The sequence below is a fragment of the Limnohabitans sp. 2KL-17 genome, from assembly GCF_003063415.1.
Taxonomy (GTDB): Bacteria; Pseudomonadota; Gammaproteobacteria; order Burkholderiales; family Burkholderiaceae_C; genus Limnohabitans_A.
The window spans coordinates 1-55,835 of sequence record NZ_NESK01000021.1; the positions used below are offsets into that span (position 1 = coordinate 1).

The 55,835-nt window shown below is 58.8% G+C and carries 57 protein-coding genes (1 of these 57 running past the window's edge); 31 read left to right on the forward strand and 26 right to left on the reverse strand.

Features of this window, described 5'->3' with window-relative positions:
• Positions 1-247: transposase (locus B9Z45_RS11485; RefSeq protein WP_146180858.1), on the reverse strand; the 247-nt coding region annotated here is incomplete at its 3' end.
• 29 nt (positions 248-276) lie between these two features.
• On the opposite strand from B9Z45_RS11485, the gene B9Z45_RS11490 reads away from it, so the two are divergent.
• The 5 genes from B9Z45_RS11490 to B9Z45_RS11510 are packed head-to-tail and all read left to right on the forward strand — an operon-like array spanning position 277 to position 5,332.
• Positions 277-1,266, forward strand: a complete 990-nt coding sequence (locus B9Z45_RS11490) for a glutamine synthetase family protein (protein WP_233252181.1) — start codon at positions 277-279, stop codon at positions 1,264-1,266.
• 31 nt (positions 1,267-1,297) lie between these two features.
• A complete protein-coding gene (locus B9Z45_RS11495; protein ID WP_108407363.1) occupies positions 1,298-2,431 on the forward strand; it encodes an iron-containing alcohol dehydrogenase in 1,134 nt (377 codons plus the stop codon).
• A gap of 18 nt (positions 2,432-2,449) precedes the next feature.
• Positions 2,450-3,226 carry a gamma-glutamyl-gamma-aminobutyrate hydrolase family protein gene (locus B9Z45_RS11500; protein WP_108407364.1) on the forward strand — a complete coding sequence of 259 codons (777 nt, stop codon included), beginning with the start codon at positions 2,450-2,452 and terminating at the stop codon, positions 3,224-3,226.
• 59 nt (positions 3,227-3,285) lie between these two features.
• Positions 3,286-4,671, forward strand: a complete 1,386-nt coding sequence (locus B9Z45_RS11505; RefSeq protein ID WP_108407365.1) for an aldehyde dehydrogenase family protein — start codon at positions 3,286-3,288, stop codon at positions 4,669-4,671.
• 1 nt (position 4,672) lies between these two features.
• Positions 4,673-5,332, forward strand: coding sequence for an HAD family phosphatase (locus B9Z45_RS11510; RefSeq protein ID WP_108407366.1), 660 nt, complete (start codon positions 4,673-4,675; stop codon positions 5,330-5,332).
• 39 nt (positions 5,333-5,371) lie between these two features.
• Here B9Z45_RS11510 and B9Z45_RS11515 read toward each other — a convergent pair whose 3' ends face one another.
• A complete protein-coding gene (locus B9Z45_RS11515) occupies positions 5,372-6,259 on the reverse strand; it encodes an NUDIX domain-containing protein (RefSeq protein ID WP_158270419.1) in 888 nt (295 codons plus the stop codon).
• Positions 6,260-6,296: 37 nt separating this feature from the next.
• Between B9Z45_RS11515 and B9Z45_RS17615 the strand changes: the two genes are divergently transcribed.
• Complete coding sequence (locus B9Z45_RS17615; RefSeq protein ID WP_370445840.1) at positions 6,297-6,407, forward strand: BrnA antitoxin family protein; 111 nt, start codon at positions 6,297-6,299, stop codon at positions 6,405-6,407.
• A 33-nt stretch (positions 6,408-6,440) separates the two neighbouring features.
• Here the strand turns inward: B9Z45_RS17615 and pyrF are convergent, their stop codons facing one another.
• Both pyrF and B9Z45_RS11525 read right to left on the reverse strand, forming a co-directional pair.
• Positions 6,441-7,283 (reverse strand): orotidine-5'-phosphate decarboxylase, encoded by an 843-nt coding sequence (gene pyrF / locus B9Z45_RS11520; RefSeq protein WP_199221895.1) that lies wholly within the window; start codon positions 7,281-7,283, stop codon positions 6,441-6,443.
• Positions 7,284-7,318: 35 nt separating this feature from the next.
• On the reverse strand, positions 7,319-7,984 hold the full coding sequence (locus tag B9Z45_RS11525) for a GntR family transcriptional regulator (protein ID WP_108407368.1): 666 nt from the start codon (positions 7,982-7,984) through the stop codon (positions 7,319-7,321).
• A 116-nt stretch (positions 7,985-8,100) separates the two neighbouring features.
• Here B9Z45_RS11525 and B9Z45_RS11530 point away from each other — a divergent pair, with 116 nt between their 5' ends.
• The 10 genes from B9Z45_RS11530 to B9Z45_RS11575 all read left to right on the forward strand — a co-directional run bounded on the left by B9Z45_RS11530 (position 8,101) and on the right by B9Z45_RS11575 (position 17,782).
• The gene (locus tag B9Z45_RS11530; RefSeq protein ID WP_108407369.1) at positions 8,101-9,297 is read left to right on the forward strand and encodes a CaiB/BaiF CoA-transferase family protein; all 1,197 of its coding nucleotides are present in this window, start codon (positions 8,101-8,103) and stop codon (positions 9,295-9,297) included.
• A complete protein-coding gene (locus tag B9Z45_RS11535) occupies positions 9,294-10,070 on the forward strand; it encodes an enoyl-CoA hydratase (RefSeq protein ID WP_108407370.1) in 777 nt (258 codons plus the stop codon). The genes B9Z45_RS11530 and B9Z45_RS11535 overlap by 4 nt, the downstream gene beginning before the upstream one ends.
• A 14-nt stretch (positions 10,071-10,084) precedes the next feature.
• Positions 10,085-11,062: an ABC transporter substrate-binding protein gene (locus B9Z45_RS11540; protein WP_108407371.1), complete on the forward strand. Its 978-nt coding sequence runs from the start codon at positions 10,085-10,087 to the stop codon at positions 11,060-11,062.
• Positions 11,063-11,077: 15 nt separating this feature from the next.
• Complete coding sequence (locus B9Z45_RS11545; protein ID WP_108407372.1) at positions 11,078-11,884, forward strand: ABC transporter permease; 807 nt, start codon at positions 11,078-11,080, stop codon at positions 11,882-11,884.
• A 7-nt stretch (positions 11,885-11,891) separates the two neighbouring features.
• On the forward strand, positions 11,892-12,641 hold the full coding sequence (locus B9Z45_RS11550) for an ABC transporter ATP-binding protein (protein WP_108407373.1): 750 nt from the start codon (positions 11,892-11,894) through the stop codon (positions 12,639-12,641).
• Position 12,642: 1 nt separating this feature from the next.
• Positions 12,643-13,530 carry a polysaccharide deacetylase family protein gene (locus B9Z45_RS11555; protein WP_108407374.1) on the forward strand — a complete coding sequence of 296 codons (888 nt, stop codon included), beginning with the start codon at positions 12,643-12,645 and terminating at the stop codon, positions 13,528-13,530.
• Positions 13,531-13,601: 71 nt separating this feature from the next.
• Positions 13,602-14,378 carry a short-chain dehydrogenase/reductase gene (locus B9Z45_RS11560; protein ID WP_108407375.1) on the forward strand — a complete coding sequence of 259 codons (777 nt, stop codon included), beginning with the start codon at positions 13,602-13,604 and terminating at the stop codon, positions 14,376-14,378.
• A 7-nt stretch (positions 14,379-14,385) separates the two neighbouring features.
• Entirely contained in the window at positions 14,386-15,543 is a 1,158-nt protein-coding gene (locus B9Z45_RS11565; RefSeq protein ID WP_108407376.1) for an acyl-CoA dehydrogenase family protein, read from the forward strand.
• 14 nt (positions 15,544-15,557) lie between these two features.
• Complete coding sequence (locus B9Z45_RS11570; protein ID WP_108407377.1) at positions 15,558-16,358, forward strand: enoyl-CoA hydratase/isomerase family protein; 801 nt, start codon at positions 15,558-15,560, stop codon at positions 16,356-16,358.
• On the forward strand, positions 16,358-17,782 hold the full coding sequence (locus B9Z45_RS11575; RefSeq protein WP_108407378.1) for an MmgE/PrpD family protein: 1,425 nt from the start codon (positions 16,358-16,360) through the stop codon (positions 17,780-17,782). Before B9Z45_RS11570 ends, B9Z45_RS11575 begins: the two co-directional genes overlap by 1 nt.
• Here B9Z45_RS11575 and B9Z45_RS11580 read toward each other — a convergent pair.
• The 6 genes from B9Z45_RS11580 to B9Z45_RS11605 form a co-directional block, all read right to left on the reverse strand.
• The gene (locus B9Z45_RS11580) at positions 17,728-19,113 is read right to left on the reverse strand and encodes an amidase (RefSeq protein WP_108407379.1); all 1,386 of its coding nucleotides are present in this window, start codon (positions 19,111-19,113) and stop codon (positions 17,728-17,730) included. The two genes, B9Z45_RS11575 and B9Z45_RS11580, sit on opposite strands and share 55 nt — an antisense overlap.
• Positions 19,053-19,970 carry a DMT family transporter gene (locus B9Z45_RS11585; RefSeq protein WP_108407433.1) on the reverse strand — a complete coding sequence of 306 codons (918 nt, stop codon included), beginning with the start codon at positions 19,968-19,970 and terminating at the stop codon, positions 19,053-19,055. Before B9Z45_RS11585 ends, B9Z45_RS11580 begins: the two co-directional genes overlap by 61 nt.
• 78 nt (positions 19,971-20,048) lie before the next feature.
• Positions 20,049-20,933 (reverse strand): uracil-DNA glycosylase, encoded by an 885-nt coding sequence (locus B9Z45_RS11590; RefSeq protein WP_108407434.1) that lies wholly within the window; start codon positions 20,931-20,933, stop codon positions 20,049-20,051.
• An 8-nt stretch (positions 20,934-20,941) separates the two neighbouring features.
• A complete protein-coding gene (rimI, locus tag B9Z45_RS11595) occupies positions 20,942-21,454 on the reverse strand; it encodes a ribosomal protein S18-alanine N-acetyltransferase (protein WP_370445839.1) in 513 nt (170 codons plus the stop codon).
• Positions 21,451-22,227, reverse strand: coding sequence for a tRNA (adenosine(37)-N6)-threonylcarbamoyltransferase complex dimerization subunit type 1 TsaB (gene tsaB, locus B9Z45_RS11600; protein ID WP_108407381.1), 777 nt, complete (start codon positions 22,225-22,227; stop codon positions 21,451-21,453). Before tsaB ends, rimI begins: the two co-directional genes overlap by 4 nt.
• Positions 22,224-23,234 carry a DMT family transporter gene (locus B9Z45_RS11605; RefSeq protein ID WP_108407435.1) on the reverse strand — a complete coding sequence of 337 codons (1,011 nt, stop codon included), beginning with the start codon at positions 23,232-23,234 and terminating at the stop codon, positions 22,224-22,226. Before B9Z45_RS11605 ends, tsaB begins: the two co-directional genes overlap by 4 nt.
• A 53-nt stretch (positions 23,235-23,287) precedes the next feature.
• Between B9Z45_RS11605 and dacB the strand changes: the two genes are divergently transcribed.
• The 4 genes from dacB to B9Z45_RS11625 all read left to right on the forward strand — a co-directional run bounded on the left by dacB (position 23,288) and on the right by B9Z45_RS11625 (position 27,017).
• Entirely contained in the window at positions 23,288-24,862 is a 1,575-nt protein-coding gene (gene dacB / locus B9Z45_RS11610) for a D-alanyl-D-alanine carboxypeptidase/D-alanyl-D-alanine-endopeptidase (RefSeq protein WP_108407382.1), read from the forward strand.
• Positions 24,859-25,113, forward strand: a complete 255-nt coding sequence (locus tag B9Z45_RS11615) for a SemiSWEET transporter (protein WP_108407383.1) — start codon at positions 24,859-24,861, stop codon at positions 25,111-25,113. The genes dacB and B9Z45_RS11615 overlap by 4 nt, the downstream gene beginning before the upstream one ends.
• A 116-nt stretch (positions 25,114-25,229) precedes the next feature.
• Positions 25,230-26,303 (forward strand): SGNH/GDSL hydrolase family protein, encoded by a 1,074-nt coding sequence (locus tag B9Z45_RS11620; RefSeq protein ID WP_233252182.1) that lies wholly within the window; start codon positions 25,230-25,232, stop codon positions 26,301-26,303.
• Positions 26,304-26,330: 27 nt separating this feature from the next.
• Entirely contained in the window at positions 26,331-27,017 is a 687-nt protein-coding gene (locus tag B9Z45_RS11625) for an OmpW family protein (protein WP_108407385.1), read from the forward strand.
• 62 nt (positions 27,018-27,079) lie between these two features.
• Here B9Z45_RS11625 and B9Z45_RS11630 read toward each other — a convergent pair whose 3' ends face one another.
• The 3 genes from B9Z45_RS11630 to purE are packed head-to-tail and all read right to left on the reverse strand — an operon-like array spanning position 27,080 to position 29,831.
• Positions 27,080-28,072, reverse strand: a complete 993-nt coding sequence (locus B9Z45_RS11630) for an L-threonylcarbamoyladenylate synthase (RefSeq protein ID WP_108407386.1) — start codon at positions 28,070-28,072, stop codon at positions 27,080-27,082.
• A gap of 8 nt (positions 28,073-28,080) precedes the next feature.
• The gene (locus tag B9Z45_RS11635) at positions 28,081-29,322 is read right to left on the reverse strand and encodes a 5-(carboxyamino)imidazole ribonucleotide synthase (protein WP_108407387.1); all 1,242 of its coding nucleotides are present in this window, start codon (positions 29,320-29,322) and stop codon (positions 28,081-28,083) included.
• Positions 29,319-29,831: a 5-(carboxyamino)imidazole ribonucleotide mutase gene (gene purE, locus B9Z45_RS11640; RefSeq protein ID WP_108407388.1), complete on the reverse strand. Its 513-nt coding sequence runs from the start codon at positions 29,829-29,831 to the stop codon at positions 29,319-29,321. The genes B9Z45_RS11635 and purE overlap by 4 nt, the downstream gene beginning before the upstream one ends.
• Before the next feature lie 81 nt (positions 29,832-29,912).
• Here purE and trxA point away from each other — a divergent pair, with 81 nt between their 5' ends.
• The 8 genes from trxA (at position 29,913) to B9Z45_RS11680 (ending at position 35,240) form a co-directional block, all read left to right on the forward strand.
• The gene (gene trxA / locus B9Z45_RS11645; RefSeq protein ID WP_108407389.1) at positions 29,913-30,866 is read left to right on the forward strand and encodes a thioredoxin; all 954 of its coding nucleotides are present in this window, start codon (positions 29,913-29,915) and stop codon (positions 30,864-30,866) included.
• Between the two features lie 56 nt (positions 30,867-30,922).
• Positions 30,923-31,558: a sigma-70 family RNA polymerase sigma factor gene (locus B9Z45_RS11650; RefSeq protein WP_108407390.1), complete on the forward strand. Its 636-nt coding sequence runs from the start codon at positions 30,923-30,925 to the stop codon at positions 31,556-31,558.
• Positions 31,555-31,773 (forward strand): zf-HC2 domain-containing protein, encoded by a 219-nt coding sequence (locus B9Z45_RS11655; protein ID WP_108407391.1) that lies wholly within the window; start codon positions 31,555-31,557, stop codon positions 31,771-31,773. The genes B9Z45_RS11650 and B9Z45_RS11655 overlap by 4 nt, the downstream gene beginning before the upstream one ends.
• 104 nt (positions 31,774-31,877) lie before the next feature.
• Complete coding sequence (gene msrB / locus B9Z45_RS11660) at positions 31,878-32,375, forward strand: peptide-methionine (R)-S-oxide reductase MsrB (RefSeq protein WP_108407392.1); 498 nt, start codon at positions 31,878-31,880, stop codon at positions 32,373-32,375.
• Between the two features lie 16 nt (positions 32,376-32,391).
• Complete coding sequence (msrA, locus tag B9Z45_RS11665) at positions 32,392-33,009, forward strand: peptide-methionine (S)-S-oxide reductase MsrA (protein ID WP_108407393.1); 618 nt, start codon at positions 32,392-32,394, stop codon at positions 33,007-33,009.
• A 157-nt stretch (positions 33,010-33,166) separates the two neighbouring features.
• On the forward strand, positions 33,167-34,183 hold the full coding sequence (locus B9Z45_RS11670; RefSeq protein WP_108407394.1) for a catalase family peroxidase: 1,017 nt from the start codon (positions 33,167-33,169) through the stop codon (positions 34,181-34,183).
• Between the two features lie 115 nt (positions 34,184-34,298).
• Entirely contained in the window at positions 34,299-34,766 is a 468-nt protein-coding gene (locus B9Z45_RS11675) for a DM13 domain-containing protein (protein ID WP_108407436.1), read from the forward strand.
• Between the two features lie 114 nt (positions 34,767-34,880).
• The gene (locus B9Z45_RS11680) at positions 34,881-35,240 is read left to right on the forward strand and encodes a hypothetical protein (RefSeq protein ID WP_108407395.1); all 360 of its coding nucleotides are present in this window, start codon (positions 34,881-34,883) and stop codon (positions 35,238-35,240) included.
• Here B9Z45_RS11680 and B9Z45_RS11685 read toward each other — a convergent pair whose 3' ends face one another.
• The 7 genes from B9Z45_RS11685 to pyk form a co-directional block, all read right to left on the reverse strand.
• Positions 35,241-36,170: a phosphoribosylaminoimidazolesuccinocarboxamide synthase gene (locus tag B9Z45_RS11685; protein WP_108407396.1), complete on the reverse strand. Its 930-nt coding sequence runs from the start codon at positions 36,168-36,170 to the stop codon at positions 35,241-35,243.
• The gene (locus B9Z45_RS11690) at positions 36,167-38,002 is read right to left on the reverse strand and encodes an SWIM zinc finger domain-containing protein (RefSeq protein ID WP_108407397.1); all 1,836 of its coding nucleotides are present in this window, start codon (positions 38,000-38,002) and stop codon (positions 36,167-36,169) included. Before B9Z45_RS11690 ends, B9Z45_RS11685 begins: the two co-directional genes overlap by 4 nt.
• Positions 37,999-40,656, reverse strand: coding sequence for a site-specific DNA-methyltransferase (locus B9Z45_RS11695; protein WP_158270420.1), 2,658 nt, complete (start codon positions 40,654-40,656; stop codon positions 37,999-38,001). The genes B9Z45_RS11690 and B9Z45_RS11695 overlap by 4 nt, the downstream gene beginning before the upstream one ends.
• 10 nt (positions 40,657-40,666) lie before the next feature.
• Entirely contained in the window at positions 40,667-41,011 is a 345-nt protein-coding gene (locus B9Z45_RS11700; protein ID WP_108407399.1) for a type II toxin-antitoxin system PemK/MazF family toxin, read from the reverse strand.
• Complete coding sequence (locus tag B9Z45_RS11705) at positions 41,001-44,252, reverse strand: BPTD_3080 family restriction endonuclease (protein ID WP_199221896.1); 3,252 nt, start codon at positions 44,250-44,252, stop codon at positions 41,001-41,003. The genes B9Z45_RS11700 and B9Z45_RS11705 overlap by 11 nt, the downstream gene beginning before the upstream one ends.
• A 96-nt stretch (positions 44,253-44,348) precedes the next feature.
• The gene (fba, locus tag B9Z45_RS11710; RefSeq protein ID WP_108407400.1) at positions 44,349-45,413 is read right to left on the reverse strand and encodes a class II fructose-bisphosphate aldolase; all 1,065 of its coding nucleotides are present in this window, start codon (positions 45,411-45,413) and stop codon (positions 44,349-44,351) included.
• A gap of 186 nt (positions 45,414-45,599) precedes the next feature.
• A complete protein-coding gene (pyk, locus tag B9Z45_RS11715; RefSeq protein ID WP_108407401.1) occupies positions 45,600-47,033 on the reverse strand; it encodes a pyruvate kinase in 1,434 nt (477 codons plus the stop codon).
• Between the two features lie 222 nt (positions 47,034-47,255).
• Here pyk and B9Z45_RS11720 point away from each other — a divergent pair, with 222 nt between their 5' ends.
• On the forward strand, positions 47,256-48,371 hold the full coding sequence (locus B9Z45_RS11720) for a fatty acid desaturase (protein WP_108407402.1): 1,116 nt from the start codon (positions 47,256-47,258) through the stop codon (positions 48,369-48,371).
• An 83-nt stretch (positions 48,372-48,454) separates the two neighbouring features.
• Here the strand turns inward: B9Z45_RS11720 and B9Z45_RS11725 are convergent, their stop codons facing one another.
• From B9Z45_RS11725 to B9Z45_RS11750, 6 genes are all read right to left on the reverse strand, one after another.
• Positions 48,455-49,669 carry a phosphoglycerate kinase gene (locus tag B9Z45_RS11725; RefSeq protein WP_108407403.1) on the reverse strand — a complete coding sequence of 405 codons (1,215 nt, stop codon included), beginning with the start codon at positions 49,667-49,669 and terminating at the stop codon, positions 48,455-48,457.
• 101 nt (positions 49,670-49,770) lie between these two features.
• Positions 49,771-50,106 carry an AzlD domain-containing protein gene (locus B9Z45_RS11730; protein WP_108407404.1) on the reverse strand — a complete coding sequence of 112 codons (336 nt, stop codon included), beginning with the start codon at positions 50,104-50,106 and terminating at the stop codon, positions 49,771-49,773.
• Positions 50,103-50,834 carry an AzlC family ABC transporter permease gene (locus tag B9Z45_RS11735; RefSeq protein ID WP_108407405.1) on the reverse strand — a complete coding sequence of 244 codons (732 nt, stop codon included), beginning with the start codon at positions 50,832-50,834 and terminating at the stop codon, positions 50,103-50,105. Before B9Z45_RS11735 ends, B9Z45_RS11730 begins: the two co-directional genes overlap by 4 nt.
• Entirely contained in the window at positions 50,834-51,799 is a 966-nt protein-coding gene (fmt, locus tag B9Z45_RS11740; RefSeq protein ID WP_108407406.1) for a methionyl-tRNA formyltransferase, read from the reverse strand. Before fmt ends, B9Z45_RS11735 begins: the two co-directional genes overlap by 1 nt.
• Positions 51,800-51,806: 7 nt before the next feature.
• Positions 51,807-52,313, reverse strand: coding sequence for a peptide deformylase (gene def, locus B9Z45_RS11745; RefSeq protein ID WP_108407407.1), 507 nt, complete (start codon positions 52,311-52,313; stop codon positions 51,807-51,809).
• 90 nt (positions 52,314-52,403) lie between these two features.
• Entirely contained in the window at positions 52,404-54,056 is a 1,653-nt protein-coding gene (locus B9Z45_RS11750; protein WP_233252183.1) for a phosphoethanolamine transferase, read from the reverse strand.
• A 226-nt stretch (positions 54,057-54,282) separates the two neighbouring features.
• On the opposite strand from B9Z45_RS11750, the gene B9Z45_RS11755 reads away from it, so the two are divergent.
• Positions 54,283-55,020: a phosphatase PAP2 family protein gene (locus B9Z45_RS11755; RefSeq protein ID WP_108407408.1), complete on the forward strand. Its 738-nt coding sequence runs from the start codon at positions 54,283-54,285 to the stop codon at positions 55,018-55,020.
• An 83-nt stretch (positions 55,021-55,103) separates the two neighbouring features.
• Positions 55,104-55,835, forward strand: partial view of a DNA-processing protein DprA gene (gene dprA, locus B9Z45_RS11760; protein ID WP_108407409.1) — the 5' portion only. It continues 474 nt past the right edge of the window; 732 of the gene's 1,206 nt are visible here — the first part of the coding sequence; the start codon lies at positions 55,104-55,106; its stop codon lies off the right edge, out of view.

Sequence of the window (55,835 nt, forward strand, 5' to 3'; positions counted from 1 at the left end):
CCTCGCAAGCCTCGTCGGCCAAGTTGAACCAGTGCTGCACAAAGTACATGCGCAACATACGCTCAAGTCCCACCGGCGGGCGACCATTGCCCGGCTTGGGGTAATGCGGCTCGATCACTTCGCATAGCGCATGCCACGGAACGATCTCATTCATTGTGGAGAGGAACACGTCGCGCCTGGTTGCGCGACGGTATTGTTCGAATCCGGCTCCTGCATCGGCCGCTAGGGCAAGGGTCTGTTGTTTCATCGACCTATAACGAAACAGCACCCAATGCGGTGGACTTATTCAGCGTAGCCTTAGGCGTCAACCCCATGTGTGGCATGGAGTTCGAATGGTTTAACTTCTTAGAAAACTCGCATTCATGGCAGAACAAGAAGGGTGTCGAACCCACGCCCTTGACGCCCGGCATGTTTGGCTATTCCTTGCTGCGCATGAACCAAACCCGTGAGTTCTTCAACGCCATTCAGGATGAAATGCTGCAATTTGGTGTACCCATCGAAGGCCTGCATACCGAAACAGGTCCTGGCGTGTACGAAGCAGCCATTGCCTTCTGCGATGCCCTGACACAAGCCGATCGCGCCATCTTGTTCAAAACAGGCACCAAGGAAATTGGCGCGCGCTTTGGCATCATGCCCAGCTTCATGGCCAAATGGAATGCCGCTCTGCCTGGCTGCAGCGGCCACATTCACCAAAGTCTGAGCGATGGCAAAAAGAATTTATTTGCCGATGCCAAAGGCCGGCATGGCATGAGCAAGGTGTTTGAAAGTTACTTGGCTGGCCAAGTGGCTCACTTGATGGAATTTGCGCCGATGTTATGGCCCACCATCAACAGCTACAAGCGCTTGGTGGATGGCTTCTGGGCACCGGTCAAACCCACATGGGGTTTGGACAACCGCACGGCCAGCTTCCGGGTCATTTCAGGCTCGCCCAAATCAACCCGCTTGGAAACGCGCTGCCCCGGTGCTGACGTCAACCCCTACTTGGCCATGGCTGCGGTCATTGCCGCAGGCTTGGACGGTGTTGAAAAAGGCATGAAGCTAACAGCTCCTCCCATATACGGCACCAACGGCGGTGCTGAAAACATCCCCCGTGCGCCCCGCACCTTGATTGAAACCACCCGCAATTTCCAACAGTCCAAAGTGGCACGCGATTGGTTGGGCGATACATTTGTGGATCACTTTGCTGCCACCCGTGAGTGGGAATGGCGCCAATGGCTCGATGGCGTGACCGATTGGGAACTCAAACGCTATTTCGAAATCATTTAATTGCAATTTGCAGATCAGACTGGACGCATCAATGAGCATTCACAAGTTTTCATTTCCTACCCCCATTCACTTTGGCGTGGGTGCCCGCAAATTGGTGGGTCAACATTTGAAGGATTTGGGATTCAAACGACCCCTCATCGTCACCGACAAAGCCATGGCCGACTTGCCCCTCATGGCCGAGTTCATTGGCCACTTAGGCGGTTTGGATGTGGCCGTTTATGCTGGCGTACATGGCAACCCCACCGCCTCACAAGTGACTGCAGGCGGGGCTGCCTTCAAAGCACACCAGGCCGATTGCGTGATTGGTTTGGGTGGTGGCGCATCATTAGATGTGGCCAAAGTGGTGGGCTTGTCCCCCACCCATGATGGCCCTATTTTGGAATACGCATGGGACCATCCCAAGGCTCGCAGCATCACCGGTCCACTGCCCTACTTTGTCGCCCTGCCCACCACGTCGGGTACGGGTTCTGAAGTGGGCCGCTCTAGCGTGGTGAGCGAAGACGACACGCATCAAAAACGCGTCATCTTCCATCCCAAGTTGTTGGCGCAAACGATGTTTGCCGATCCAGAACTCACCGTGGGTTTGCCAGGCAAGATCACGGCAGCCACCGGCATGGATGCCCTGACGCACAACATTGAGAGCTATTTGTCTCCCGCGTACCACCCTTTGTGCGATGGCATTGCTTTGGAAGGCACCCGCATAGGGGCAGCAGCGCTGCACACAGCCGTGCATCAGCCTAGCAACCTCAAAGCCCGCAGCGACATGATGATGTCGTCCATGATGGGCGCCATTGCTTTCCAGAAAGATTTGGGCGCTGTGCACTCTTGCGCTCACGCATTAGGCGCCGTGGTCGACATGCACCACGGCTTGGCCAACGCCCTCATGATCGATGTGGTAATGGCTTGGAACCATGAAGCCGTGCCCGAAAAATTCAACGAATTGGCACATGTTTGCCATGTCAAAGGTGGCGGCAGTGCCTTTGTGGCCTGGCTCAAAGAATTGAAAACCTCGATTGGCATCACAGGCACCTTGTCTTCCCATGGCGTGAAGCCTAAACACATGGCGCGCTTGGTTGAAATTGCCACCGCCGACATTTGCCATCAAACCAATCCACGCCCTTGCACTGCTTCCGATTTTGAAAAACTGTTCAAGGCAGCCATGTAACTGGAGGTTTGGCTTTTCATGTCTTCCAATTCCAAACGACTCAAAATTGGCATCTCGGCGTGCTTCTTTCACCCAGACAACGAACGCCCTATTTTCAAAGGCAAGACCCTTCAATACATTGAACAGTCTGTGGCGCATTGGGTCATGTCGCAAGGCGACCTGGCCGTCATGATCCCCTCGCCCGAAGGCGACACACAAGTGGGTGATGCACAGATTGCCGATTACGCTGAATGGCTCGATGGTGTGGTGCTCATGGGCGGCAGCGATGTCTGGCCAGGCAGCTACGGCGAAATAGTGATGGACCCGCGCTGGACAGGAGACCGAGTGCGCGATGCTTATGAGAAAAAACTCATTGAAGCCTTTGTGCTTGCTGGCAAACCTGTGCTGGGTGTTTGCCGCGGTATGCAAATGATCAATGTCACTTTTGGTGGGACCTTGTACCAGGACATTGCCACGCAAAGACCTGAGGCTTTGGTGCACAGAGATGGCGCTCAATACGACCTCAATATGCACGAAATTCAGTTTGAGCCTGGCAGCAAACTTTCCAAGTTGCTAGGCGGCGCCAGTTTGGCCAAGGTCAACAGCATTCACCATCAAGGCGTGAAAGATCTGGCCCCAAATTTCGTGGTGGAAGCTTACTGCCCTCACGACCGCATCCCTGAAGCCATACGCCATCAAGGCAAGGCTTATGTGGCGGCCGTGCAATGGCATCCTGAATTCCATAAACCGGCGCTAGGCACCTTGGACGACAGCCCCATCCTGGCAGACTTCTTGAACGCAGCTCGCCAAAAATAATCCGCTGAACTGCGACTCATTGAACCTGCCCCTTGAATCACCGAATCCATTGGACTTTTATGAAACTGCTCGACGTCATCAATCCCGCAACCGAAGAACTGATCTCGCAACTACCCATCGACGATGGTGCTGCAGTGGCCGTCAAGGCACAAAAAGCGCGCAACGCGCAAGCAGCTTGGGCCGCCACCCCCTTGTCTGAGCGCATGGCTTGTATTCAACGCTTCCGCGGTTTTGTTCAAGCCCAACTCGACGACTTGGCCAAAATCATGTCGCAAGAAACAGGCAAACCCCTGGGCCATTCACGCAATGAGTTGAATGGGTTTCTAGGTCGCGTGGATTTCTTTTTGGCAGAAGCCGAAGGCATCCTCAAAACCGAAACATTTTACCACCAAGACGGCATGTGCGAGCAAATCCAACACATTCCTCTGGGTTTGATTGGCAACATTTCCGCATGGAACTACCCGTGGTTTGTGGGTGGCAATGTGTTTGTGCCTGGCTTGCTGATGGGCAATGCCGTCTTGTACAAACCCTCCGAATTTGCGGCCATGAGTGGCTTGGCCATGGGCCGCTTGCTGCACGAAGCGGGTATCCCTGAAGATGTTTTTGCCACGCTGATTGGTACGGCAGACACTGGCAACGCCTTGCTGGCACAGCAACTTGACGGCATGTTCTTTACCGGCTCCTTGGCCACAGGCCAACATATTGCCAATGTGATGGGGCCGCGCATGACCAAGCTGCAACTGGAATTGGGCGGGAAAGACCCTACCTATGTTTGCGCAGACGCCGATCCTGTGATCGCAGCACAATCTTTGGCAGATGGCGCCATGTACAACGCGGGACAAAGCTGCTGCTCTGTTGAGCGCATTTATGTGCACGCCAGCATCCACGATCAGTTTGTACAAGCACTGGTCGATACAGTGCGCAGCTTCAAAATGGGTGACCCATTGGCTGCGGACACCTACCTTGGCCCACTGACCCGTGCGCCTCAAATCAAAGTGTTGGAAGATCAAATTGCCGATGCCAAAGCCAAAGGTGCGCGCTGCTTGTTGGGTGGCCAACGCAGTAAAGGCCCTATGGGTGGCAAAGGCAACTGGTTTGAAGCCACTGTGTTTGACAAAGTGAACCACAGCATGGCCCTCATGCGCGACGAAAGTTTTGGCCCCATCATTGGCATCCAAAAAGTGAACGACGATGCAGAGGCCATTCGCCTGATGAACGACACCCAATACGGATTGACCGCTGGCGTCTACACACCCAAAGAACAACACGCCCGCGAAGTGCTTTCGCAAGTTCGCGCAGGCACTGTGTATTGGAACTGCTGTGACCGCGTCAGCCCGCGCCTACCTTGGAGCGGCTACGGTCAATCAGGTGTCGGCCTCACTTTGTCACGCGAAGGCTTGGCCACCTTCACACGGCCCAAGGCTTGGCACTTGCGCAGCAATTGACATGCGACTGGCTCTTTTCGACTTAGACCATACCTTGCTTGATGGCGACAGCGATCAGCTGTGGTGTGATTTCCTCATTGACAAAGGCTTGCTCGACAAGGCCATCTTCTCGGCCAAAAACTTGACCATGGCGCACGGCTACAAATCGGGTGCGGTCGATGTACAGGCGTTTTGCGAGTTCTACATTGGCACCTTGACCTTGAAGTCCCCCCAAGATTGGGAGCCGTTGCGTCAAGAATTTTTAAGCGCTTGGGTCGTTCCTCGCCTGTGTGGGGGCGGCATAGCCCAAATCAAAGCCCATCAGGCCAATGCCGACCGCGTCGTCATGACCACCGCCACCAACCGATTCATCACGGAACTCACTGCGGCGCACTTGGACATTAAAGAATTGATCGCCACAGAAGCAGAAATTCAAGATGGCTTGTTCACAGGACGAACAAGTGGCGTGTTGAACATGCGCGAAGGAAAAGTCAGAAGGCTCTTGACCTGGTGTACCGAACAATCTCTCAACTGGGAACAACTTGAAACATGGGGTTACAGCGACTCCATCAACGATCTGCCTTTATTGGAAGCCGTGACGCATGCAACCGTCACACAAGGCGATCCAAAGCTGCGTGCCGAGGCCTTCAAACGGGACTGGCCACAAATAGATTGGTTTTGAATCTGGCCCGCGGTCGACATCGCGGGTTTTGAACATCGCTCAAGCAAGCACAGTCGGGTGCAACACAGCATGCGAAATCACGCATGCCGCATCAACAGTCATGCTCTTTGCAGCAATGGCCTCAACCACTTGCGTTGGGGACAACAAACTGAATTCGGCCACTTCACCATCTTGATTGAGGGGCTGCGCATCAGCGGGAATCCTCAAGTTATAAACCCACAAGACTTCATGGTGCCAACCTCGGGCCACGGCTCGGCAGGTTGTCACTTGGCCATTGGCCACTGCTGTCAGAGCAAGACCTTCAGACAAGCCTGCCTCTTCCGCCATTTCACGGACAACACAGCTTTGCAAAGACTCACGCACAGGCAAACCTCCCGCAGCGATGTTGTCAAGCATGCCAGGGTCGGTAGGTTTGCTCTGCGAGCGACGCCCACACCACATGAAACCTTCCTCTGTAAAACCATTGACATGTACGGCGTGGCTGCGCAAACCAAAAAATCGAAATGCTGCACGCTCCATTTCAAATGCTGACGTCAAGGCAGCCGCAGGTTCAGCGCACCGCCCCTGCGACAAGATATCCGCATCCGACCAGTAACTGAATTTTTCGTTGCGCCAGCCAGTGATATGACCCAATTCGCGCAACGCCAGTGCAAGCGCTGCCAAAGCAAGGCTGCGCGACGCATGGCTGCGCTCAGGCGTATCCCAAACCAATCCATGCGGCACGCGCTTCCAGTCTTGACGCCAATTGAGAATGAGGTCCGCATGCTCTGGTGTGAAGTACCCTGTTGGCGACTGCGCATCGCTCAGATACCAAGGCACAGCGTCTTCTGGCACAACCTGCACGGCCTGCTGCAAACATTGCTGCAACACCTGTCGCTCGGCGGCACTCAAAGCGCTTTGAAATTTTTGAATACAAGTCTTGATCACTGGGAGTCTTTCTTTGGCCCGGTAGTGGTCCAAGACCATCGCACCACTCACTGGACAATCGAACGCAGCAAGAGGTTCACCAGATGTCCTTGCCCATTTCGAAGCCAACGGCAATGGCACGCAAACGCGCATTGATGCTGCACTGTGAATTCATTGCAGAGCACCCCGGCTCACGCTGAGCTCAGCCCTTGGCTGCTTCCAGCGTATCGCGGGTTTGCATGGCGACCTTGCGAGCGGCTTCGGCAAAGTCTTTGCCACTCGAGGCATAGAGCACGGCACGCGACGAATTGACAATGATCGAGCCTGCGCTGCTGCCGTCGAGGTTGCCACGCCAGCCGGCCTTGACCGTGGCCACCGCGTCACCGCCTTGTGCGCCCACGCCGGGAATCAACAGCGGAACGGTGGGCGCGATTTCGCGAACACGTTCAATCTCTGCGGGGTAGGTGGCGCCGACCACCAGGCCCAATTGGCCGTTCAGGTTCCAGGGGCCCTGGGCCAGACGGGCCACGTGCTCATACAGCAGCGGCTGCCCCTCGACCGAGGCCAGACGCTGGTTTTGCAGGTCATCGCCGCCCGGGTTGGAGGTGCGGCACAGCAAGAAAGCGCCTTTGCCCTCGAACTGAAGATAAGGTGCAACCGAGTCCCAACCCATGAAAGGGGACAAGGTCACGGCATCGGCGCCGTAGCGCTCAAAAGCCTCTTTGGCGTATTGCTCGGCTGTGGAGCCGATGTCGCCACGCTTGGCATCGAGAATGATGGGCACGTGCGGGGCCACACGGCGCATGTGTTTCATCAGGCGTTCGAGCTGGCCTTCAGCTCGGTGCGCGGCAAAGTAGGCGATTTGGGGCTTGAAACTGCTGACCAGGTCGGCCGTAGCGTCCACGATGCGGGCACAAAAGTCATAAATCTTGTTGGCATCGCCTTTGTAGCCATCCGGGAACTTGGTGGGCTCAGGGTCCAGGCCCACGCAAAGCATGGAGCCGTTTTGGCGCTCGGCGTCGCGCAACATGTCAAGAAAGGTCATTCGGGCATTTTAAGGGGGCGCCCCATGGCGCCGATTCACTGGGCCGCCAGAAGATCCGTGGGCAAGTTGAGGATGAAGTCATTGAGACTTTTGGCATCGCGACCAGGCCGCATGTGGTCGCGCATGGACGTCTCAGCCGCTTCGGCATCTCGCAGCTTCAAGGCCTGAACAATTTCTTCATGCTGGTCAAACGAAGCCTGCAAGCGGCCCAAGGCGCCAAACGCGTGCCTGCGGTAAACACCGGTGCGAAACCGGATGCGCAAAACCTCTTGCCTTAAAAACGGGTTGCGGGTGCCTTGGTAAATGAGCTCGTGAAATTGCAAATTGAGCTTTTGCCAGCCCTGCAAGTCCTCCGCTGCAGCCACTTGGCGGCTTTGCTCGTGCAATGCAAACAAGCGCTGCATGTCCTCTGGCCCCATGCGCTCGCAGGCCAGCCGCACGGCCACAGCCTCCAGCTCGGCCAGCAACTCCCACAAGCTGAGCAGTTGCTGCAGGTTCATCTTGGCCACGGTGCTGCCACCCCGGGGCATGTTGCTGACCCAACCTTGTGCCTGCAACTGGATCAGCGCCTCCCGGATGGGTGTTTTTGACACCCCAAAACGCTCCGACAGGCCGCTTTCGTCGATGGCATCCCCGGGCAACAAATCGCCCTTGGAAATGGCTTCTTCCAAGTGCAAACGGATTTGGTCGCTGACTTTCATGGGGCTTTCTCAGGGCAAACACCGATATTTTGTCATATTGCTTTGAATACAGATATGGGCTATAAATATATTTATGGGCGGGCGATTTGTTTTTAAAGACGTCCAAATCCACATATATGCCCAAAATTCAAGCTTCCATTGCACTTTCGAGCTTCAAGGTCATCGACCTGTCACGGGTGAGGGCCGGCCCCAATTGCGTGCGGATCTTGACCGATTTTGGTGCAGACGTGGTCCGCGTCGAGCCCCCTGAAGGGGTCGACCCCAACGAGGCGATGTTTGCAGCCAACCGCAAGGGGGGCGATTTTCAGAACATCAACCGCAACAAACGCTCCATGACGCTGAACCTCAAAAAAGAGGGGGCGATGGGCATCCTCAAACGCATGGTCGCCGAAGCCGATGTGGTGGTGGAAAACTGGCGGCCCGATGTCAAAGACCGCCTGGGCCTGGATTACGAGTCCCTCAAGGCCATCAACCCGCGCATCATTCTGGCCAGCATTTCGGGCTTTGGCCAGGATGGCCCCTATGCCTGGCGCCCCGGTTTTGACCAGATCATCCAAGGCATGGGTGGCCTCATGACCGTGACCGGCGAGCCGGAACACGGGCCCATTCGGGCGGGCCTGGCGGTGGCGGACCTGAGTGCCGGCCTGTACTGCGCCATCGGCATTCTGGTGGCCTTGATTGAACGCCAGACCTCGGGGCAAGGCCAATGGGTGCAAAGCTCTTTGCTGCATTCACAAATTGCCATGATGGATTTCCAGATGGCACGCTATCTGAACGACCAGGATGTGCCCGTTCAGGTGGGCAACAACCACCCGACCAGCTCACCCATGGGTTTGTTTCAAGCCAGCGATGGCTGTTTCAACCTGGGCGCATCGGGCGAGGGTAACTGGAAGCGTTTTTGCGAAGTGCTGGAAAAGCCGGCGTGGTTTCAAGACCCCGAATTCATCAACGAACCCCTGCGCGTCAAGAACAGGGAGCGTTTGAACCAACTGATCACCCATGAATTTAAGAAAAAAACCGTTCACCAGTGGGTCTCCTTGCTCAACCAGGCGGGCGTGCCTGCAGGCCCGGTTTACACCGTGCCCGAGGTGTTTGAAGACCCGCAAGTCAAGCACCTGAATGTGACCGCCACGCTGCCCACCCAGTTTGGCAAGGACATGCACTTCATCACCCAACCCGTGGTGCTCAGCCGCACCCCCTCCAAGGTGGTTGCCCCCGCGCCGGGCTGGGGTGAGCACACCGACGAGGTGCTGGTTGACCTTGGGTTTTCGGCCAGCGCCATCAGTGACTTTCATGCTAGAGGCGTTGTATGACGGCAGGTCGAATCGATCTGGTTGTCGAAGGCCACGTGGCACAGATCACCATCGACGACGCCGCACGGCACAACGCAATGAGCCTGGCCATGTGGACAGACTTGCTGCAGGCATTTGAAGCGGTTGACCAGCGCCCTGAAGTGCGTGTTTGCGTGCTGCGTGGCGCAGGCGAGAAATCGTTTGTCTCGGGCGCCAACATCAGCGAGTTCGAAACGCAGCGCAACTCAGCAGACTCGGTTGCCCACTACAACCACATGGTCAAGCGTGCACAGCAAGCGATTTTTCGATGCCGTGTGCCGGTGATAGCGGCCATCAGCGGGATTTGTTACGGCGGCGGGCTGGGCCTGGCCTTGAGCTGCGACATGCGCTATGCAGCACCCCATTCACGCTTTCGCATGCCCGCTGCTCGCATGGGCCTGGGTTACGACTGCGAGAACATGAAAAGCATATTGAACAACCTCGGCCCCCAGGCCACCGCAGAGGCCTTTTACACCGCCAAGGTCTATGACGCACCAAGTGCACAGGCAATGGGCATGGTCCTTGCAGTTGTTGACGATGTGTTGGCCCATTGCACCGCCTTGGCTCATGAGATTGCAGCCAACGCACCATTGACCATTCAGGCCGCCAAGAAAACACTGGTGGCACTGGCAGAAGATGAAAAAGACATGACGTCAGTGAAAACCGCCATCGACGCCTGTTTCAAAAGCAACGATTATGCGGAAGGCCGGCTGGCTTTCGCACAGAAGCGACCCCCTCATTTCACCGGCCATTAACCAGGAGTATTCAGATGAAACTTTTGACATCCCTCATCGGCTTTGCGCTGTCGGTCTCGACAGGCATGGCCATGGCACTGGGCCCAGCCCCTGCGCCACTCAAAGACAAAGCCACCCTCACCGTGGGCTACGTCAAGGTGGGTCACCTTTCGCCCATGTTGCTGGTCGAAGAAGAACTCAAGAAAATGAACATCGAGGTCAAGCGTGCCGAATTCGTGCGCTACGCCGATGCCAGAACCGCGCTGCTGTCCAACTCGGTGGACGTGTCGGCTGTGGGCGCCGGTGACCTGGCCATCGTGGCCGGGCAAGGCAGTAAAAACCTGATCGGTCTGACCGGCGTGGCCAGCTCCCCCAAATACCTGGTGGTGCGCAAAGGGGTCAAGATCGATGACTGGGCAGACATCACCGGCAAGAAAATTGCCATTGCTCCCGGCTCGGCTGTTTGGTTCCAGTGGGCCATGACCCTGGTCGAGAAAAACATTCCCTACAACTCGTTCACGCCCGTGAACGTGCAGGGCGGCGGCACTGCCTTTGTTCAGGCGATGAAACGCGGTGACATCGATGCCATGGTGTTGTGGGAGCCCTTTGAATCACAGGCTGTGGCTGAAGGCGATGCTTACTTTTCGCAAAAGCTAGAGTACAGCCAGTCCCGCGCCGTGGGCGCAGAGCTGGGGCTGCTGGCCGCTTCTGGTGAAGCCATGGCGCAAAAGAAAGAACTGGTGCGCCGCTTTTTGTGGGCTTACCTGAAGGCCGAAGAAACCTTGAGCAAGAGCAAGGACCAATTTGCCGATGCCTATTCCAAGTACACCGGCTTGCCCCTCAACGTGACCAAGGAATCGGCCAAGATCATCAAGCTGGGTGGGGTGCTGAACAAAGACCAGGTCTCGCGTCTGGCTGAAGCCGCCTTCAAGCAAGGCATCGTGCAAAAAGATGTGACCAAGGAAGCCGCCGCACTTTACGACGACTCGATGGTCATTGAGCTGAAAAAGTAAGCAGGCAGCACCCACATGGCAAACGCTTCATTCGATACCTTTCGGCGAACGCTGATTGGCATGTTGGTGCCGGCTGTGGTGCTGGCCATCTGGCAAATTGCGGGCAGCAGACCCGACATGGCGGGCATCTTGCCCACCCCCATGAAAGTTCTGGATGGTTGGCATGACTGGATCTTTGCATCCCCGGGCATGGGCCTCAACCCCTACCTGGGCTCATGGCTGGCCAACGTTCAATACTCCTCGATGCGGGTGGCTCAGGGCTTTACTCTCGCCGCCTTGCTGGGTGTGCCGCTGGGCTTGCTGATTGGCTGGAGTCGTCTGGTTCAGCAACTGTTTGACCCGCTGATTCAGAGCTTGCGCCCGATCCCCATCACGGCATGGCTGCCGTTTTCGATTGCGCTGTTTGGCATTCGCGACATGGGGGCCATCTTCCTGATCTTTCTGGGCGGCTTTTATGCCATCGTGATCAACACCACCCAAGGCGCTCGTGACGTCGAGCGCAACCTCGTGCGCGCTGCGCTGATGATGGGTGCCTGCCGCAGTCAGCTGCTTTACCGTGTGGTTTTGCCATCGGCCATGCCCTCCATCTTCACGGGTTTGCGCATCGGCCTGGGCATCTCCTGGACGGCTGTGATCGTTTCCGAAATGGTGGCCGTCAAATCCGGGCTGGGCTATGTGCTGTGGGACGCCTACTACGTGGGCCGCATGGACATTGTTCTGGCAGACATGGTGTCAATTGGCATCATGGGGTTTTTAAGTGACCGGCTGATTGTTTTCATTGAAAGCAAGGTTTTGGTCTGGCGCATCCTGCAAAGCCATTGAAAAATATATGTCCCATATTTCCATCGGAAACCTTTACAAGACCTACCCGGGGGCAACGCCCGTCAAGGCTCTGGAAGACATCGACCTGCAAGTTGAACCGGGTGAATTGGTGGCTTTGCTGGGGCCGTCGGGCTGCGGCAAATCCACCTTGCTCAACCTGATCGCCGGGTTTGAACAGCCGAGCCAGGGCCAATTGCAGGTCAATGGCCAAGCCGTGGGCAAGCCGGGCCCTGATCGGGGCGTGGTCTTTCAGGAGGCTGCCCTTTTCCCGTGGTTGACTGTTTGGGAAAACGTGATTTTTGGCCCCAAGGTGCAGGGCATGGCGCGCAGCGAATACGAAGACCGCGCCCATGAAATGATCAAGATCGTGGGCTTGAGCGACTTCAAGAACCATTTGCCCGTGCAGTTGTCTGGCGGCATGCGCCAGCGGGTGGGCATTGCGCGCATCCTGACATTGGGCTCTCGCGTGTTGCTGATGGACGAGCCCTTTGGTGCGCTCGATGCTCAAACCCGCTTGACCATGCAAGAACTGCTGCTCACGGTGTGGCAACAACTCAAACCCACCATCATCTTTGTCACGCACGACATCGATGAAGCCATCTTTCTGGCCAGCACGATTTACGTGATGTCTGCCCGTCCTGGCCGCATCCAGACCAAGATCACTGTCCCCTTGAGCCGACCACGCACCGTGGCCGACACGGCCAGCGAAACCTTCGCGTCACTCAAGCTTGACATCCTCAACCTCATCCGACACTGACATGGCCAACCCGCGCATTCCCTACCGCTTTTCCAACGATGGGCCGGCCCTCAAGGCCTCGCCTCAGGGCGCCATCATGGTGCACCTGGTGGTGAACGTGGAACACTGGCAATTTGAGTCGAGCATGCCGCGCACCATCATCACGCCACCCCATGGCAAAGAGACGGTGCCCGATGTGCCCAACTTCAGCTGGGCCGACTACGGCATGCGGGCAGGCCTGCCGCGCATCATGCGGGCCATTCAAGACCGCGGCCTGCCGGCCTCGACCAGTTTCAATGCCGGGGTGATCACTGCTTACCCCCAAGCGGCGCAGGCCATGCACGATGCGGGCTGGGAATTCATAGGCCATGGCGTGCACCAGAAAAGTCTGAACCACAACCAAGGAGAGTCTGAAGAATCACTGATTGCCAGCAGCCTGGACATGATTGCCAGCCTCACGGGCCAACGCCCGAAAGGCTGGCTAAGCCCAGGACTTCGCGAGACCCTTAACACGCCCGAGCTTCTTAAAAAGCAAGGCGTGGAATATGTCTTTGACTGGGTGGTGGACGATGTGCCGAGCTGGATGCAAACCCGCAATGGCCCCTTGCTGGCTTTGCCCTACAACCTGGAAATCAACGACTCGATCATCTACGCCATCGAAAAGCACACCAGCGATGAAATGTACGAACGTCTGGCCCGCACTTTGGCCTTGTTCGAGCGCGAAGCGGTCACGCACCCACGGGTTTTGGCCATCGGCCTTCACCCCCACCTGATGGGCGTGCCCCACCGGTTTGCCAGCTTCGAGCGCATGCTCGATTTGCTGATGAAGTCACCACAGGTGTGCTTCATGAACGGATCCCAGATTGCCGACTGGTACACCGCCCAGGTGCCCGCACCTGCAGCCCCTTGAAACACCACGCCTCACCCTACTTCTCGCAACGCACGCAAGCCCCTGCGGCTTGCCTCACTTGAGGCCCCAACATGAACCTCCATCTTGATCAAAAACAAGTCATCGTGACCGGTGGGTCCAAGGGCATTGGCTTGGCCATTGCGCTCAATTTTGCGCGCGAGGGCGCCCGGCCTGTGCTGGTTTCGCGTCAGCGCAGCAACCTCGACAACGCTTTGGCAGCCTTTGCCAAAGAGGGCTTGCCCGTGCCTGACATCGCCGAAATTGATTTGTCATTGCACGGCTCAGACCGTGCCCTGTTCGATCTGTTTCCGGCCGCGGACATTCTGGTCAACAACGCAGGCGCCATTCCAGGCGGGAGCATCCACGACCTTGCCGAAGATGCTTGGCGCGCTTCTTGGGAACTCAAGCTGTTCAGCTACATCAACCTGACCCGTTTGTACTTGGGGGCCATGGAGGCTCGCGGCCACGGTGTGATTTGCAACATCATCGGCATGGCCGGAGCAGCGCCACGCTACGAATACATTTGCGGATCTGCGGCCAATGGCGCACTGATTGCTTTCACCCAGGGCATTGGTGCTGGCAGCGTGCGCAAGGGTGTCCGGGTGTTCGGCATCAACCCCTCACCCACCCGCAGCGACCGCATTGAAGGCGTGCTCAAACAACAAGCGGCCAGCAAGCTGGGCGACGCATCCCGCTGGCTGGAAATGACCCAAAAATTACCGTTTGGCCGTTTGGCCGAACCCGATGAAATCGCCCAACTTGCCGTCTATTGCGCCTCACCCGTTTGCAGTTACCTGAGCGGTACCGTGTTGAACGTTGACGGTGGACAACAGTACGCACCCAACTGAGAAAACCATGCACCCCGATAACAATTTTGAGTCCCTGCGCGATGGCGTGCGCAGCGTCGTTTTCCAATTTGATTCCCGCTATTGGCAAGACATCGACGAGGCCCGTGCCTTCCCGGAAAAGTTCGTGCAGGCCCTGACCTCTGCGGGCTGGCTGTCGGCCTTGATTCCCGAGGAATACGGCGGCTCCAACCTCAGCCTGGTCGAAGCCAGCGTGATCATGGAAGAGATCAACCGGGCCGGCGGCAACTCGGGGGCGTGCCATGGTCAGATGTACGTGATGGGTTGTGTGGTTCGCCACGGCTCTGAGGCTCAAAAGCAAGCTCTGCTGCCCAAGGTGGCCAGCGGCGAGCTGCGCATGCAGTCGATGGCTGTGACCGAGCCCTCCACCGGCTCGGACACCACCCAACTCAAGACCTTTGCCGAGCTCAAGGGCGACCGCTACATCGTCAATGGCCAAAAGGTCTGGACCTCCCGCCTGCAACACTCCGACTTCATGCTGCTGCTGGCCCGCACCACCCCGTTGGCAGAGGTCAAGAAAAAGTCGGAAGGCTTGTCGGTGTTTCTGGTGGACTTGCGCGAAGCCGTGGGCAAATCGATCACCGTGCGGCCCATTCGCAACATGGTGAACCACGAGACCAACGAGATCTTCATTGACAACCTGGAAATTCCGGTTGAAAACCGCATTGGCGAAGAAGGCAAAGGGCTTAAATACATCCTGGATGGCTTGAACGCCGAGCGTATCCTGATCGCCGCGGAGTGCATTGGCGATGGTTACTGGTTTGTCGACAAGGCCAGGGACTATGCCAACCAACGCGTGGTGTTTGACCGCCCGATCGCCAAAAATCAAGGCATCCAGTTTCCAATTGCGCGGGCCTTTGTCAACGTCGAGGCTGCCAGTCTGATGCGTTACGAAGCGGCGCGCTTGTTTGATGCACAACAGGCTTGTGGGGCCCAGGCCAACATGTCCAAGTTGCTCGCTGCCGATGCCTCCTGGGAGGCGGCCAACGTTTGTCTGCAGACCCATGGCGGCTTTGGCTTTGCGGCCGAATACGACATCGAACGCAAGTTCCGCGAGACCCGCCTCTACCAAGTGGCGCCCATATCGACCAACCTCATCCTGTCTTATGTGGGTGAGCATGTGTTGGGCATGCCCAAGTCTTATTGAGCAGGTTCAAACACATGGCACTTCCTGAAACCTGGGACACCTTGCAACTGCAAACGCATGCCGATGGCGTGCTGCAAGTTACCCTGAACCGATCCGATGTCGGCAATGCCATCAACACCCGCATGGGGCAGGAATTGCTCGACCTTTGGTTGAGCCTGACCGACGACCCGCAGGGTCTGCGCTGTGTGATGCTGACGGGCGCCGGCCCCAAGATTTTTTGCGCAGGCGGTGACCTGAAAGAGCGCAATGGCATGACACGGGCGCAATGGACGCATCAACATGAAATCTTTGAACGCCAATACTGGGCGCTGGTGGATTTGCCGCTGCCCGTGATCGCAGTCGTCAATGGCCATGCCTATGGCGGCGGACTGGAGCTGGTCTTGTGCTGCGACTTCATTTACGCCAGCACCCGTGCTCGCTTTGCACTGCCTGAAGTGACGCTGGGCATCATGCCCGGCATGGGAGGCACGCAAAACCTGCCCCGTGCGCTGGGCGAGCGCCGCGCCAAAGAACTCATCATGACGGGGCAATCCTTCACGGCAGAGCAAGCCCTGACGTGGGGTCTGGTCAATCAGGTCATAGAGCCCGAGCAGTTGCACAACGAGGCGCTGCGCACCGCACAAACACTGGCCCGCAATGCGCCCCTGTCGGTTCGGCAGATCAAGAAATCCATCCGTTACGGCGGTCAGATGGAGTTGCGCACGGCCTACCGGTTTGAGGTCGAGGCCTACAACCAGTTGGTGGACACCGAGGATCGGCGTGAAGGCGTACTGGCTTTCAATGAAAAGCGGGCGCCCCAATTCAAGGGCCGCTGATGGCTGACCCCCACCCCACGCCAACCTGGAGCGAGTGGCTGGTGGATGGCCTGCACCGGCCCGTCCACCTGAAAGACCGCCAGCGCGCTGCGCTGCACCTGATCGACTGGATGGGGTGCGCCCATCTTGGGCAGACCACCGAGGTCGGCGATGTTTTGCAGCGGTGGTCTCTCAAACAAGCCCCCGGCCCTGTCTGGGTTTGTGGACACGCCGGGTTGAACGCCGCTGAAGCGGCCCGCTGGCATGGTTCTTTGGGCAGTTGCCATGAGCTCGATGATGTGCACCGCGAAGCGGTGGTGCACTTGGGGGATACGGTTATTCCTGCGGCGCTGGCCATGGCACAGCGCGAAAACTCAAGCGCTGACGAATTGCTGCAAGCTCTGGTACTGGGTTATGAAACCGGCATTTTGCTGGGCCTGCTGAGTGGCCCCGCCCACTATGCCCAGTGGTACAGCACGGCCACCGTGGGCGTCTTTGCCAGCGCCATGGCTTGCGCCAAGTTGCTGAAGCTCGACAAGACGCAAATGCAACACGCGCTGGCCTTGGCGGGCATGCAGTCGGCCGGGGTTTGGCAATGCCGCCTTGAGCCAGGTCTGGCCAAACAGATGGCCACAGGGCACAGTGCACAGGCGGGACTGGTGGCGGCCGACTTGGCTGCAGCAGGCATGACTGGGCCCTTGTCGATTCTGGAAGGGCCGCTGGGTTGGCTGAAGGCCACCGGCGCCACACTGGACGCACCACGCGCACGGTCCTTGCTGCAAGTCGGGGCTGACAGCGCCTGGCGCCTGCACGAGGTCAGCTTCAAGCCCTGGCCCGCTTGTCGGCATGTGCACCCGGCCATCGAATGCGCCTTGCACCTGCATGCGCAAGGGACCAACCCGGCGCAGATCGACACCCTTAGGCTGGAGACTTATGCCATCGCCCTGTCGTTTGCCGACCAGGCTTTTCCGCAAACGCCCTTGCAAGGCAAGTTCAGCCTGCAGCATGGTGTGGCCTGGGCGCTGTGCCATGGCAAATTCGGGCTGGAGGCCACCTCGCCAGCGGGGCTGGCTGATCCCACCTGCGCACAACTGCGCCCACGGGTCCAACTGGTGTGTGGCCAGGCCCAAGAGCAGGCTTATCCGAAAAGATTTGGCGCTCGGCTCGAAGTGCACCTGAAAGATGGGCGAACAGCAGCCCATGAAGTGCAAAGCGTTTTGGGCGACCCAGAGAACCCCTTGAGTCCCGACCAGGTGAAACAAAAAGCCCAAGAACTGTTAACCGCCAGCGGCTTGACCAGCCTGCAGGCGCAAGAACTCATAGGGAGTTGTCTGGCGCTGCCTGAAGGCGAAGAACTCGGGTCTTTGTGGTCCGTGCTGCAGTCGCAGCATCAGTCCCAGAACCCATCCAGCGCACAGGCCAGCGACAGCAAGCGCTCATCCTGACCGGGCGCCGCCAGCAACTGGCACGACACCGGCAGACCATTTGTCGGGCAAGGGAACGACAAGGCGGGCGCGCCCAGGATGTTGGCCAGGCAAGCAAAGTCGGCCTGGCTGGCAGGTGCGGACTGGGTGTGCGCAAAACTGGTTTGCGGTGTGGTCGGTAAAAGCAAGACATCGATGACTGAAAACAAGCGGCTCGCCTGCGCACGCAAACCCAAAATGGCCGCCTGACTGCCGAGCCTCTTTTCAGGGCTCAGCTTGGCGCCGTACCAAAGCATCTTTTTCAGGTCCGCGCTCAAGCCCGGCAACTCGGGCCCCAAGGCACCCAACCAGTAGTCAGCGCCCTCCCACTCGCTCATCAACAAGGCCTGCAAACGGCTGGATGCCGGGCGCCAGTCGGGCAGGCTTGCAGGCTGCAAAACAGCCCCCAGCACTTGCAAGCGTTCTTGCGTGGCCTGCCAGGCTTCCAGCACAGCAGGCGCCATCTCCACATCGGTGGTCTGCGGCAACAGGCCAACGCGCAGGCCCTGCCAGGCAGCTGTCTGGGGCACAGGCCACGAAGACAAGCCCAAGATGCAGCTTGCCGCCTTGGCCAGGTCCAACCCGTTGCTGGCCAGAGCGCCCGCCACATCCAGGGTGGGGCTCAAAGGCACGATGCCGTCCATGGCCATGCGCGCTTGCGTCGGGATGAAACCAAACACACCGCAATACGCTGCCGGAATGCGCACCGATCCCATGGTGTCGGTCCCCAGCGCGATGGTGCACAAGTGATCCGCCACGGCCGCAGCCGAGCCGCCACTTGACCCGCCGGGGGTGAACCCGTCCCGTAAGGGGTTCATGCACCGGCCGTAAAACGGGTTGTCAGTGGTAGCGCCCAAGGCGGCCTCGTGCATGTTCAGCTTGCCCAGCAAGATCGCCCCGGCATCGGACAGTCGCTGGTACACCGTGGCAGATTGATCCGGCAAGCGCTGCGAAAAAGCTGCTGTGCCTGCGGTGCAAGGCATGCCGACCACATCGATGTTGTCCTTCAAGGCCATCGGCACCCCGTCGAGGGGCCCGAGCGGCGCACCCTTTGCCCAGCGCTTGGCACTGGCTTGGGCTTGTTGCAGCGCCAGATCGGCGGACACATGCACAAAGGCATGCAACTGCGGGTTGCGCTGCTCTGTGCGGGCCAGTTGCGTCCGCGTCAGACTGAGAGGATCGGTCAAGCCCTGTGCATAGGCATTCTGCAGGGCAGCAGCGCTTAAAAGTAGAGGGTCCTGGCGCATCTGGATCAGGGCTTGGCGGATGGCTTGGCGCTTGCCGGGTCTGCCGGGCTTGCAGCCGTGGGCCACAACACCGAAGCGATGGCCACCACGATCAGCAGCACAGCCGCCCAATCTTGCCAATGCAAGGCTTCATTCAGAAAGTAGGCCCCACTGAATACACCCAGCACAGGAATGAACATCACACTCAGTGTCGATGCAAGAGGCGGCAAACTGCGCGCCAGCGACAGCCAGGCCGCCTGTGCAAAAACAAACACCCCGAATGCGTTGTAGAGAATCGACCACCAAGTGATGTCGGGGGGTGGCCCCCAATCGGAGCGCTCAAATACAAAGGCCAAAGCGCTCATGAGCAAGGTGCTCATGCAGGTCATCCAGAACACAATCGCGAGGGTGGGCACCTGAATGCGGGTGTGCCTGATTTGCTGCGTCCCCAAACCCCAAAAAGCCGCGGCCACCAGCCCCAGAAAAACGCCCAGGGGCTTGCCGGAAATGCTGCTGAATTCGTGCCAAAGCAACAACACCACACCCAAAGCAGCAGCCCCCACACCCAGCCAGCCACGCCACTTGAGTGAGGCGCCATACCAGAACACGCCAAACATGGCCGAGAAAATCGGCATGGTGTAACCCAGGATCGCCGCGCGACCACTCGAGAGGTTTTGTACGGCCAAAATGATCAGGACATGCCAGACCAGCATGTTGGTGGCGACCAGAACAAACAACTCTTTCCAGTCGGCCATCGGGATTTTGAAAGACACTTTTTTGAAGCAGAGCACCAGCGCCAAAAAAGGCAAGCCCACCCACATGCTCAAACTGCGAAACGACAGCGGTGGAAAACTCGTCACACCCAGCTTGAGCATGGGCCAGTTGAAGCCCCAGACCAAAGTCAGGGTGATCAGCAAGGTGATTTGTTGTCGGCTGAGAGTCATGCTGGTCATGGTAGCTCAGCCCTGCGCCCACTGCTGACCAGGCCGGGACATGCGCCAGCGGCATGGCGCGCAGAGGGTTTAGCGGGTGCCCAAAACACTCAGGGCCAGCACCAGATCGGCCCAGGCTTTGGCCTTGTCTGCGGGGGTGCGCAGCAAGCTGGCAGGGTGGTAGGTCACCACCACTGGCACGCCTTGGTAGGTGTGGACTTGTCCGCGCAGCTTGCCCAGAGGCTCCGATGTTTGCAACACCGACTGCATGGCAAAACGGCCCATGAGCAAAATGACCTTGGGCTGAACCAGGGCCACTTGGCGTGCCAAATAAGGGGCGCAGGTGCTCAACTCTTGCAAGCTCGGGTTGCGGCGGGCCGGAGGGCGGCACTTGAGTACGTTGGTGATGTAAACACCGCCCTGCCCCTGCGCCTTTCGGCTCAAGCCAATGGCCTTGAGCATGTTGTCGAGCAACTTCCCCGATGGGCCCACAAAAGGCTCGCCATCGGCGTCTTCTTCTTCACTGGGGGGTTCGCCAATGACCATCCAGTCGGCTTGCACATCGCCAACGCCAAACACCGAATTTTTGCGCTGGTCACACAATTCGCAGGCCTGGCAGGTGGCCGCCGCGTCTGCCAATGGACCCCAGTCCATGGCCTCCACGCCAGCGGCCAGCGGCTTGCCTCGCAACTCCTCGACCGCTTGAATTTTCACCACCGGCGCTGGGCGCATCGGCGGCGTAACGGGCTTGGGTCGTGAGGCAGCCACAAGGCCGGCTGTCGCCTGGGAAGGGCTCGTCTTTTGTGCAACGGGCTCTGCCAAAACGGCTGCTTGTGTTGTGCCCTGTGCTGTTGCCTGTGGCATGTCTTGCGGCGCCGCACTGTCGGCATGCTGGGGCCACCACACGCGCACACCCATCTCGGCCAGCATGGCGCGTTGGCGTTCGTTCAGATCAAATCGGGTGGGGTCGCTCATGTTGGTGCTCACAATTTCAAACTCATCACCACCGCATGCTCACGCTGCTGGCGGTCTGCAGGATAGTAATCCTTGCGGATGCTGACCTGCCGAAAACCATAGCGCGCGTACACCTGCAAGGCGCGCAGGTTGCTTTGGCGCACCTCCAGCCAGAGCCATTGCGCGCCCTCATGCCGCGACATGAGCGACAAGGCGTCCAGCATCATGTGGCCCCAGCCCTGCCCCTGGTGAGCTGGCGCCACGGTGATGTTGAGCAAATGCATTTCTTCAAACCCGCGCATGGCCAAAAAGTAGCCCAGCAATTCGCCATCGAGCCACAGGCATTGGGCGTCAAAGAGCGGGTTGAGCGAATCGCGAAAATTGCCGCGCGTCCACGGGTGGCCGTAGGCGGTTTGCTCGATGGCGATGACGGCGTCCAGGTCGTCCTGCGTCATGGGGGACAAAGTCACCGCGTTGCGCATCGCCTCTGAAGGCTGAGGGTGCGATATGGCTTTGCCAGTCCCTGTGCCTGAACGCGTCATGTGGGTACCGTGGCCTTTGCGATCGCCGCACTGGCCTTCATGGCCTCACGTTCGGCGGTGGTGTTGGCGACTTTGTCCCGGATGTACAGCGGCATGGCTTGATCGGCAGACAACGCCAACCCCTGCGCCCACAAAGCAGGTGCCAGCCGCAGCAAGGCGGTTGCGGTGGGCAAGGCCACGCAACGCTCACCCGCAGGCAAGCGCTCGCCATAAGCGGCAAACGCATTGCCCGCCAGCAGCACAGGGCCACCCTCAGGCATTTGAATTTTCTCGGGTGCCCCGACCTGCAAGGCCGATGCTTGCTGCCATTGCCCATGATCTTGACCACCCACCGGCTGCCAGTGGTAGGCGGCGCTGTACACCTCGTCCATGCGGGCATCCAGCAGCGCCAACACGGTCAAAGGGGCATCGGCAGGCAGGGCAGCTGAATGCCTGTGCGTCCAGCGCGCTTCTTCGGCCACCGCCAACAAGGTGTCAACTGGCAACACCGGCAGATTGGCACCAAATGCCAAGCCCTGCGCCACAGCACAGGCTGTGCGCAAACCGGTGAACGAACCTGGCCCCCGGCCAAACACGATCGCATCCAATGAAGCCAAAGGCATGTCGGCCTCGGCCAGCATGGCGAGCACCCCCGGGATCAAGCTGCTGGAAGCCTGTGCGCCACCGGGCAGAGTTTGCGCCCAGACCCGATCACCCCGCGCAACGGCCAAAGACAGCACGTCGGTGCTGGTGTCAAAGGCCAACCAGCGCCATTCTTTCGTGAGAACGCTCATGGTTTGGCCCCGACTTCAACCACTGGGGTAACGGCCGCGATGACCGTCGGGATGGTCGCCACAGCAGGCTTTGCGGCTTGTCGTACGCCAAACAAAATACCGCTGGTCACCAGCGCCAGCCCGGCCAGCAGATTCCAGTGCATGGGTTCACCCAGAAACCACACCGCACCCAGGGCCGCCAAGCCAGGCACCAGGGCAGTGATCATGGTTGATCGCACCGGGCCATAGTGGCGCACCATCTGTGTGAAGGTAATGCCCGAAATGACCACCGAGCCCATGCCCTGAAACACCGCCTGAAAGGCCACCTCGGTCCAGGGCACCTGATGCAAATGGGTGGGCAACAGCCCCGTGCCGATCAACACCCCATAAACCGGCACAAAACTCAGAAAAGCAAATGCCGTGATGGCCATGGTGGCACGGACCGCGTCCAGGCCATGGCGACGCACCATCACGCTGTAGCCTGACCAGCAGCAAGCGGCCACCATGAAGAGCAAGTCGCCCTTCCAGACCTCTCCGCCATCAAACGCCATCATGAGACTCATGCCGCCCACCAACACATCGCCCACCACGATGAAGCCCAGCCCCACGGCACGCGCCGATGACACTTTCTCACGCAGCAACAGCCAGGCCAGCAACGTGGTCCACAAAGGCAGGCTGCCCGGCATCAGCACCGCGGCATGCGATGCGGGCGCATAAAAGAAGCCGGCGTAAGCCAACACGGCATAAAGCAACCCGCCCAACAAGCCCGCCTGCACAGTCGGCGCCAGTGGCAAGGGCGACAGGCCGAACAGCGAGCCCACCTTTTGGCCGGCCTGCCGGGCAGGCCTCATCAGCCACCAGGCCCAGGGCAACAAGATGCTGCTGGCGCCCAAAATGCGCGCCAGCGCAATGTCCAAGGGCAACAAACCCCGAGACGCAGAGGCGCGCGCAATGACAATGAAACCAGACCAGATGAGCACCGTGATGACTGCTGAGGCCACGCCCACGGTTTTTGAAGAAAATCGCATGGCCCGAATCATACGGCCCCACTTCGCCAGGCGCTGCCCGTTAGACTAAACGCATGACCCTGACCCACGCTCGGACCCCTTTTCTCAAGGCCGTGTTGACCAGCCTGCTCACTGTGCTGGTCTGGACCAGCGCAGCGCCTTCAACTGTGCACAGCCAGACTTTGACCGAGGCGCCGCTCAACACACAGCCTGGGCGATCCAGCAACGCGGCTTTGCCGACCACCGTGCTGAAAACACTGCGCCAGGCCCAGGTGCCACCCTCGGCCTTGAGCGTGCTGATCACCCCTTTGCCCGCCGTCACCGCAGCGGGCAGGCCTGCTGCGGCGCAGTCACCCCGCCTGTCGCACCAGCCGCAAACAACGACCCATCCGGCTTCGGTCATGAAGCTGTTCACGACCTATGCCGGCTTGAGCTTGCTGGGCCCCCAGCATGTCTGGCAAAACCGTGTGTACGCCGATGGCCCGGTACGCGATGGCGTGCTTCAAGGCAACCTGATTGTGCGAGGCAGCGGCGACCCCAAGCTGGTGGTTGAACGCCTGCAAGAGCTATTGGGCCAGGTGATGGCCGCAGGCGTGCGCGAGGTGCGTGGTGACATCGTGCTCGACCGCAGTGTGTTTGATGTGCGTGAACGCAGCGAACCCTTTGACGACGAGCCCCTGCGCCCCTACAACGTGGCACCCGACGGGCTGCTGCTGAATTTCAAGGCGGTGGTCTACAAGTTCACGCCCGATGCCGCCAGCGGGCAAGTGCAGGTGCGCTTCGAGCCCCCGCTGAAGGGCCTGGAGACGCCCGTGTTGCTGCCCCTGAACGGCGGCAACTGCAACGATTGGCGCAGCCAGCTCAAGGCCGACTTCAGCCAGCCCTTGCAGGTGCGCTTTGCAGGCAGCTACCCCACACGCTGTGGCGAACGCGAGTGGCCAGTGGCCTACCCCGAGCCCGAACAGTACGCACCCCGAGTGATGCACGCCATGTGGCTGGGTGCTGGCGGGCAACTGAGCGGTCAAGTTCGTTATGGTGTGCGCCCGTCATCTGCCAGGCTGCTGGTCGAAGCGCCCTCCTTGCCGCTGAGCGAGGTCATCAAAGACATCAACAAATTCTCCAACAACGTGATGGCGCAGCAATTGTTTTTGACCTTGTCCAGCGAGCTGGGGGCGCCAGGCCGCCTCGAGGCCTCGCGTTTGCGCCTAGCGCAGTGGTGGCGCAGCGGGTTTGCCCAACAAGAAGAGCCGCTGCTGGACAACGGATCGGGCCTGTCGAGATCAGAGCGCAGCACAGCGTACGCCTTGACCGCTTTGCTGCAAGCCGCCCACGCTGGGCCGCACGCACAACACTTTGTCGACTCGCTGTCTTTGGCCGGGGTGGACGGCACCTCCGCGCGCCTGAAAGAGCGCAACCCCCAGTCACCCGTGATCGGCAATGCCTGGCTCAAGACCGGTTCGCTGCGCGATGTGGCCTCTGTGGCCGGTTATGTGCAAGGCCAAAGCGGCCAACGCTACACGCTGGTGGCCATCGTGCACCACCCCAATGCCAACCAGGCGCGTGCGGCACTCGACCAATTGCTGGAATGGACGGTGCGCGACAGCGCCCAAAGCAACGCCCCTCGGTCTGCTCAAGGTCCCAAACCATGAACCTTATTGACTGGGTCGGCTCGCTGGCCGCCTTTTTGACAACCGCCAGCTTCATCCCGCAAGTTTGGCAGACCTTTCGCACCCGAGATGTCAGCGGTATCTCTCTGGGCATGTACAGCCTGTTCACTGCAGGCGTTGCCCTGTGGCTGGTTTACGGCGTGCTGATAATGGCCTGGCCCATCATCATCGCCAACACGATCACCACCAGCTTGGCGCTGATGATTTTGGTGATGAAGCTGCGTTATCGCTGATCTTTTCGGAAAGCAATACCTGGGAATGGGTACTTACCCGATACCGTGTTCAGAGTATCTCTCCTACGATATAAAAAGAACAGCCGTTCTTTTTTTAATAGTACAGGAGACAACCCGTGCGTCAATTCAAAAGATATGGACTCATCGCAAATTTGGCTATGGTGCTGGCCTGGGGTTTGGCGGGGTGCGGGGGAGGCAGCGATGGCGATCAGAAATTACGCGTCAGCTATTCATCACTGATCTCTTTTGGTGACAGCCTCAGTGATGTCGGCACGTACAAGGTAGGTACGGTTGCCGCGCTCGGTGGCGGCAAGTACACCGTCAACTCAGCCAGTGATAAAAACTGGACTGAACTGATTGCAGCCCAACTGGGGTTATCGGCGCCTTGCGCGGCACAAACAGGTCTCGATGGCGATGCGAGTGTCGGATTCAGCGTGCCTGTAGCCAACTTTAGCAATTGCTTCAATTACGCACAAGGTGGGTCTCGCGTCACCCATCCAGTTGGGCCAGCCAACAGGCTCCTTGCCCCTGATCCATCTGCTGCTTTAGGGCAATTGACCGTCCCCATTCTGGGTCAAATCACAACTCATTTGGTCAAAGTCAATGGCAAATTTTCTGGGACTGAACTGGTCACCGTGATGGCTGGCGCCAATGATTTGTTCATGAATTTGGGCGCAATTGGCCTCACATTCCCTCCTGAAGCAGCGGTTACAGCCATGGGTGTCGCTGGCGCAGAGATGGCTTTTCAAATCAAAACACTCATTGTTGCCAACGGTGCCAAGTCCGTTGTTGTGCTCAATATCCCGGATGTCAAAGGCACGCCCTTTGGTCAGAGTACCGCTGCAGGCACACAAGGTCTCATAGATTTGATGGTGGCCACTTTCAATACCCAATTGCAAGCTGGCCTGCAAGGCACTTCGGGAGTCTTGCTGATCGATGCCTACACAGCCAGTAAAGATCAAGTTACAAACCCCACTCGTTATGGCTTAACGAACATAACGAGCCCAGCCTGTAACTTGGCGAGCCCAGGCAACCTTTTAAGTAGCTCACTGGTTTGCAATGCATCGAATATCAACGCAGGTGATGTATCTCGCTACTTGTTTGCGGACAGCGTCCACCTCACGCCCTACGGCTATCAGTTGATGGCGCAACTGGTTGCCAAAGAACTGGTCTTGGCCAAATGGTTTTGAGTCATTGAACCTTCAGGAGCAATACACATGAAAAATACAGCGAAGTTCGTGACTGCAACAGTTCTTTGTTTTGCCAACTATGGCGTCAGCGCCCAATCGGCTGGCTCGTGGCTTTTTCGCATGGGTGCGACCAACGTTTCGCCCCAAGTCACAAGCGATAACATGACCGCGCCTAGCTTTTACAACATCGGTACAACCATTGGCACCAAAACCGATGTGGGCGCAGACACCCAATTGAGTGGCGGGTTGACGTACATGTACACCGATCATTTCTCGGTGGATGTACCGATTGCGCTGCCCTTCAAGCACAAGTTGTACGGCGATGGCGCCATTGCGGGCGCCGGTCAAATCGGCAGCGTCAAAGCATTGCCTTTCACCATCTTTGGTCAATACCGCTTCAATGAAGCGAATTCAGTGTTCAGGCCTTACCTGGGATTGGGTTTGACATATGCCTACTTTTTTCACGAAGCAGGCAGCGGGTCACTCACGGCCATGACCAATCCAGGCGGTGCAGCCACCACATTGAGCGTTGAGTCAAAGTTTGCACTGACACCCCAACTCGGCTTCACTTATGTTGTGACTGATAAATGGATGCTTGATGCGTCATTCAGCAAGACTTATCTGAAAACACGGACATCACTTTCAACAGGACAGACGATTGACACCCGACTCAACCCCAACGTGTTCAGCTTGGGACTGGGCATGAAGTTCTGAAAGCCTGATTTATACAAAAATGCCCGCCCAGTGCGGGCTTTTTTTCGCCCAGCACTTAAGCCTCAAGCCGCCGCGCGTTGCAACCTGTCACGAACGCCTTCCCACTCCGGGGTGTCGGGTGGGAGTTGCACCCAGATTTGCTGCACACCGCGCGCATCCAGATCTCGCAAGACACTGAACAGCGCATGCGCCGCCTGATCGGCGCTGGCGGGTTGTTGGCGCCACAACACACCAGCACCCGCGTCGGGGCGCTCTGCAGACCAAAGCCCGAGATTGTTGGCATGTGGCCCCAGAGCTTGCAGTTTGCGGGCGATGTCTTGCGCCGACATCAGTCGCACTTTGGCGCGTGGGGCGTAATGTGATTCGAGCGTGCCTGAGGCTCGGGGCGCGGATTGGCCCATCGTTTCAATGGGCGTGTTTTTGTCCAGCACGGCCCGCCCGCAAGCGGCCTCGATCTGTACACGGGTGATTTGGCCGGGGCGCAACAACACCGGCGCACCCCGCGTGCAATCGATGATGGTGGACTCGATGCCCACATCGCATTCGCCGCCGTCCAAAATCAACAGGTCAGCACCCAACTCGGACTGTACATGCGCTGCCGTGGTCGGGCTCACGCGGCCAAACCGGTTGGCACTGGGCGCAGAGACACCCTGCACACCGAGGGCCAGGCATGCAGTGAGCAATGCCTGCGCCACCGGGTGCGAAGGACAACGCAAACCGATCGAATCCTGCCCACCCGCCGAGGCCGTGGCCACACCAGGCTGGCGCGGCAAGATCAGGGTGAGGGGCCCGGGCCAGAATGCCGCCATCAGGCGTTGGGCAAAGTCGGGCACCTGGGCAGCAAACAGCGGCACTTGGGTGGTGCTGGCCACATGCACGATCAGCGGGTGATCGGCAGGTCGCCCTTTGGCCTCAAAAATACGGGCCACAGCCGCATCATCGGTGGCGTTGGCGGCCAGGCCATACACGGTTTCGGTGGGCATGCCCACCAACTGGCCCGCCTGCAAAGCCTGCGCGGCCCGGGCAATGGCCTGTTCATCTGCCGCGAGGATCATGGGCCGCCTTAAAACGCTTCGATGCCAAGCAAGGCCGCGGCTTGGAATGCCGTGGCACGCACCGCCTCCAAGCTGTCACCGGTGATGTTCAGGTGGCCCATCTTGCGCCCCGGGCGGGCCGACAACTTGCCATACAAATGCAAATGTGTGCCAGGCAGCGCCAGCACCGGCGCCCAGGCAGGACTGGTCGGACCCTTGGCCGAGGCCTCGGGCCACAGATCGCCCAGCAAGTTGAGCATGATGGCCGGTGAATGCTGGCGTGGTGGTGTCAGGGGCAGGCCTGCCAGGGTGCGCACCTGAAGCTCAAACTGCGACTGGTCGCAAGCGTTCAGGGTGTAGTGTCCGCTGTTGTGCGGGCGTGGCGCCATTTCGTTCACGACCAGCTGGCCACCTTCGAGGATGAAAAACTCCACACACAACACGCCCACATAATTCAGGCCCTCGGCGATGGCCCGGGTGGCTTGCACCGCTTGCACGGCCAAGTCGGCGGGCACGGCACCTTCGTACACGCTGGTCACGGCCAGAATGCCCTCGCGGTGCAGGTTCAGCTGCACCGGAAAATTCACCATCTGCCCATCGGCACCCCGCGCCACGATGACCGAGCACTCGGCTTGCAGCGGCAGCATTTTTTCCAGCACGCAGGGCACGCTTTTCAGTTCAGCCCAAGCAGCGGCCAGGGCTTCGCGGTTTTTAACGCGGATCTGGCCTTTGCCGTCGTAGCCCATGCGCGAGGTTTTCAGGATGCCCGGAAAGAGGTCTGCCTTCACGCTCATCGCTTCGCCCGCAGCGCCGTCCCCTGAGGGGTTGTTTGGCTGGCCCAGTAAGGCCGCAAGTTGCGCGGGCGTCTCGATCAGGGCGTGCGGGGCCACCGGCACACCACAACGCACAAAGTGGGCTTTTTCGGCGGCGCGGTCTTGTGCAATGGCCACAGCATCGGCGCTGGGGGCCACGGGGCGGTGAGCGCCCAGTGTGGTCAAGGCAGGCGCGGGCACGTTTTCAAATTCGGTGGTGATGGCAGCGCAGCGCTGCATCAATTGCGCCAAGCCCTGTTCATGGAGGTAATCGGTCTGGATGTGGTGGTGGCTGACCAGGCCCGCCGGACTGGCGGCATCGGGGTCGAGCACGGCAGTAAAGTAACCCATGGCCTGCGCAGCCTGCACAAACATGCGCCCCAGCTGGCCCCCACCCATCACCCCCAGGGTAGCAGGCTGGCCATTGACCAGGGCGCCCGGCAAGATGGCCCGGCTCATGCGGCCCCCAGCACGGGCGACAAAGGCGGCAAACTCATGGCGCGTGCGGCTTCGGTTTGTTGGGCGCGAAAGGCTTCGAGCTTTTGGCGCAGGGCCGGATCGTGGTTGGCCAGCATGGCCACGGCAAACAGGGCGGCATTGGCCGCGCCTGCAGCACCGATGGCAAAGGTCGCCACGGGCACGCCTTTGGGCATTTGCACCATGCTGTACAGCGAATCCACACCCGACAGGGCCTTGGTCTGGACCGGCACGCCAAGGACGGGCACCCCGGTTTTGGCGGCGATCATGCCGGGCAAATGGGCTGCACCGCCTGCGCCCGCGATGATGGCCTGCAAACCCCGCTCAGCGGCGCTTTGTGCATAGGCGAACATATCGTCCGGCATTCTGTGGGCTGAAACCACACGGGCATCGTGAGGGATGCCAAACTGTTGGAGAATCTGGACTGCGTGTTGCATGGTGTCCCAGTCGGAGCTGGAACCCATGACGACGCCGATGAGCGCTTGAGTCATTGGGTGCTTTTCGTGATCAATGCTGAATTTTAAGGTTTCGCTCCACCCGGAGCCGAAACACAACCCGGAACACTGCCCGCCATGATGGACGTCACGATACAAAACTTTGAAGCCGAGGTGATTGCCGCCTCAATGACTACCCCCGTGTTGGTCGACTTTTGGGCGCCCTGGTGCGGTCCTTGCAAATCGCTGGGCCCCGTCCTCGAAAAAGTGGAAACCGCTTACGAAGGCCGCTTCAAGCTGGTCAAGATCAACTCCGATGAAGAACAGCAACTGGCCCAGGCCTTTGGCATCAAAAGCATCCCAACCTGCGTCCTGCTGATGAATGGCCAGCCGGTTGATGGTTTCATGGGTGCCTTGCCAGAAGGCCAGGTCAAGCAGTTCCTGGACAAGCACCTGCCAGCCGAAACCGAGTTACAAGCCCAGGCAGCCGCCCAAGAAGCCCAGCAACATCTGGAAGCAGGCGACGCGCACAGCGCCCGCGCCGCCTTGGAGCAGGCTCTGGCCACGGACCCCGGCAACGACGACGCCCGCTTTGACTTGGTCAAGCTGCTGATTGGCCTGGGCGAACTGGCCGAAGCCGCCGCCTTGCTGGCCCCGGCCATGTCCCGCATCCCAGTACCGCTGCGCTTTGAGGCCCAAACCCACTGGCTCAACGCCCTGGAATTCGTCACCACCGACCCGCGTGGTCAGTGGGAACTGGCCCAATTTGACGAACTGATTAGCCAAAACAAGCGCGACTTTGAAACCCGCTTTGCCAAAAGCCGTCTGCTGATCGCCGTAGGCCAGTGGGAAGCGGCCATGGACGAGTTGCTGGAAATCATCATGCGCGACAAAAAATGGGATGACGAAGCCCCGCGTAAAACCTTCGTCGCCCTGCTGGAGCTGATGACGCCGCCCAAATCCAAAGCGCAAGACGCCACCGGCAAATCGGCTGGCGGCATCGAACTGATGGGCAAAGCTGCGCTTCAAGAAGATCCGCACATGGCCATGATCTCCAGCTACCGGCGCAAGCTGAGCATGATGCTGAACTGACAATTGCCGTTAGACTCCTCCGGCAAACACCACGACACACACCCTGGCCCCACGGCATGAAACTGACCTCTGAAAGCACCGACACGCCCTCCCCTCAGCCGCCACCCAGCCACTCGGAAAATCGGCCATCCCCGCTTGAGTTTGAGCGCCAACTTGTGGCCTTGCGCTCAGACCTGTTGCGTTTTGCGCGCCTGCAATTGCGCAACGACACCTGGGCCGAGGATGCGGTGTCTGAGACCTTGTTGGCCGCACTGACCAAGCCGCAAGCCTTCCAGGGACGCTCGCAGCTCAAAACGTGGTTGATCGGTATCTTGAAGTACAAGGTCATAGACGGGCTACGCCAACGTGGGCGCGAAGTGGTGCTCGACAGCGGTTCAGAGGACGAGCATGCCGACCCCCTGGAACACATGGCTTTCACGGCCAACGGGCACTTTGCCCATGCACCCGCTGATTGGGGTAACCCCGAACAGGAACTGGGCTCGCAGCAATTCATGCAAGTGATGGAGGCTTGCACCCAAAAGCTGCCCCCGGTCCAAGCGCGTTTGTTTCTCATGCGGGAGTGGCTGGAGATGTCCTGTGAAGAAATTTGTAAGGAGCTGGCGTTGACACCGACCAACTTGTACGTCCAGTTGCACCGCGCACGCCTGCGCTTGCGTGAATGTCTGGAACTGAACTGGTTTGCAAGTCCATGAACTCCTTGATCTCACACATCCCATTTCGGCGCAGTTGCAAAGAAGTGGTGGCCTTGGTCATCGCGCAAGAAGACCGGGAACTGCCTTGGACCGATCGATGGGCTTTGCGCGTGCACCTGTCCATCTGCAAGACTTGCCCTGTCTTTCGCCGGCAAGTGCTGACCCTGCGCAACGCAATGAAGCAATGGCGCCATTACGGCTCTGACGACATCTGAAAGTCACGAAGTTTCCCCCTGGCAACAGGGCAGCTCTTGTAAGAATTTCTCGGTGCGCCCGACTGAAGTACATCCCTGTGTTGCACTTTAGGATTTAAACCACCATGAAAAAACGTCAACTGTTCAAATATCTTGCCACCTTGGGCGCTGCCTTGGTTTTACCCCGACTGGCCGCCAGCCAGAACCCTGGACAGCTGGTGAAGGACAAGGCCCAGTGGCGGCGTCTCCTGCCCCCCAGCGCCTATGGGGTGCTGTTTGAACATGGCACCGAAATGGCAGGCACCAGCGGGCTGAATTCGGAAAAACGCCCAGGCACCTATGTCTGTGCCGCTTGCAAGCTGCCTTTGTTCGATGCCGCCCACAAATACGACAGCGGCACGGGCTGGCCCAGTTTTTATCAGCCTTTGACGGCCGCCTTGGGCACCAGCACGGATTTCAAACTCTTTGTCCCCCGCACCGAATACCACTGCCTGCGTTGCGGGGGCCACCAAGGCCACGTTTTCAACGACGGGCCCCAGCCCACGGGCAAACGCTACTGCAACAACGGCGTTGCATTGGATTTTGTGCCGCTTGGCCAAGCCCTGCCCGCGTTGCGCTCCTGAAGATCGGAGACTGCACATGTTCCAAACTCACATTTGGCGTCAAATGGCTGGCGCCTTGGGCGCCATTGGTCTGCTCGGCGGACTGCACTTTGCCCAAGCACAAACCCCGGACCCCAAAGCCACGGCCATTTTTGCCGGCGGATGTTTTTGGTGTATCGAAAAAGACTTTGAAAAACTCCCTGGGGTTTTGGAGGCCGAGTCCGGCTACACAGCAGGCAAAACAACACAGCCCACCTATGCACAAGTGGGCACCGGCCGAACGGGTCACACCGAGGCCGTTCGCCTGACCTACGACCCGAGCGTGGTCTCGTATGCACAGTTGGTGGAATATTTTTGGCGCCACATCGACCCAACCGTGAAAGACCGTCAATTTTGCGATGCAGGTTCGCAGTACCGCAGTGGCATTTACTGGCAATCCGAGGCCGAAAAAAAGGTGGTCGAGGCGAGTTTGGATCGGCTCAAAAAGAGCGGCCGCTTCTCAGTGATCCACACCGAAATTGCCCCTGCCAGCCCTTTTTGGTTGGCCGAGGACTACCACCAAGACTATTACAAGAAAAACCCTTTGCGCTACAACTACTACAGACAAAGTTGTGGCCGCGATGCCCGTGTTCAACAACTCTGGGGGACCCCATGATCGGGCGTATTGACCAACAACCCTTCGCACTAAAAAATTAACTTTTAAATTATTTAAGTCAATTTTGTAATAAATAATAAGTATTATCGACTTAGTAAGAGGGGCAATTTTGTCCCTTCATTGCTGATTTTTATTTGACCTCAATAGGAGATTGACCATGCACCTTTCTTTTCCAACCGCATTCGTTCTTGCCGTGCCCAGTCTTTTGATGGGTTTGAGCGCACAAGCCCAAACCATGGCCAATGCCAACGACCCCAACGCCTTCATCAACCAGTTTGAAGCCACTTTTGGCAAATTTGAAGGTCATCGCCGCTCGGGTGCCAAAGGCATCTGCGCCACAGGCGAATTTGTGGGCACCTCGGAGGCGCGCAATTTATCCTCCGCCAGTGTTTTTGCAGGCAAACCCATCCCCGTGGTCGTGCGTTTTTCGGTCGGCGGCGCCAACCCCAAAGCCCCCGACAACGCCAAGTCGCAACGCAATTTGGCTCTGGCGTTCAATTTGTCCAACGGTGAGCAGTGGTTGATGGGCAACATTTCCGCCCCGGTCTTCGGGGCTTCCACACCCGAACAGTTTTTGGCATTGATTGCTTCGCGCCAACCCGACCCGGCCACCAAAATGCCAGACCCAGCCAAGGTCAAAGCCTTCAACGATGCCAACCCCGAAATTCTTTTGCTGCCCAAGTTCTTGGCCTCACAGCCGGTACCCGCCAGTTATGCCAGCATCAATTACTGGGGTGTTCACGCCTTCGGCTTGGTCAACACAGCAGGTGCAACCCAGTATGGCAAATGGGTGTTTGAACCCGTCGCTGGCGTGCAAGGCTTGAGCGATGAAGAGGCCAAAGCCAAAGGCCCGCAATTCTTGTTTGACGACCTGCGTGAACGGGTCAAGGCTGGCAACGTGGCCTTCAACTTCAATTTTGAATTGGCGCAAGCGGGCGACAAAATTGACAGCGCCACCACGCCCCTGCCCGAGGGCCGCAAGAAGGTCAACCTGGGTCAACTCAAAGTCACCTCGGTTTCCTCAGACGGCGGCGGTGCCTGTTTGACCACCAATTACAACCCCAACGTCATGCCCAAGGGCGTTGTGCCGTCTGCCGATCCCATGATTGCAGCCCGTGCCGCGCCCTACGCCATCTCTTTGAGCCGTCGCTTGACGGAAGGCGCCAAACAGTAAGACCCGTGTCACCTGCCGCAAGCCTGCAGCTTGCGGCAGCGAGGCGCAGCCACTGCTTCAACGGGCCTTGTCCCAAGCCTGGCTTCAACCTGTTCAACCGCTGGAGTCCTTCATCATGAAATCCTGGTTTTGGCTGATCACCCATTTGGGGACCTTGGTCTTGGGCTTTGGTTTCGGGGTTTACTTTCTCCCCATCCTGACAGCCCCGCCAGCACCCACCCACAGCGAATTGAACACGGCCAGCGCTTCGCCTCGTTTCACAGGTGTTTTTCGGCGTGATTTGAAGGACAGCGACGCCTTGCATTGGGGCCAAGGCCAAGTGTTCATTGGCGCCCACACCATCGCCCTGCAAGGTGCGTTATCGCCAGGCCCTGATTACAAGCTGTACCTGTCGCCTGCGTTTGTAGAAACCGAAGCCGACTTCAAACGGCTCAAATCTCAGATGGTTCAGGTGGCCGACGTCAAAACATTCCAAAATTTTGTCGTCCCCTTGCCTGCCACGATTGACCCTGCCCAATACAAAGCGGTGGTGATTTGGTGCGAAAGCTTCAACGAGTTCATCACCGCAGCCCCTTACCAGTGATGCACGCGTTACACAACTTTACGGTTTTTAAAGATGGTTAGCCGGCTGCCCATGTTTTTTTCCTGATGGGTCCACCTACAATGGATAATCAACCTTTGGTATTCATTTAAAACCATGTCACGCACCAACCCATTAATCACCGCTGAAGAGATGCGCTGCTTGTTGGCCATCAACCCCAACCTGTCGGGCGCTGATGAGCAGCGGCTTTGGCACAGCTTGCCGCATTGGGGTGCGGCCCTTTGGCTGGTCAAAGGCATTTTTCTGTATGCCTTGCTCATGAGTCCCGCTACGGCCGCCTGGATCACCAGCAGCAGCTATTTATGGTTGCGCGGCGTCCTTGAGTTTGTGTTTTTGGCTGTTTTTTGGATGGCCACTTTGCACCCACGGGGCCGCACAGTGGCCTGTGCGAGCATGCTGGTGGCCAGCACCACCTTACTCATGGACGCACTGACCTGGATCGCCATAGGGGCTTGATCAAGCCATCAGCTTTTTCATGGACTCTTCGTATTTAGCCGCGGTCTTTTCGATCACCTCTCGCGGCAAGCGGGGTGCAGGCGGGGTCTTATCCCAAGGCTTGCCGTTAATTTGCGCAGTTTCCAGCCAGTCACGCAAAAACTGTTTGTCGTAGCTGGGCGGGTTGGCACCTTCCTTGTAGCTGTCGGCGGGCCAATAGCGCGACGAGTCGGGCGTCAACACCTCGTCCATGAGCACCAAAGTGCCGTCGGCATCCAGCCCAAACTCAAACTTGGTGTCGGCAATGATGATGCCTTTGGCCGCAGCGATGTCGCGCGCTGCTTTGTAGAGCTGGATGCTGATGTCGCGGATGCGGGTGGCCAGGTTGGCCCCGATCATCGCCACGGTTTGCTCAAAAGTGATGTTTTCATCGTGCTCACCCACTGCGGCTTTGGCTGCGGGCGTGTAGATGGGTTCGGGCAGTTGGCTGGCATTTTTCAGGCCAGCAGGCAGTTTCACGCCACACACCGCCTGGTTGTCTTGGTATTCCTTCCAGCCGCTGCCCGCCAGATAACCGCGCACCACCGCCTCGACCGGAATGGGTTTGAGGCGCTTGACCAGCATGGATCTGCCCCGCACTTGGGGCACTTCGGCAGCGGAGACCACGCTCTCGGGGGCATCGCCCGTCAGGTGGATCGGGCAAATGTTCAGGCCTTTGGGGCCAAGCTGGTCAAACCAAAAAAGCGCCATTTGCGTGAGCAGCACGCCTTTTCCTGGAATCGGCTCGCCCATGATCACGTCGAAGGCGCTGATGCGGTCCGACGCCACCATCAAAATGCGATCGTCTCCCACAGCATAGTTGTCACGCACCTTGCCACGCGCCAGCAGGGGCAAAGAAGTCAGGGCCGAGGTGTGGAGGGCAGGGGTGTGCGGGGCAGGGAAAGCGGTCATGAAATCGGTAGCTCTTTGGTGAAGTTTCGCTTGGCCTTGTATTGTGAACGCAAGCTGGCCAACCAAAGCGCTCTGTCATCGACATTCATGCGGTCAAGCGCCAAGCGCACCAGATTCAAAACCTCTGTGTAGGGCGTACTGGCTCGGGGCATGGTGTGTTCAAACAAGCGCAGCAACAGCACCCTGGCTTGCACATCTTGCGACTTGGGCAGATGGCTGGCCAAGGCCAACAGCAGCCGAGCATCGCATTGCACACCCTGTTGCATGACCAAAACCAAGGCTGCACTCATATCTTTTTCCACCTCTGAAAGCCACCGCACACGCACCGAAATATCCACGATGGTTCGACCGCTGGGACTGCCCCAGGCCCGCTCGGTGCGTTGCTCTTGGGACGCAGCCCAATCCATCAGCGATTGTCGGTATGCCTGCACGTCACGTCCCGCTCGCTGTGCGGCTTGAAGCACCGCTTTGTAATGGTCGCTGCTGGGCTGGCTTTGCAGCCTTTTTTGCCTAATGGACAGCGCCTCCTCGTCATACCCATCGCGCTCATAAGCCCTCAACAGGGCCGATTCGATGCGCGCATCGGTGGGGTGTTGTTTGAACGCTTTTTGTGACAGGGCCATGGCCTCGCGCCAACGCTGACGCGCTTCGCACCACTGCACCAGCTCAGCCCATTCGCCGGGGGTGTCGGCTGTGCTGCTCATCACAGCAAATACGCTTGATTCGTCGCCTTGCCGGTTCAAATCGTCTAAATAGGCGCTGCGACGTTCGCTGCGATCACGGTCCCAGTGGCCTTGCGCTTTGGGGTGTGTCGCATGCCATTCCTGCCAGTCTTTCGCCACCTGCAAGCTGTAGGCCTTTTGCACAGCGGGGCCAGCGGCTGCGATGACCTCCTTGCTGGGGCTCAAACCCCAAGGGTCTTGCTGGGCCAAAGCCAACCAGGTTTTGAGCCAACTGGCGGGCGGCGGGTCGGCCAGCAAGCAACGCTTGAGCAGGTCGGTGGTTTGGGGAATCAGTTCACTGAACTCACCGCCCCACGAGTCATCGGCCGTCTCGCCCACTTTGTAAAGGCGTTTGAGCGCGTCTTCGCACAAGACCCGCGCCTGGGCTGGCGTTTGCTCGAGCACGGTTTCGATGATCGGGAACATTTGTTCCGCCCGGCGCAAATACGGCCCGCAATCACGCGGCTCCAGATACCCTTTGGGGTTTTTGAGCAACTCGCGAACCACTGCTTGCGCAGCACGAACATTGCCACCCTCCGAGCTGTTTTTGGCCGCACTCTGGGCTTGCCAAGCTTTGAGTCGGGCCATCACCTCTTTGTCCCAATCGGCCAGATGCCACAACAAGGCCGCCAGATCTTCGGCCTTTTGGGCAAAAACAAATTGACGCAGGGTTTCGATGTTGCTGGCTCGGGTTTGCGCGCGCTTGGCGGCTGCCTGCATTTTCTTCACCGCATCCGGGTCTGGCACCACGGAGCCGCCCCTCAACCTCGCACGCCACACCAAAGCCAGGGCAACTTGGTGTTTGCAAAATAAACCCTCTCGCCCCTGCGGGCAGTCGCAGTCGCCGTTCAAATCATCGTCAGGCAACCACCAGATTTCGGTGTCGTAAACCTCGCTGCCGTGCACCCTGGCGCGTGCACCCATCAAGTGAAAAGGTGTGGGCGCCAAATCTTCCAGTTCTTGCACCGCCCCGCTGGCGGCATAAGCTTTGCCACGGGCAAACACCTTGCCGCCCGCCATATCGCTCAGCGTTTCATCGCTCAGGTCTTGGAAAAGTTGACGGGCCTGCGCTTGAACAAGGGCCGAAGGGTCACCCGCACGTGCACTCACAGCACGATCACCTTGGTGCTCTCCTCGCCAAACTGGCTGATCACGCGCACCGCCAGCTTGCGGCCTTTGTCGGCCTGCACCGGGTGCGAGACAAAGCCATACAGGCGCTCAAACGCCTCGTCGTCCAGCTCGATCTTGAGGGTTTGCTCGGCCGCTTTTTTGGTGGAGGCCACCGCCAAGGACTGCAAGCCTTTTTTGAACTTGGCAAACTCGTCTTTGTCGCCACCGCAAAAAAACACCTGGCTGGGCATGAAGTTGGAGCCGTCGTACTGGTCGTCCAGCATCCAGTACGAAATATCGGCCACGCTGCGGCCCTTGACCTCGTCGCGCACCGGGTCGTATATGTCCAGGCCCTTGATCTCCACCTGCACGCTGCCCGCGCTGCGAATCAAGCCAATGTCCGGCTCGCCAATGGTGACAAAGCTGGCGGCTTTTTTGTCTTTTTTGATCAAGCCCTCTTGCATCAAATCGTCGTGCATGCGGGCCTTGGTCACCTCGAAGCTGCCCACCTTGCGGGTGACGCTGCGGTTGTCGATGTCGCTCTCGAACGCAAAGCCCAAGATCACCAGCCAATCGGCGTCAGCGCGGCGGCTGCAGGCCTTGACCGCCGCATTGACTGCTGCTTTGCTCACGCTGCCAAACTGCGGGCCAATGACCAAATAGGCCTTGCGCTCGCCCTGGGCGGTGTCGTACCAGCCCTCGGCGTGCAAAGCGCCTTCGGCATCGTTGATAAGGTCCACCCGGCTGAACACGGCGGTTTCATTGCGGTCGCCGTTTTTGATGCCAGCCGTTTTAAGGTGCTCAAAAATCCGGTCAGTGAAGCGCTGCACATTGTCCATGTCGGCATTGGCAGTGCGGAGCTGGTTGGGGGCCAGGGGCTCAAAGCTTTGCAGTGTCTCGACCGTGAAGGGTCCGGCCACACGCAGCTTTTTTTTGTCGGTCTCGGGTTGTTCGAACAGGAAAACGGACTCCTCTGGTTCACTATTAGCAATTGATCGGATGGATGTTTGTTGAACCTGCGTATAAACAAAACCATGGCGAATGTCGCCGGCTGCCGTGTCGGCCAGCTTGTACCAAGGGTAGGTGGCGGTCATCAGCCGGGTTTTGGCGATGTTCAGCGCAATGCGGCTGGTGTCGGTGGTGATCCAGCGGCGGCCCCACTGCTCGGCCACATGCGCCGTGGTGCCGCTGCCGCAGGTTGGGTCCAGTACCAAGTCGCCGGGGTCGGTGGTCATGAGGATGCAGCGTTTGATCAGGTCGGCACCGGTTTGAACCACATACACCTTCGGGTCGGAACGGCTTTGCACTGTGCCGCCGACGTCGGACCAAATGTTGTTCAATGGTTGGTAGGCGAAGTCGTCAAAGTAGCGCACGAAACCAAGGCCTGCACCTGTTTTGCAAATCCGATTCGCTTTTTTCAGTGCCTCCATGCCATGAGGGTAGCGCGCTGTCCAGTGGCGTCCTTTGGGGGGGCGGTAGGTCATGCCATCAAACTCAAATGGCGTCGGTTCTTTCGGTGGGTCTTGACTGGAAATATTGTCAACTCGAAAAATCCGGCTTCCCGCCGGGAGCACGGACATGCCGCGTTTCTCATCTGCGGTCATGGCGCGCCGTGTGCCATCCGACAACTCCAATTGATCGTATTTGGAGCCTTCGTCGTAGCGTGGATCGTCTTTGGCCTTGTAAAGGTCGCGGTATTTGAGTTGATCTTTCGACTTGGCATACCAAAGCAAGTAGTCGCATGCGGAGTTCATATATTTTGAGGTCAGCCCGCTCGTCGTGCTGTAAGTGATCTGACTCACAAAATTCTCACTCCCAAACACCTCATCCATCAAGCACCGCACCAGGTGCACGTTCTCGTCGCTGATCTGCACAAAACAACTGCCTGAATTGCTCAGCAGCTCCTTCGCCACCAACAAACGGTCGCGCAGGTAGCTCAGGTAGCTGTGGATGCCCAGCTCCCAAGTGTCGCGAAAGGCTTTGATGACTTCGGGCTCGCCGCTGAGGTGGTCGTCGGCACCGTCTTTCACGTTGCGGTCGTTCAGGCGCATTTGCCAGTTGCTGCCGTACTTGATGCCGTAGGGCGGGTCCATGTAGAGGCACTGCACCTGGCCGGCCATGCCTTCGCGCTCCAGCAAGCTGGTCATGGTCAGCAGGCTGTCGCCCTGGATCATGCGGTTTTGCCATTTGTCGCTGTGGCGGTAGTAGGCACCGGGTTTGTCCAGCTCGTCGAGCGCCAGCGGGTTGCCGTGCAGCTCGTTGACAAACAGTTCGTCTTGCGCAGCATCGCGACTTTTGAGGCTATAGAGCCGGGCAATGATTTTTTCAGGCGCAATGTGTTCGTGCCGGTACAGGCTGCGAATGTCTACGTTGAGCGCCGTTTGCTGGTCGGACTCGCCGTATTTGTGCAGCCAGAAAAGCTCGGGGTCTTGGCCCCGGTGGGTCACAGGGTTGAGCGGCACGGCTTTGACGGTGGGCAGGCCTTGCACAGCGTCGGCCTCTTGCCCGGCTTCTTCGCGGCTGGGGATGAACACACGTTTGGCTGCGCCAGGGTCTTTGGCGTCGTAAGGGTGCTCGATGGCGGCCACGGGCTTGCGGCTGCCTTTGGCGGTGTCACCGGCTTTGGCTTTTTGGGGTGTTTTTTTGGTGGCCATGTTGGATTGATCAGCAGCAGCCCAAGACTGGGCATAAGACATTGAGTGTGTTGCGCACGATGCCGGGTTTCACTTGGCCGATGTTGCGTTTGACGATGCTGGCATGAAAGGTGAAGAGTTTGTCGGCGCGTATGTAGCTGTCTTTTTTGAGGTTGCCTGCAACCATATCGGTGTTGGAGAGTGGAAGACTGCCTTCATGTCCAGATTTGCTGGTCACGGCGGCGGCAATAAAGTCGCCGTCACGGTCAGGGTGGGTTATGAGTACGGCGGGACGCAGTTTGTTGCTGCTCAAATCTGTGTAGGGAAACACGATCATCACGACATCGCCTACGCTAAATGATGGCTTAGAGGTCATTCCAAATCTCGTCTTCTTCGTTGTCCCAAATGCTGTTGAGGCTGTGCATTTGTGCGTTCATAAAAAATTGCCGCTCGGCAGCGTTGTCTACTTCGGTGCTGATGCGCTCGATTTCTTCGGTCAGCGTGTTTTTGATGCGCTCGATGTCGGTGATTTCGCAAAAGTACCAGGGCAAGCCCCCCGCCAAACCCAACTGGGCGCGCTGGGCGTTGACGGCGGGCAGCCAGCGTTGGGTGGTGAAGTAGCGCTTGAGTTCTTTGTCTTTGGCAAAGCCGGTGATTTCGACAATCAGGTTGAACAGCTCGCCCTCGGGAGTTTTCACGCGGCACAAAAAGTCGGGCTGGTATTGGCGCTCGGTGCCTTGCTTGTCCACATAGGGGATGGCAAAGCCCAAAAAAGCGTTTTTGACATAGCTTTGAACCGCTGGCATTTGCTCGAATGTTTTGGCGGCGATTTGCTCCCAACTGTCGGTGTCGGCCACCACAAAGTTCACATGGCTCTTCTTGGTAGGGTAAACCGGTTTGATGGTGGCACCGTGCACATCAGCTGAACTGGAGCGGGGGTTGTAGTGGTTAAGCAAGGGAAGAATCTTGGGCGTAACCTCAGTGCCCGAGTCGAGTTGCTTTTGCACAGCTGCAGCTTCGACACCCAGATAAACCGAGCGGGCCACGGCCTTAGGGTCTTCAAGCCGGATGAGCCGTTTGTAACGGACATCGGTCTCTCCAATGAGGTCGATTTTGTGCTCGTACCACTGCTGTGCAATGCGACGGATGTCGGTGAATTTTTCGAGTTGAGGACGGCCTTGATCATCGCGGTAGTACCGGCTCATGACTTCTTTGGCGATCCAGTACACCACTTCTTGGTCGCGAACGGCATCCACGTCAGTGACCAGCGCTTGCTCTTCTGGCGAAAACGCGCTGCCCAAAATGGTTTGGGTGGGGCGCTCGTGCAGATTGAGCACATGCTTGGGTGTGCCAGAAAAGTCGGCAAGCACGCTGGCGGTGTCGTGGCTGATTTTGTAGCCCAAGAGGTTGGGGAACTCAATGGCCATCTCGGCCCGCTCGGGCAGGGCGCGCAGTTGCTGGATGTCTTGCGGCGTGGGCGGCGTGGCCTCTCCGCCTTTGAAAAACTTGAAGGGCACGCCGATAATATGGGCGTATTCGGGCGGGAATTTGCCGGTTTTAGGGTCCAGAAAATACTGCCTGCGCCGCAGGGCACGGCCGGCCACTTGCTCGCACAACAGTTGCGAGCCAAAGGCACGCACGCCCACGATGTGGGTGACGGTGTTGGCATCCCATCCCTCAGTGAGCATGCCCACACTGACCACGCAGCGGATGTGTTCACCCAATTTGCCGGGTCGCCCCACGGTGTTGACGACTTCACGCAGCAAGTCGCCATCGGTCAAAGCGTCCACCGATTTGTCGGGGTAACTGAGCCGGTACTCGCGTTTGAAAGCATCAATTTCAGGAGAGAACACCCGCTTGAATTCGTCGTTCACTTGGCCTGAGTTTTCCAGGGCATCGGAGTCAATCAGCAAGGTGGGCGGCTTGCGGCGGCGCTGGCGCGTGTGGGTCTCGTAGTTAGAAAACAAAGGCAAGAGGCCTTCCACTGCAAAGGGACGACCTTCATCGTCCAAAGTTTCATAGCCCGCGATGTGTTTGTAGACCTCTTTGGACACGGTGGTGTTGCTGCACACCACGATGAACACGGGCGGCGATGTCAGCAGGTCTTTGCCGCGCTCGCCCGTCTCGCGCAGGCCACGTTCGTATTTTTCGTAGTGCTCATAGAACTGCCGTAGGGCCGTTTTGAGCAAGCCAGGCAACTCAGGTGGGCGCTCCAAGGATGCGTTGTCTTTGCCGCTCGATTTGCCCACGCCATCGGCTTTATCGCTCTTGCGTTGACCGCGTTGGCCCTTCTTAAAGAGTTCGTCTTTGCAGTGGTCGTAAAGGTTGCGAAGCTTAGGTTCATCCAGTTCTTGCGAGGTGTCATCCACCGGCAAAAACGGAATCTTGACCAAGCCGGCCTCAATGGCTTCGATCAAGCCAAAGTCGCTGACCACCCAAGGGAAATAGGAATACGCTGGCCAGCCAGAGCCGGACAGGTAGTAGGGGGTGGCCGACAGGTCATAGACCGAGCCAAGTTGCCAGCGTTTGGCCATTTCGCGCAAGCCGCTGAACCAAACAGCCGCACGCTCGTTCTCGGTGGCGCTATTGTCCTCTTCGGTGTCTTTGCCTTTGGCCCTGGGCAAGTAGCAGTGGTGCGCTTCGTCGTTGATGACCGCCAAGCGCCTGCCGGGTTTGAAGTGACTCAGCACCCTCTTGAGCATTTGGGAGACATCTTCACGGGCTTGAACTTTTTGACCATCTGCGCCGATTTTGCCGTCCAAGGGGCTTCGCTTGTTGCCGCCAATGAGCCGAGGTTCAAACGCATGGAAGTTGGTGATGCTCAGCTTGGCGTTCAATCCGGCCAATAAGCCCGCATAGGCTGCAGGCACCAATTGACGTTCGCGGTAGTAGTCCTGTGCTTCGTTGTCGCTTTGCGCGTGGGTGTCGACTCGCAAAACGTTCAAACGGTCGCGAATGGTGATGCCCGGCGCTACCAACAAAAAATAGTCCACGTAGCGTGGGTCGTTTCGGTATTGGCTGCGGTTTAAATAGTGATAAAGGATCAGGCAGGCCATAACCACCGTCTTGCCAGTGCCTGTGGCCATTTTGAAGGCGATGCGCGGCAGCACGCTGGCGGGGTCTTCCACGCTTTCATTGACCAATCGCAGTTGGTCCAGCACATGTGTGCCCACATTGGATTTGTGTGCCACCTCATTGAGCCAAATGCCGGTTTCCACCGCCTCTTGCTGCGCAAAGAACAAGCGCTTCCAGTCGGGGCGCTCCGGGTTCAAAAACCAAAATTGCAGCAAGTCTCTGGTCACGCGACTCGTGACATCGGGGTAACCAGACTGCCGCCACAGTGACACTTGATCGCGCAGCAAATTGACCAAAAGACTTTGGTAATTGGCCGCGTGTTCGTTCAGGTCATAAAGACTGGTTTGCGCTTTTTGCCCCAAAGGCACTTGTGGGGTTTGCGGCGAAAAGACGCGACGCCCTGGTCGAACATCGTTGTAATTGAGTTCGCCCTCTACGGTTGTCGCGTAGTGATGCCTGGGTGCATCGTAGGGGCCATTGAGGATAGGCGAGTCAGCTGCCACCTGTTGCTTTTTCCCGGGTTTATCGATCTTTTTGACCATGGCTCAATACTGTGATTACCGGAAAATAGAATGAGCTTGTATTAAAACAAAAAACCGCCAATAAAGGCGGTTTTCAGTAGATAAACGTCGAGAACCTCAGTTCACGACTTGGGCCAATTCACCACGCGCATAACGGGCGGCCACCACTTGCAGGTTGTCACCCTTGATCTTGGGCGCCTGGCCTTCGCAGCCGAACTCCAGGTAGCGTTGCTTGCAGATTTGCTTGGCCGCTTCGCGGGCGGGTTTGAGCCATTCGCGGGCGTCAAATTTGTCTGGATTTTCAAACAAGAACTTGCGCACCGCTGCGGTCATGGCCAGACGGATGTCGGTGTCGATGTTGATCTTGCGCACGCCGTGCTTGATGGCTTCCTGAATTTCCTCCACCGGCACGCCGTAGGTTTGCTTCATCTGGCCGCCGTACTGGTTGATCATGGCCAGCAGCTCTTGCGGCACGCTGCTGGAGCCGTGCATCACCAGGTGGGTGTTGGGAATGCGGGCGTGGATTTCTTTCACACGGCTGATGGCCAGAATATCGCCGGTGGGCTTGCGACTGAACTTGTAGGCCCCATGGCTGGTGCCAATGGCGATGGCCAGTGCGTCCAGACCCGTGGCCTTGACGAACTGCGCGGCCTCTTCGGGGTCGGTGAGCATCTGGCTGTGGTCGAGTTTGCCCACGGCCCCAATGCCGTCTTCTTCACCCGCTTCGCCGGTTTCCAGATTGCCCAGGCAACCCAGCTCACCCTCGACCGACACGCCTAGCAAGTGGGCCATCTCGACCACGCGGCGGGTCACCTCGACGTTGTACGAAAAATCGGCCGGGGTCTTGCCATCTTCCAGCAAGGAGCCATCCATCATCACCGAGGAAAAGCCCAGATCGATCGCACCTTGGCAGATGGCCGGGCTTTGGCCGTGGTCTTGGTGCATGACCAGGGGAATGTGCGGCCACTGCTCTGTGGCGGCCTGGATCAGGTGTTTGATGAAAGGCTCGCCAGCGTATTTGCGGGCGCCTGCGCTGGCCTGCAGAATGACCGGTGCACCCACCTCATCGGCAGCGGTCATGACGGCCTGAACTTGCTCCAGATTGTTGACGTTGAAAGCTGGAATGCCATAGCCATTGACGGCCGCATGGTCCAGCAGCTCGCGCATTGAAACGAGTGCCATGTGTGATTTCCCGGGAAGTTGAAGATTCAGCTGGGCCGGCATGTAACCGGCTTGTAACTGGTCTGGATTTTATAGGTTTCGGTCGGATACAGGCCTGAACCCATCACCCATGCAGGAAAGCCCAGTCGAACCCCGAAACAGCGGCCAGCCGCTTCATGAGAGACGGCCCGCAAGGCTGCCCCGGACTCACGCGACCTTGCAAATTTTCAACATGTTGGTGCCGCCGGGGGAGCCCATGGGCTCGCCACAGGTGATGGCATAGACATCGCCCGTGCCCACGATGTTGCGGTTTTTCAGGTGCGTTTCGGCTTCGGCCAGGGCCGTGTCGCGGTCTGCGCTGGTGTCCATCAGCAAGGGGCGCACGTTGCGGTACAGCGCCATCTTGCGTTGCGAGGTCAGCTTGGTGGTGAGGGCATAAATCGGGATATGCACCCGGTGGCGGCTCATCCAGAGGGCCGTGGAGCCCGATTCGGTCATGGCCACAATGGCCTTGGCGCCCAGGTGGTGCGCGGTGAACAGGGCGCCCATGGCGATCGACTGGTCAATGCGGCTGAAGCTCTGGCCTTTGAAGTCGGCGTCCAGCGCAGGGTCTTCGGCGTTTTCGGCCGCCTCGCAGATCTTGGCCATTTCTTCCACGGTTTCCAGCGGGTATTTGCCAGCCGCGGTTTCGGCGCTCAGCATCACAGCGTCGGTGCCGTCCAGCACGGCATTGGCCACGTCAGACACCTCGGCGCGGGTGGGCACCGGGTTGGTGATCATGCTTTCCATCATCTGGGTGGCGGTGATGACGACCTTGTCGTGCACTTTGGCCAGCTTGATCATGCGTTTTTGCAGGGCTGGCACCGCAGCGTTGCCCACCTCGACGGCCAAATCGCCTCGGGCGACCATGATGCCGTCGCTGGCCCGCAAGATGGCTTCAAGGTGAGGAATGGCCTCTGCCCGCTCGATCTTGGCAATCAAGCCGGGCTTGTGGCCGTATTCGGCACCGGCCACGTTGCACAGCTGGCGGGCCATTTCCATGTCGGTAGCGTTTTTGGGGAAACTCACCGCCACATAGTCGGCGCGCAGGCTCATGGCGGTCTTGATGTCGTCCATGTCCTTGGCGGTCAATGCGGGCGCCGTCAGCCCCCCACCCTGCTTGTTGATGCCCTTGTTGTTGGACAACTCGCCCCCCAGCTTGACGGTGGTGTGCACCTGCTCGCCTTTGACAGCGATCACGGTGAGCACGATCAGGCCGTCGTTGAGCAGCAGCACATCGCCAGCTTTCACGTCGCGCGGCAGCTCTTTGTAATCGAGGCCCACGCCATGGATGTCGCCCGGCTCAGTGCGCGAGGCGTCCAGCACAAAAGGCTCGCCAGGCTCGAGCATGACTTTGCCTTCGACAAACTTGCCCACGCGAATCTTGGGGCCTTGCAGGTCGGCCATGATGGCCACTTCGAGGCCAGCGCGTTTCGAGGCTTCGCGCACCAGGCGCGCGCGGTCCACATGGTCCTGGGCCTTGCCGTGGCTGAAATTCAGTCGCACCACATTCACCCCGGCCCGGATCATGGCTTCGAGCAGGGCAGGATCGCTGGAAGCAGGGCCTAAGGTGGCAACAATTTTGGTGGCGCGACGGGGCATTCGGGGTTCTCCATGTAATTTGGTTTCAATTTTCACATGAAATCAGTTACATGAAGGGTTCTTTCGCCGCCCCCCAAGAGGCGGGCATGGCGCATCAGATTTTTCTGGCCGCGCGCGGAATACACCGATTTGTCCTTTTTAGGGGATTGAATTGATCCCTGTCAGCCCATGGGAACGTCTTGAAGGCTAAACTTCCCACCAAGAAATTTAACGCGAAGTGCCATGACCGCATTACACACACCGACCACGGACCACCCCATTCCACTGGACCAGCCCATGCCGCACCGCAAGACCTTGCGTGAGTGGCTGGTGCCTTTGGGGCAACGCAGCACCTTGCGGGCTTTTGTGCTTTTGACCATGGACTACGCGCTGTTTTTCGCCCTCATCACCGGCACCCTCGCGTTCGATGCCGTCTGGGCCAAACTGCTCTGCGGCATGGCCGCCGGATTCGTGATTGGCCGATTGTTCATCATCGGCCACGATGCTTGTCACCAAAGCCTGACGGCCCACCGCGAGCTGAACAAAGTGATCGGCCGCATCGCATTTTTGCCCTCGCTCACCCCGTACAGCCTGTGGGATACAGGCCACAACGTCGTGCACCACGGCTACACCAACCTCAAGGGGGTGGATTTCGTCTGGACGCCCCTGACGGCCTCTGAGTTTGAAGCCCTCGGCCCCCTGCAGCGCCTGCTGGAGCGCGCCTACCGCAGTGGCTGGGCGCCGGGCCTGTATTACATGGTCGAGATCTGGTGGAAACGCGAGTTCTTTCCCAACAAGACCCACATGCCCACCCGCCGCCCGATCTTCTTCAAGGACAGCATGCTGGTCAGCCTGTTTGGGGCTTTCTGGATCGCCACCATCGCTGCAGCTGCTGTGCAAACGGGCCAGTCGGTCGGGTTGTCACTGCTCATGGGCGTGCTGATCCCCTTCTTTTTCTGGAGCACCATGATCGGTTTTGTGGTTTATGTGCACCACACGCACGTCAAGGTGTCCTGGCACGACAACAAGGCCGCCTGGACCAAGGCGGCGCCGTTCGTGTCCACCACGGTGCACCTGACTTTCCCCTTCAACATCGGCGCGCTGATGCACCACATCATGGAGCACACCGCTCACCACGTGGACATGAGCATCCCGCTTTACCGTCTGAAGCAAGCGCAGTCCAAGCTCGAAGAGATGCTGCCGGGCCGGATCATCGTCCAGCCGTTTTCATGGGCCTGGTATTTCGAGACCGCCAAAAACTGCAAGCTGTACGACTTCAGCCGCGAATGCTGGACAGATTACAAAGGCACCATGACCAGCCCGGTGCGCGGCAATTTGCCCCCCGCGCCACAGTTTTGACGCAGGCCTGACACAGGCTTTGAGCGCCGCCGTTTACAAAAAAACCCCGCTAGGCGGGGTTTTTTCATGGGGCATCAGCCTGTTCAACCCGCAGCGCGTTTGGCCAGAATCTCAAAGGCGGGCAAGGTTTTGCCTTCGAGGATTTCCAGAAATGCGCCGCCGCCCGTCGAGATGTAGCCCACCTGCTGCTCGATGCCGTATTTGGCAATCGCCGCCAGCGTGTCACCGCCGCCCGCAATGCTGAAGGCGCTGGACTCGGCAATCGCCTGGGCAATGACTTTGGTGCCGTTTTCAAAGGCCGCAAACTCGAACACCCCCACTGGGCCGTTCCACACAATGGTGCCCGCCTGCTTGAGCTGCGTCGCCAGCCTGGCCGCAGTCTCTGGGCCGATGTCCAGGATCAAGTCGTCATCGGCCACCTCGTTGGCTTTTTTCACGGTGGCCACGGCATCGGCCGAAAACGTCTTGGCGGTCACCACATCAGTCGGGATCGGCACTGCGATGCTGGCATCGCCCAGCTTCTCGCCACGCGCTTTCATGGCGGCAATCACGGCTTTGGCTTGGTCCACCAGATCGGGTTCGGCCAGGCTCTTGCCGATGTTCAGGCCGGCAGCCAGCATGAAGGTGTTGGCGATGCCGCCGCCCACGATGAGCTGGTCCACGTTTTGCGACAAGCTTTTGAGGATGGTCAGTTTGGTCGAGACCTTGGAGCCCGCCACGATGGCCACCAGTGGGCGTTTCGGGTTGGCCAATGCTTTGCCAATGGCATCGATTTCGGCGGCCAGCAGCGGCCCCGCGCAAGCGACCGGCGCAAATTGGGCAATGCCATAGGTCGTGCCCTCGGCACGGTGGGCGGTGCCAAAGGCGTCGTTCACATAAATGTCGCACAGCGCGGCCATCTTGCGCGCCAGGTCTTCGTTGTTTTTCTTCTCGCCCAGGTTGACGCGGCAGTTCTCCAGCAAAACAAGCTGGCCGGGCTCAAGCTTCACGCCATCCACCCAGTTTGCGATCAGTGGCACCTCTCGGCCCAACAACTCTCCCAAACGCTTGGCCACCGGGGCGAGCGAGTCTTCGGGCTTGAACTCGCCCTCGGTCGGTCGGCCCAGGTGGCTGGTCACCATGACGGCGGCACCCGCGGCCAAGGCCATCTGGATGCAGGGCACGCTGGCGCGAATGCGGGTGTCTTCGGTGATGCTGCCGTCGTCGGCTTGCGGCACGTTCAGGTCGGCGCGGATGAACACACGTTGGCCCGCGGCTTGGCCGTTGGCGCACAAATCAGAAAAGCGGATGACGTTCATGGTGTGGGGCTCGGTGAGCTGGGCAAAGTGGCGTCAATTTTAAAAGCCAGAAATGACAGAGTCTGACTTTGTGGGCGGTACGAACCAGGAACAAGGCCAGATCACCAACCCAGCCCCAGGTGCAGCGGCAAATAGACCGCCATACCGCCCAAAATAGTCACCAGTACATCGCGCCGCCAAAAGTAACACCCGGCCCCGGCCACGGCGGCAAACAAGCGGGCATCTTGCCAGGTGGTGACGAACACGCCTTGCACAGTGACAATTTCGGGCACCACCACGGCCGACAAGGCCGCGATGGGGGCGTATTGCAAGCCGCGTTGCGCCCAATGGGGCAGTTGCCAGCTTTTACTCGAGATGAAAAAGAAACTGCGGGTCAGCACCGTCACCAGCGCCAGCCCGACGATGATGGCCAAGGTCGAGAGGTCTGTGTTGTTCATGTCGTGGCGCCAGAAACGGGCTTGAGCTTTTCAACCGTCAGGCACAAGATCACGGCCGCGGCAATGGCCACCACAATGTTGAGCTTGAGCGGCAGCGAATAGGCCACCACCGCAGCCACCCCAGCGACTGCCGCCGACAACACGCGCATGCGCGAGCTGGCCAATGAGCACTGAATGCCCAACAGACACAAGATGCCCGCAAAGCCCAGCCCCCAAGAGGGCGGGATCAAGTTGGCGAGTGCAACGCCTACAAAACTCGCCACAACCCAGGAGGCCCAATTCAGAAAGTCATTGCCCGCCAAATAGGCCTCTTGCGCCAGGCGCTCGTGGGGCGTCTCTGCGGGTTTGGGGTGTTTGCGGGTGAACAACACGTAACTGATATCGGCTGTGAGGTAACCATGGAACATGCGCTGCCAGCGCGGCAAATGCATCAGGTAGGGCCGCAAATGCAAACTGAACACCACAAAGCGCAGGTTGACGCAAAAGCCGGTGGCCAGGATCACCCAGACCGGCGCGCCTGCCACGATCAGTGGAATCGCGGCCAATTGCGAGCTGCCCGCAAACACCAGCAAGGTCATGGCGCTGGCCTCGAACACGCTCATGCCCGACTTGACCATGGCCACCCCGGTCATGAGCCCCCAGGCGGCGATGCCGGGTGACTGGGGCGACACCTCGCGCATGCCGACCAAAAAAGCAGGGTGCCGGTACAGGCGGGACAGAAAAAACATCAGCCTTGCACCAGTCGCTGGCCCACTTGCAACGGACATCCGCGTAAAAAATCGGCGGCATTCAGGCGTTTGCCGCCGGGCCGCTGCAATTGAGTCAGGCACAGCTGGCCTTGCCCACAGGCCACCCGCACACCCGAAGCATCGGCACGCAACACTGTGCCAGGCTCAGCGGGGTGTTCGGCAGGCTCGGCCACAGCTTGCCAAAGCTTGAGGGTTTCTTGGCCCGAAGTGCTGGCCAGAGGCACAGTCATGCCCGGAAACGGGTCAAACGCCCGGATACGGCGGGCCAGCAAGTCGGCGGGCAAAGTCCAGTCGAGGGACGCTTCGGCTTTTTCAATCTTGTGAGCATAAGTCACGCCCTCTGCGGGTTGGGGCAATGGCTTGAGGTGGTCGATCTCGGCCAAAGCCTGCACGATGGCCTCGCCCCCCAAAACGGCCAGCCGGTCATGCAAAGCAGCCGTGGTGTCGGCAGGCAAGATGGCTTGCGTGCGCACCAGCAGCATGTCGCCCGTGTCCAGGCCAGCATCCATCTGCATGATGGTGATACCGGTCAGGGTGTCACCCGCCTCGATGGCTCGGTGAATGGGGGCTGCGCCGCGCCAGCGCGGCAGCAAAGAGGCATGAATGTTCAGGCAACCCTTGGGTGGCAGATCGAGCACCCATTGCGGCAAGATCAGCCCATAGGCGGCGACGACCATGGCGTCGGCGTTTGCGGCCAGCAGCGCCTGGCGGGCGGCCACAGCATCTTCGGGGTATTTGCCATCAAGGCGCAGACTGCGTGGCTGGGCCACCGGCACATGGTGCTCAAGGGACCATTGCTTGACGGGCGAGGGCTGCAGCTTCATGCCACGACCAGCGGGGCGGTCGGGCTGGGTCAGTACCAGAACGATGTCGTGGCCTCCAACGTGCAGGGCGGCCATGGCCAGCTGGGCAAATTCGGGCGTGCCCGCAAAAATCAGTCGCATGCCGTGCTCAGCGCTCGGCTTTTTGGGCTTTGACCATCTTGGTCTTGATGCGGCCCTGTTTGAGTGGCGACAGGTATTCCACAAACACTTTACCCAGCAAATGGTCCAACTCATGCTGAATGCACACGGCCAACATGCCTTCGGCCTCAATGCTTTGTGTCTTGCCGTGGCGATCGAGCGCCATGACCTTGACAGCCGTGGCGCGCGCCACACCGTCGTAAATGCCGGGCACCGACAAGCAACCTTCTTCGCCCTTGATGCGTTCATCGCCCAACCAGGTGATGTCGGGATTGATCAGCACCATGGGCTGATTGCGATCTTCAGACGTGTCGATCACCACCAGGCGTTCGTGCACGTCGATCTGCGTGGCCGCCAGGCCAATGCCGCCTGCTTCGTACATGGTTTCAAGCATGTCGTCGATCAGGGCATGAATGCGCGCATCCACTGTCTGCACGGGCTTGGCCACCTTGTGCAGGCGAGGATCGGGATAGCAAAGAATGGGAAGCAGGGCCATGGGTCAGTGGATAAATAAAACCAGGTGCGTATTGTCCCTAATTTCTGCCGAGGCTGTGCAGACAGGTTTGCACAGCCCGGCCCAACCCGGTCAACGACTGCCTGAGCAAGCCGCAAAGAGGTCCAGGTCCGGCTTGGCCAGACCAGTCTTGACCTGGCTCAAGCCCAGCATCGAGTGAAACAGGTTGTCGTGCGTGAGTGCCTTGGCACTTTGCCCTTGCAGGCAAGCCATGGTCCAACCACGCTGGCGCTGCATGGGTTTGGACAACCAGACCACCATGGGCACATGAATTTGCTCTTTAGGCGCGATGCTGTACGGCATGCCGTGCAAGTACAAGCCTTTTTCGCCCAACGACTCGCCGTGGTCAGACAGGTACATCAGCGCTGTGGGGCGCGACTGGGCTTGCAGCCAATTCACCGTCTGGGCAATGAAATGATCGGTGTAAAGGATCGAGTTGTCGTAAGCATTGGCGATTTGCTCAGAGGGGCAATTTTGCAGCGCATGGCTGCTGCATTCGGGCTGAAACTGCTTCATGGCAGCAGGCGAACGCTTGTAATACGCGGGGCCGTGGCTGCCCATCTGGTGCAACACCACCACCGTGCCTTTGGCTCGGCGTGCCGGGTCCAGCGCTGCCAGCTGCTTGGGCAATTCGTGCAGCATGACTTCGTCCAGACATTCGCCGTCTTTGCAAAACTCGGGCACCTTCAGCGCCGTGGTCGAGACATTCGGCACCCGCTCACACACACCTTTGCAGCCCGACTGGTTGTCCAGCCAGAGCACCGCCAGACCTGCACGCTGCAACACATCGAGCAAGCTTTCAAAACGCTGGTTGCTGCTCTCGTAAGCGGCCTTGCCCAAATGAGAGAACATGCAGGGCACCGAGGCTTGTGTGCTGGTGCCACAGGATTTCACGTCGGAAAAATAAGCCAGATCACCTTGCGCCTGCAACTGGCGCAACTGGGGCGTGGTGTCACGGGCATACCCTCCCAAACCAAAATTGGCAGCTCGCGCCGTCTCACCCAGCACCAGCACGATCAATGGGGACTTGTCTGGCGGTGCAAGGGGCGCCATTGCCTGCGCATCTTCACCGATCGCCAGCAAAGGCTGGCTGGCCAAAGCCGCTTGCCCCACGAACAAACGGGTCACCGCATACACGCTGTTGAACGGGTTCACCATGTAACGCAAATGCTTGTGGTTGCGCGTTAGCGAGGCGATGTCCTGAAACGACATCCAAAACAAACCCACGGCCACCAACAAGGCCAGCAAGGACACGCCCAATTGACGCACCAGCAAAGGCTTGGCATTCACAGCGCGAACAGGCTGCCGCCACAACCAGATTCCGGGAAGGATCACGCCCAACACCAAAGCAGCCAGCATCGGCCAGGACAGCAGGTCACGCACCTCGCGCACATCGGTTTGCACCACATTGGCCAACATGCTGGGGTCAATCACCACCCCGTAGGTGAGCATGAAATAACTGCTCGAAGCCACCGTCATCAACATCACCAGGCCCGCAGGTTTGAGCCATCGCGGCCAGACCCAAAGGCACAAAAACCAGCCGACCAGCCCCAACAAAATCAGCCACAGGCTGACCATGGTGGTCAGCGCACGCAAGCCCTGTGTTTCAGGCAGCGTCCAAATGGCCATCCAGAACGGGAAATTGCCCACCGTGCCCAGCCAAAGGGTCAAGACCGCCAGCAAGGTGGTGGGGTGCCAAGCAGAACGCACGGATAGAAGCTTCATGGGTGGGTCACGGAATGCAAATGGGCTCGATTCTAGACACGGCTCATGAAGTTGCGCTGAAGGGCCTGGCAAAAGCATTGCCAAAAACTGCTTGTCTTGCCTCAAACAGCACAATCTCACTTACATTCTTGGCAACGGTCTGGCCATGCTCTGCACGCCCACAACCTCAGCCCTCAGCCCTCAGCCCTCAGCCCTCAGCATCCTGCCTTTAAGCCTTTCCAGACACATGTCCCCAGAGACCTCTTACGCCAAGTTTGGCGACCTCTCTCCTTCTCGGCGCCTGGGTCAATTCACCTGGGTGGCCCTGATGTGCTTGCTGGCCTGGGATTTTTCGGGGCTCGACAACACGGTGATGCACTGGATCGCCGAAGGCAACAGTTTCAACCTGCGCAACAACTGGTGGCTCAAGGAAATTTTGCACACCCGGGCCAAGCAACTGGCCATCGTCGTTTATGTCGGCCTGCTGATCATGGTCTGGTGGCCGCTGGGACCGCTCAGACAACTGACCCGGTTGCAACGCACCGAAATCATGGTCGGCATCACGATTTCCTTGATCACCATCAGCACCCTCAAACGTTTCAGCCTGACCAGTTGCCCCTGGGAGTTGCAGGGTTTTGGTGGCGTAGCGACTTATGTCTCGCACTGGAAATGGGGCATGGGCGATGGGGGCGCAGGGCATTGCTTTCCAGGTGGGCACGTGTCGTCCGCACTGGGTTTTACAGCCCTCGCTTTGCCTTGGCTCGGCTCCGGATTGACGGCGCAACGCAAAATCGGGGGGCGTATCTTGCTGGGTGTGCTGGCGATAGGCTTGGTGCTGGGCCTCACCCAAACCCTGCGGGGCGCGCACTACCCCAGCCACACCTTTTGGACAGGCTTCATCTGCTGGGCTGTGGCTTTTGCCAACCACCTGGGTTTTGGCTGGCTGGCCCACCTGCGACAAAAGCGCATCCGGCCCACCCTGTGATGGCCGACGGCATCTCCTGAACAAGGGCCATGCAGGCGCCCGTGCCGCCAAAAAATTAGGCGGCAGCCCAGCTTTGGCCCACAATGTCTGCACAGACAGCCGCCAAGGCTGCACAGGGAGACGTGATGGTGAATACACCCGAAGAATTGGGCGACTGGCTGCGCCTGTCGCTCACCCCCGGCGTCGGACCAGATGCCGCCAGGCGGCTGCTGGCTGCATTTGGCCAACCCCACGCCATTTGGGCCCAATCCGATGCGGCCTTGCGTCAGATCGTCTCGGCGCAACAAGCCGGCGCACTTCAACAGCCCCCGCTGGGCTGGCCCGAACTGGCTGACGAAACCTGGCAATGGTTGCAAGCCCCGACCGACCATGGCATTGGCCGTGCCGTGGTCACCTTGGGCGATGCCGACTACCCGGCTGCCCTGCTGGAAACTCCCGACCCACCATTGATGCTCTATGCCATGGGCCAGATTGGCGCCCTGGGGGGCCTCAAGGTCACGCAATCAGTGGCCATGGTGGGCAGCCGCAACCCGACACCACAAGGTCAGATCAATGCCCGCGAGTTTGCACGCAGCCTGGCCGCCAGCGGACTGACAGTCATCTCGGGCATGGCGCTGGGCGTAGATGGCGCCGCTCATGAAGGGGCACTGCTGGGCGCTCATGGCGCCATGCTGCCCACCATCGCCGTGGTGGGCACCGGGCTGGACCGGGTTTATCCACGACAACACCGGGAGTTGGCGCACCAGATTGCCCAACGGGGACTGATCATCAGCGAATACCCATTGGGCACGCCGCCCCTGGCGCCCAATTTCCCG

What these genes read in the sequence shown, in the direction of transcription:
- B9Z45_RS11540 (WP_108407371.1), top strand. Translation starts at nt 10,085, where the DNA reads ATGAAACTTTTGACATCCCTCATCGGCTTTGCGCTGTCGGTCTCGACA.
- B9Z45_RS11575 (WP_108407378.1), top strand. Translation starts at nt 16,358, where the DNA reads ATGGCTGACCCCCACCCCACGCCAACCTGGAGCGAGTGGCTGGTGGAT.
- fba (WP_108407400.1), bottom strand. Translation starts at nt 45,413, where the DNA reads ATGGCACTCGTTTCAATGCGCGAGCTGCTGGACCATGCGGCCGTCAAT.
- msrB (WP_108407392.1), top strand. Translation starts at nt 31,878, where the DNA reads ATGAAAAAACGTCAACTGTTCAAATATCTTGCCACCTTGGGCGCTGCC.
- B9Z45_RS11625 (WP_108407385.1), top strand. Translation starts at nt 26,331, where the DNA reads ATGAAAAATACAGCGAAGTTCGTGACTGCAACAGTTCTTTGTTTTGCC.
- B9Z45_RS11550 (WP_108407373.1), top strand. Translation starts at nt 11,892, where the DNA reads ATGTCCCATATTTCCATCGGAAACCTTTACAAGACCTACCCGGGGGCA.
- B9Z45_RS11565 (WP_108407376.1), top strand. Translation starts at nt 14,386, where the DNA reads ATGCACCCCGATAACAATTTTGAGTCCCTGCGCGATGGCGTGCGCAGC.
- B9Z45_RS11495 (WP_108407363.1), top strand. Translation starts at nt 1,298, where the DNA reads ATGAGCATTCACAAGTTTTCATTTCCTACCCCCATTCACTTTGGCGTG.
- B9Z45_RS11500 (WP_108407364.1), top strand. Translation starts at nt 2,450, where the DNA reads ATGTCTTCCAATTCCAAACGACTCAAAATTGGCATCTCGGCGTGCTTC.
- B9Z45_RS11510 (WP_108407366.1), top strand. Translation starts at nt 4,673, where the DNA reads ATGCGACTGGCTCTTTTCGACTTAGACCATACCTTGCTTGATGGCGAC.
- B9Z45_RS11545 (WP_108407372.1), top strand. Translation starts at nt 11,078, where the DNA reads ATGGCAAACGCTTCATTCGATACCTTTCGGCGAACGCTGATTGGCATG.
- B9Z45_RS11530 (WP_108407369.1), top strand. Translation starts at nt 8,101, where the DNA reads ATGCCCAAAATTCAAGCTTCCATTGCACTTTCGAGCTTCAAGGTCATC.
- B9Z45_RS11555 (WP_108407374.1), top strand. Translation starts at nt 12,643, where the DNA reads ATGGCCAACCCGCGCATTCCCTACCGCTTTTCCAACGATGGGCCGGCC.
- B9Z45_RS11675 (WP_108407436.1), top strand. Translation starts at nt 34,299, where the DNA reads ATGAAATCCTGGTTTTGGCTGATCACCCATTTGGGGACCTTGGTCTTG.
- rimI (WP_370445839.1), bottom strand. Translation starts at nt 21,454, where the DNA reads ATGACGCGTTCAGGCACAGGGACTGGCAAAGCCATATCGCACCCTCAG.
- fmt (WP_108407406.1), bottom strand. Translation starts at nt 51,799, where the DNA reads ATGCGACTGATTTTTGCGGGCACGCCCGAATTTGCCCAGCTGGCCATG.
- B9Z45_RS11670 (WP_108407394.1), top strand. Translation starts at nt 33,167, where the DNA reads ATGCACCTTTCTTTTCCAACCGCATTCGTTCTTGCCGTGCCCAGTCTT.
- B9Z45_RS11705 (WP_199221896.1), bottom strand. Translation starts at nt 44,252, where the DNA reads ATGGTCAAAAAGATCGATAAACCCGGGAAAAAGCAACAGGTGGCAGCT.
- pyrF (WP_199221895.1), bottom strand. Translation starts at nt 7,283, where the DNA reads ATGACCTTTCTTGACATGTTGCGCGACGCCGAGCGCCAAAACGGCTCC.
- B9Z45_RS11525 (WP_108407368.1), bottom strand. Translation starts at nt 7,984, where the DNA reads ATGAAAGTCAGCGACCAAATCCGTTTGCACTTGGAAGAAGCCATTTCC.
- B9Z45_RS11585 (WP_108407433.1), bottom strand. Translation starts at nt 19,970, where the DNA reads ATGACTCTCAGCCGACAACAAATCACCTTGCTGATCACCCTGACTTTG.
- B9Z45_RS11590 (WP_108407434.1), bottom strand. Translation starts at nt 20,933, where the DNA reads ATGAGCGACCCCACCCGATTTGATCTGAACGAACGCCAACGCGCCATG.
- B9Z45_RS11750 (WP_233252183.1), bottom strand. Translation starts at nt 54,056, where the DNA reads ATGAAGCTTCTATCCGTGCGTTCTGCTTGGCACCCCACCACCTTGCTG.
- B9Z45_RS11605 (WP_108407435.1), bottom strand. Translation starts at nt 23,234, where the DNA reads ATGCGATTTTCTTCAAAAACCGTGGGCGTGGCCTCAGCAGTCATCACG.
- tsaB (WP_108407381.1), bottom strand. Translation starts at nt 22,227, where the DNA reads ATGAGCGTTCTCACGAAAGAATGGCGCTGGTTGGCCTTTGACACCAGC.
- msrA (WP_108407393.1), top strand. Translation starts at nt 32,392, where the DNA reads ATGTTCCAAACTCACATTTGGCGTCAAATGGCTGGCGCCTTGGGCGCC.
- B9Z45_RS11685 (WP_108407396.1), bottom strand. Translation starts at nt 36,170, where the DNA reads ATGACCGCTTTCCCTGCCCCGCACACCCCTGCCCTCCACACCTCGGCC.
- B9Z45_RS11635 (WP_108407387.1), bottom strand. Translation starts at nt 29,322, where the DNA reads ATGAGCCGGGCCATCTTGCCGGGCGCCCTGGTCAATGGCCAGCCTGCT.
- B9Z45_RS11630 (WP_108407386.1), bottom strand. Translation starts at nt 28,072, where the DNA reads ATGATCCTCGCGGCAGATGAACAGGCCATTGCCCGGGCCGCGCAGGCT.
- B9Z45_RS11725 (WP_108407403.1), bottom strand. Translation starts at nt 49,669, where the DNA reads ATGAACGTCATCCGCTTTTCTGATTTGTGCGCCAACGGCCAAGCCGCG.
- B9Z45_RS11735 (WP_108407405.1), bottom strand. Translation starts at nt 50,834, where the DNA reads ATGTTTTTTCTGTCCCGCCTGTACCGGCACCCTGCTTTTTTGGTCGGC.
- B9Z45_RS11655 (WP_108407391.1), top strand. Translation starts at nt 31,555, where the DNA reads ATGAACTCCTTGATCTCACACATCCCATTTCGGCGCAGTTGCAAAGAA.
- B9Z45_RS11570 (WP_108407377.1), top strand. Translation starts at nt 15,558, where the DNA reads ATGGCACTTCCTGAAACCTGGGACACCTTGCAACTGCAAACGCATGCC.
- B9Z45_RS11700 (WP_108407399.1), bottom strand. Translation starts at nt 41,011, where the DNA reads ATGACCTCTAAGCCATCATTTAGCGTAGGCGATGTCGTGATGATCGTG.
- B9Z45_RS11730 (WP_108407404.1), bottom strand. Translation starts at nt 50,106, where the DNA reads ATGAACAACACAGACCTCTCGACCTTGGCCATCATCGTCGGGCTGGCG.
- B9Z45_RS11720 (WP_108407402.1), top strand. Translation starts at nt 47,256, where the DNA reads ATGACCGCATTACACACACCGACCACGGACCACCCCATTCCACTGGAC.
- B9Z45_RS11560 (WP_108407375.1), top strand. Translation starts at nt 13,602, where the DNA reads ATGAACCTCCATCTTGATCAAAAACAAGTCATCGTGACCGGTGGGTCC.
- purE (WP_108407388.1), bottom strand. Translation starts at nt 29,831, where the DNA reads ATGACTCAAGCGCTCATCGGCGTCGTCATGGGTTCCAGCTCCGACTGG.
- B9Z45_RS11615 (WP_108407383.1), top strand. Translation starts at nt 24,859, where the DNA reads ATGAACCTTATTGACTGGGTCGGCTCGCTGGCCGCCTTTTTGACAACC.
- pyk (WP_108407401.1), bottom strand. Translation starts at nt 47,033, where the DNA reads ATGCCCCGTCGCGCCACCAAAATTGTTGCCACCTTAGGCCCTGCTTCC.
- B9Z45_RS11680 (WP_108407395.1), top strand. Translation starts at nt 34,881, where the DNA reads ATGTCACGCACCAACCCATTAATCACCGCTGAAGAGATGCGCTGCTTG.
- B9Z45_RS11535 (WP_108407370.1), top strand. Translation starts at nt 9,294, where the DNA reads ATGACGGCAGGTCGAATCGATCTGGTTGTCGAAGGCCACGTGGCACAG.
- dacB (WP_108407382.1), top strand. Translation starts at nt 23,288, where the DNA reads ATGACCCTGACCCACGCTCGGACCCCTTTTCTCAAGGCCGTGTTGACC.
- def (WP_108407407.1), bottom strand. Translation starts at nt 52,313, where the DNA reads ATGGCCCTGCTTCCCATTCTTTGCTATCCCGATCCTCGCCTGCACAAG.
- B9Z45_RS11505 (WP_108407365.1), top strand. Translation starts at nt 3,286, where the DNA reads ATGAAACTGCTCGACGTCATCAATCCCGCAACCGAAGAACTGATCTCG.
- B9Z45_RS11650 (WP_108407390.1), top strand. Translation starts at nt 30,923, where the DNA reads ATGAAACTGACCTCTGAAAGCACCGACACGCCCTCCCCTCAGCCGCCA.
- B9Z45_RS11755 (WP_108407408.1), top strand. Translation starts at nt 54,283, where the DNA reads ATGTCCCCAGAGACCTCTTACGCCAAGTTTGGCGACCTCTCTCCTTCT.
- B9Z45_RS11695 (WP_158270420.1), bottom strand. Translation starts at nt 40,656, where the DNA reads ATGGCCACCAAAAAAACACCCCAAAAAGCCAAAGCCGGTGACACCGCC.
- trxA (WP_108407389.1), top strand. Translation starts at nt 29,913, where the DNA reads ATGATGGACGTCACGATACAAAACTTTGAAGCCGAGGTGATTGCCGCC.